The 57,671-nt window shown below is 57.1% G+C and carries 54 protein-coding genes and 3 pseudogenes (2 of these 57 running past the window's edge); 25 read left to right on the top strand and 32 right to left on the bottom strand.

Annotation, left to right across the window (positions count from 1 at the left end; genetic code table 11):
* From murG to DW082_RS01795, 17 genes and pseudogenes are all read right to left on the bottom strand, one after another.
* Positions 1–266, bottom strand: a pseudogene (murG, locus tag DW082_RS01715) (undecaprenyldiphospho-muramoylpentapeptide beta-N-acetylglucosaminyltransferase); it reaches 849 nt to the left of the window's first position.
* A gap of 58 nt (positions 267–324) precedes the next feature.
* Positions 325–1,611, bottom strand: coding sequence for an FtsW/RodA/SpoVE family cell cycle protein (locus DW082_RS01720; protein WP_081032493.1), 1,287 nt, complete (start codon positions 1,609–1,611; stop codon positions 325–327).
* Positions 1,612–1,641: 30 nt separating this feature from the next.
* On the bottom strand, positions 1,642–2,982 hold the full coding sequence (gene murD, locus DW082_RS01725; RefSeq protein WP_055202636.1) for a UDP-N-acetylmuramoyl-L-alanine--D-glutamate ligase: 1,341 nt from the start codon (positions 2,980–2,982) through the stop codon (positions 1,642–1,644).
* Between the two features lie 2 nt (positions 2,983–2,984).
* Entirely contained in the window at positions 2,985–4,232 is a 1,248-nt protein-coding gene (mraY, locus tag DW082_RS01730; RefSeq protein ID WP_055202638.1) for a phospho-N-acetylmuramoyl-pentapeptide-transferase, read from the bottom strand.
* A 21-nt stretch (positions 4,233–4,253) separates the two neighbouring features.
* Complete coding sequence (locus DW082_RS01735) at positions 4,254–5,708, bottom strand: UDP-N-acetylmuramoyl-L-alanyl-D-glutamate--2,6-diaminopimelate ligase (RefSeq protein ID WP_153497773.1); 1,455 nt, start codon at positions 5,706–5,708, stop codon at positions 4,254–4,256.
* Positions 5,709–5,800: 92 nt separating this feature from the next.
* Positions 5,801–8,071 (bottom strand): cation:proton antiporter, encoded by a 2,271-nt coding sequence (locus DW082_RS01740; RefSeq protein WP_101572058.1) that lies wholly within the window; start codon positions 8,069–8,071, stop codon positions 5,801–5,803.
* 63 nt (positions 8,072–8,134) lie between these two features.
* A complete protein-coding gene (locus tag DW082_RS01745) occupies positions 8,135–9,358 on the bottom strand; it encodes a hypothetical protein (protein ID WP_147386945.1) in 1,224 nt (407 codons plus the stop codon).
* A 202-nt stretch (positions 9,359–9,560) separates the two neighbouring features.
* Complete coding sequence (locus DW082_RS01750; RefSeq protein WP_118457046.1) at positions 9,561–10,100, bottom strand: hypothetical protein; 540 nt, start codon at positions 10,098–10,100, stop codon at positions 9,561–9,563.
* Positions 10,101–10,253: 153 nt separating this feature from the next.
* Positions 10,254–10,661: a hypothetical protein gene (locus DW082_RS01755; protein WP_145996521.1), complete on the bottom strand. Its 408-nt coding sequence runs from the start codon at positions 10,659–10,661 to the stop codon at positions 10,254–10,256.
* A 75-nt stretch (positions 10,662–10,736) separates the two neighbouring features.
* A complete protein-coding gene (locus DW082_RS01760; RefSeq protein WP_101571833.1) occupies positions 10,737–12,968 on the bottom strand; it encodes a penicillin-binding protein in 2,232 nt (743 codons plus the stop codon).
* A gap of 6 nt (positions 12,969–12,974) precedes the next feature.
* On the bottom strand, positions 12,975–13,397 hold the full coding sequence (locus DW082_RS01765; protein ID WP_101571835.1) for an FtsL-like putative cell division protein: 423 nt from the start codon (positions 13,395–13,397) through the stop codon (positions 12,975–12,977).
* 319 nt (positions 13,398–13,716) lie between these two features.
* Positions 13,717–15,165 carry a BACON domain-containing protein gene (locus DW082_RS01770; RefSeq protein WP_055202652.1) on the bottom strand — a complete coding sequence of 483 codons (1,449 nt, stop codon included), beginning with the start codon at positions 15,163–15,165 and terminating at the stop codon, positions 13,717–13,719.
* 127 nt (positions 15,166–15,292) lie between these two features.
* Positions 15,293–16,234, bottom strand: coding sequence for a malate dehydrogenase (gene mdh / locus DW082_RS01775; protein WP_055202654.1), 942 nt, complete (start codon positions 16,232–16,234; stop codon positions 15,293–15,295).
* 58 nt (positions 16,235–16,292) lie between these two features.
* Positions 16,293–16,670: a glycine cleavage system protein GcvH gene (gene gcvH, locus DW082_RS01780; protein WP_101571839.1), complete on the bottom strand. Its 378-nt coding sequence runs from the start codon at positions 16,668–16,670 to the stop codon at positions 16,293–16,295.
* 86 nt (positions 16,671–16,756) lie between these two features.
* The gene (locus DW082_RS01785; RefSeq protein WP_118457048.1) at positions 16,757–17,854 is read right to left on the bottom strand and encodes an endonuclease/exonuclease/phosphatase family protein; all 1,098 of its coding nucleotides are present in this window, start codon (positions 17,852–17,854) and stop codon (positions 16,757–16,759) included.
* On the bottom strand, positions 17,844–18,911 hold the full coding sequence (locus tag DW082_RS01790; protein ID WP_228385747.1) for a glycosyltransferase family 9 protein: 1,068 nt from the start codon (positions 18,909–18,911) through the stop codon (positions 17,844–17,846). The genes DW082_RS01785 and DW082_RS01790 overlap by 11 nt, the downstream gene beginning before the upstream one ends.
* Position 18,912: 1 nt before the next feature.
* Complete coding sequence (locus tag DW082_RS01795) at positions 18,913–19,515, bottom strand: DUF4254 domain-containing protein (protein WP_055202660.1); 603 nt, start codon at positions 19,513–19,515, stop codon at positions 18,913–18,915.
* 94 nt (positions 19,516–19,609) lie between these two features.
* On the opposite strand from DW082_RS01795, the gene DW082_RS01800 reads away from it, so the two are divergent.
* From DW082_RS01800 to DW082_RS01815, 4 genes are all read left to right on the top strand, one after another.
* Positions 19,610–20,593 (top strand): glucosaminidase domain-containing protein, encoded by a 984-nt coding sequence (locus DW082_RS01800; RefSeq protein ID WP_118457050.1) that lies wholly within the window; start codon positions 19,610–19,612, stop codon positions 20,591–20,593.
* Between the two features lie 50 nt (positions 20,594–20,643).
* The gene (locus tag DW082_RS01805; RefSeq protein ID WP_101571844.1) at positions 20,644–21,333 is read left to right on the top strand and encodes a hypothetical protein; all 690 of its coding nucleotides are present in this window, start codon (positions 20,644–20,646) and stop codon (positions 21,331–21,333) included.
* A gap of 74 nt (positions 21,334–21,407) precedes the next feature.
* Positions 21,408–22,163 (top strand): DUF1080 domain-containing protein, encoded by a 756-nt coding sequence (locus DW082_RS01810; protein ID WP_118457052.1) that lies wholly within the window; start codon positions 21,408–21,410, stop codon positions 22,161–22,163.
* A 214-nt stretch (positions 22,164–22,377) separates the two neighbouring features.
* Positions 22,378–23,205, top strand: a complete 828-nt coding sequence (locus DW082_RS01815; RefSeq protein ID WP_055202666.1) for a sugar phosphate isomerase/epimerase — start codon at positions 22,378–22,380, stop codon at positions 23,203–23,205.
* A 78-nt stretch (positions 23,206–23,283) separates the two neighbouring features.
* Here DW082_RS01815 and galE read toward each other — a convergent pair whose 3' ends face one another.
* The 3 genes from galE to DW082_RS01830 are packed head-to-tail and all read right to left on the bottom strand — an operon-like array spanning position 23,284 to position 26,548.
* Positions 23,284–24,309, bottom strand: coding sequence for a UDP-glucose 4-epimerase GalE (gene galE, locus DW082_RS01820; RefSeq protein ID WP_055202668.1), 1,026 nt, complete (start codon positions 24,307–24,309; stop codon positions 23,284–23,286).
* 15 nt (positions 24,310–24,324) lie between these two features.
* Positions 24,325–25,617, bottom strand: coding sequence for an ABC transporter permease (locus DW082_RS01825; RefSeq protein WP_101571850.1), 1,293 nt, complete (start codon positions 25,615–25,617; stop codon positions 24,325–24,327).
* Positions 25,610–26,548, bottom strand: coding sequence for an ABC transporter ATP-binding protein (locus DW082_RS01830; RefSeq protein WP_101571852.1), 939 nt, complete (start codon positions 26,546–26,548; stop codon positions 25,610–25,612). The genes DW082_RS01825 and DW082_RS01830 overlap by 8 nt, the downstream gene beginning before the upstream one ends.
* Before the next feature lie 347 nt (positions 26,549–26,895).
* Here DW082_RS01830 and DW082_RS01835 point away from each other — a divergent pair, with 347 nt between their 5' ends.
* From DW082_RS01835 to DW082_RS01855, 5 genes are read left to right on the top strand one after another with little or no spacing between them, the layout of a single operon-like run.
* The gene (locus tag DW082_RS01835; protein WP_259335458.1) at positions 26,896–27,750 is read left to right on the top strand and encodes a type I phosphomannose isomerase catalytic subunit; all 855 of its coding nucleotides are present in this window, start codon (positions 26,896–26,898) and stop codon (positions 27,748–27,750) included.
* A 30-nt stretch (positions 27,751–27,780) separates the two neighbouring features.
* On the top strand, positions 27,781–28,221 hold the full coding sequence (locus DW082_RS01840) for a dCMP deaminase family protein (protein WP_055202678.1): 441 nt from the start codon (positions 27,781–27,783) through the stop codon (positions 28,219–28,221).
* Between the two features lie 32 nt (positions 28,222–28,253).
* Complete coding sequence (locus DW082_RS01845; RefSeq protein ID WP_118457054.1) at positions 28,254–29,321, top strand: DUF4435 domain-containing protein; 1,068 nt, start codon at positions 28,254–28,256, stop codon at positions 29,319–29,321.
* Between the two features lie 3 nt (positions 29,322–29,324).
* Positions 29,325–30,146 (top strand): serine O-acetyltransferase EpsC, encoded by an 822-nt coding sequence (gene epsC, locus DW082_RS01850; protein WP_055202682.1) that lies wholly within the window; start codon positions 29,325–29,327, stop codon positions 30,144–30,146.
* Positions 30,143–32,104, top strand: coding sequence for an LTA synthase family protein (locus tag DW082_RS01855; protein WP_118457055.1), 1,962 nt, complete (start codon positions 30,143–30,145; stop codon positions 32,102–32,104). The genes epsC and DW082_RS01855 overlap by 4 nt, the downstream gene beginning before the upstream one ends.
* A 50-nt stretch (positions 32,105–32,154) precedes the next feature.
* On the opposite strand, the gene DW082_RS01860 is transcribed toward DW082_RS01855, so the two are convergent.
* From DW082_RS01860 to dapF, 3 genes are all read right to left on the bottom strand, one after another.
* Positions 32,155–32,961, bottom strand: a complete 807-nt coding sequence (locus DW082_RS01860; protein WP_182424063.1) for an alpha/beta fold hydrolase — start codon at positions 32,959–32,961, stop codon at positions 32,155–32,157.
* Between the two features lie 75 nt (positions 32,962–33,036).
* Complete coding sequence (locus DW082_RS01865) at positions 33,037–33,261, bottom strand: hypothetical protein (protein ID WP_055202686.1); 225 nt, start codon at positions 33,259–33,261, stop codon at positions 33,037–33,039.
* Positions 33,262–33,384: 123 nt separating this feature from the next.
* Positions 33,385–34,188 carry a diaminopimelate epimerase gene (dapF, locus tag DW082_RS01870; RefSeq protein WP_118457057.1) on the bottom strand — a complete coding sequence of 268 codons (804 nt, stop codon included), beginning with the start codon at positions 34,186–34,188 and terminating at the stop codon, positions 33,385–33,387.
* A gap of 126 nt (positions 34,189–34,314) precedes the next feature.
* Here dapF and DW082_RS01875 point away from each other — a divergent pair, with 126 nt between their 5' ends.
* The 5 genes from DW082_RS01875 to metK all read left to right on the top strand — a co-directional run bounded on the left by DW082_RS01875 (position 34,315) and on the right by metK (position 39,902).
* The gene (locus DW082_RS01875) at positions 34,315–35,061 is read left to right on the top strand and encodes a nitroreductase family protein (RefSeq protein WP_118457059.1); all 747 of its coding nucleotides are present in this window, start codon (positions 34,315–34,317) and stop codon (positions 35,059–35,061) included.
* Between the two features lie 22 nt (positions 35,062–35,083).
* Positions 35,084–35,494, top strand: coding sequence for a pyridoxamine 5'-phosphate oxidase family protein (locus DW082_RS01880; protein WP_118457061.1), 411 nt, complete (start codon positions 35,084–35,086; stop codon positions 35,492–35,494).
* 2 nt (positions 35,495–35,496) lie between these two features.
* Entirely contained in the window at positions 35,497–35,955 is a 459-nt protein-coding gene (locus DW082_RS01885; protein ID WP_055202694.1) for a hypothetical protein, read from the top strand.
* An 8-nt stretch (positions 35,956–35,963) separates the two neighbouring features.
* The gene (locus DW082_RS01890) at positions 35,964–38,375 is read left to right on the top strand and encodes a BamA/TamA family outer membrane protein (RefSeq protein WP_259335459.1); all 2,412 of its coding nucleotides are present in this window, start codon (positions 35,964–35,966) and stop codon (positions 38,373–38,375) included.
* Positions 38,376–38,612: 237 nt separating this feature from the next.
* Entirely contained in the window at positions 38,613–39,902 is a 1,290-nt protein-coding gene (gene metK / locus DW082_RS01895) for a methionine adenosyltransferase (RefSeq protein WP_118457063.1), read from the top strand.
* Between the two features lie 464 nt (positions 39,903–40,366).
* On the opposite strand, the gene recO is transcribed toward metK, so the two are convergent.
* The 8 genes from recO to DW082_RS01935 form a co-directional block, all read right to left on the bottom strand.
* A complete protein-coding gene (gene recO / locus DW082_RS01900) occupies positions 40,367–41,092 on the bottom strand; it encodes a DNA repair protein RecO (protein WP_101571864.1) in 726 nt (241 codons plus the stop codon).
* The gene (rdgB, locus tag DW082_RS01905) at positions 41,092–41,670 is read right to left on the bottom strand and encodes an RdgB/HAM1 family non-canonical purine NTP pyrophosphatase (RefSeq protein ID WP_118457065.1); all 579 of its coding nucleotides are present in this window, start codon (positions 41,668–41,670) and stop codon (positions 41,092–41,094) included. The genes recO and rdgB overlap by 1 nt, the downstream gene beginning before the upstream one ends.
* 18 nt (positions 41,671–41,688) lie before the next feature.
* A complete protein-coding gene (locus DW082_RS01910) occupies positions 41,689–42,525 on the bottom strand; it encodes an HAD family hydrolase (protein WP_055202701.1) in 837 nt (278 codons plus the stop codon).
* A gap of 51 nt (positions 42,526–42,576) precedes the next feature.
* The gene (locus tag DW082_RS01915; protein ID WP_101571868.1) at positions 42,577–43,134 is read right to left on the bottom strand and encodes a hypothetical protein; all 558 of its coding nucleotides are present in this window, start codon (positions 43,132–43,134) and stop codon (positions 42,577–42,579) included.
* 69 nt (positions 43,135–43,203) lie between these two features.
* Positions 43,204–44,214 (bottom strand): branched-chain amino acid aminotransferase, encoded by a 1,011-nt coding sequence (locus DW082_RS01920; RefSeq protein ID WP_118457067.1) that lies wholly within the window; start codon positions 44,212–44,214, stop codon positions 43,204–43,206.
* A gap of 44 nt (positions 44,215–44,258) precedes the next feature.
* Entirely contained in the window at positions 44,259–46,298 is a 2,040-nt protein-coding gene (metG, locus tag DW082_RS01925; protein WP_118457069.1) for a methionine--tRNA ligase, read from the bottom strand.
* A 97-nt stretch (positions 46,299–46,395) separates the two neighbouring features.
* On the bottom strand, positions 46,396–47,514 hold the full coding sequence (locus DW082_RS01930; protein ID WP_172970729.1) for a pyridoxal phosphate-dependent aminotransferase: 1,119 nt from the start codon (positions 47,512–47,514) through the stop codon (positions 46,396–46,398).
* Between the two features lie 45 nt (positions 47,515–47,559).
* Positions 47,560–48,456, bottom strand: coding sequence for a YitT family protein (locus DW082_RS01935; protein WP_101571874.1), 897 nt, complete (start codon positions 48,454–48,456; stop codon positions 47,560–47,562).
* A gap of 307 nt (positions 48,457–48,763) precedes the next feature.
* Between DW082_RS01935 and priA the strand changes: the two are divergent.
* From priA to DW082_RS01955, 4 genes and pseudogenes are all read left to right on the top strand, one after another.
* Positions 48,764–50,602: pseudogene (priA, locus tag DW082_RS01945) on the top strand (primosomal protein N'); the annotation flags it as partial.
* 109 nt (positions 50,603–50,711) lie between these two features.
* On the top strand, positions 50,712–50,960 hold the full coding sequence (locus tag DW082_RS15285) for a hypothetical protein (RefSeq protein ID WP_310648295.1): 249 nt from the start codon (positions 50,712–50,714) through the stop codon (positions 50,958–50,960).
* 80 nt (positions 50,961–51,040) lie between these two features.
* Positions 51,041–51,301, top strand: a pseudogene (locus tag DW082_RS01950) (zinc ribbon domain-containing protein); the annotation flags it as partial.
* Positions 51,302–51,328: 27 nt separating this feature from the next.
* Positions 51,329–52,087 carry a ComF family protein gene (locus DW082_RS01955; protein WP_259335460.1) on the top strand — a complete coding sequence of 253 codons (759 nt, stop codon included), beginning with the start codon at positions 51,329–51,331 and terminating at the stop codon, positions 52,085–52,087.
* Between the two features lie 87 nt (positions 52,088–52,174).
* On the opposite strand, the gene DW082_RS01960 is transcribed toward DW082_RS01955, so the two are convergent.
* Entirely contained in the window at positions 52,175–53,053 is an 879-nt protein-coding gene (locus DW082_RS01960; RefSeq protein ID WP_101571880.1) for an AraC family transcriptional regulator, read from the bottom strand.
* A gap of 179 nt (positions 53,054–53,232) precedes the next feature.
* Between DW082_RS01960 and atpD the strand changes: the two genes are divergently transcribed.
* The 7 genes in view from atpD to DW082_RS01995 are tightly spaced (at most 58 nt apart) and all read left to right on the top strand, a layout consistent with a single transcriptional unit that may run on beyond the window.
* A complete protein-coding gene (gene atpD / locus DW082_RS01965) occupies positions 53,233–54,777 on the top strand; it encodes a F0F1 ATP synthase subunit beta (RefSeq protein WP_101571883.1) in 1,545 nt (514 codons plus the stop codon).
* On the top strand, positions 54,774–55,016 hold the full coding sequence (gene atpC, locus DW082_RS01970) for an ATP synthase F1 subunit epsilon (RefSeq protein WP_055202717.1): 243 nt from the start codon (positions 54,774–54,776) through the stop codon (positions 55,014–55,016). The genes atpD and atpC overlap by 4 nt, the downstream gene beginning before the upstream one ends.
* 56 nt (positions 55,017–55,072) lie before the next feature.
* On the top strand, positions 55,073–55,480 hold the full coding sequence (locus DW082_RS01975; protein ID WP_101571885.1) for a hypothetical protein: 408 nt from the start codon (positions 55,073–55,075) through the stop codon (positions 55,478–55,480).
* Complete coding sequence (atpB, locus tag DW082_RS01980; protein WP_055202721.1) at positions 55,473–56,549, top strand: F0F1 ATP synthase subunit A; 1,077 nt, start codon at positions 55,473–55,475, stop codon at positions 56,547–56,549. Before DW082_RS01975 ends, atpB begins: the two co-directional genes overlap by 8 nt.
* Positions 56,550–56,607: 58 nt before the next feature.
* On the top strand, positions 56,608–56,856 hold the full coding sequence (atpE, locus tag DW082_RS01985) for an ATP synthase F0 subunit C (RefSeq protein ID WP_055202723.1): 249 nt from the start codon (positions 56,608–56,610) through the stop codon (positions 56,854–56,856).
* 18 nt (positions 56,857–56,874) lie between these two features.
* Positions 56,875–57,378 carry a F0F1 ATP synthase subunit B gene (atpF, locus tag DW082_RS01990; protein WP_118457074.1) on the top strand — a complete coding sequence of 168 codons (504 nt, stop codon included), beginning with the start codon at positions 56,875–56,877 and terminating at the stop codon, positions 57,376–57,378.
* A 3-nt stretch (positions 57,379–57,381) separates the two neighbouring features.
* On the top strand, positions 57,382–57,671 hold the 5' portion of the coding sequence (locus DW082_RS01995) for a F0F1 ATP synthase subunit delta (protein WP_118457076.1). The gene runs 265 nt beyond the window's last position; the window shows 290 of its 555 coding nt (coding positions 1–290); its start codon is at positions 57,382–57,384; its stop codon lies beyond the right edge, outside the window.

Consider the following 57,671-nt stretch of genomic DNA (forward strand, 5'->3'; position numbering starts at 1 on the left):
GCGCGCAGCACCGATCGCACGACCTTGAACGGAACGGCCAGGTTTTTCGGCGTCAGCCGCCGCTGCAATCCCGCGACGGGCAGCCCCTCGATCCGGTAGCCCAGCTCCGGGATTTTCTCCATTTCCATCTTCCCTTCGGCGCCGACAAAAAGGATTTCGACGCCGTCGCCGAGCCGCCGCTTCAGCGCTTCGGCCACCGCAACCGCCGGATAGATATGCCCTCCGGTACCTCCTCCGCTCAGTATGACTTTTAATTTCCGATCCATATTTTCAAACACAACATCAATGATCCGATATTCGCCGCAAAAACGGCCGCCCGTTCCGCTACTCCAGTAACGACTCTTTTCTCGGCCGATCCAGCGACTCTTCCTTCACCTGTCGGCTGATCCCGAGAATCAGGCCGAGCGCCAGGCAGGTAAACACGATCGACGAACCGCCCAGGCTGACCAGCGGCAGCGTCTGTCCGGTCACCGGGAACAGGCACACCGAAACCAGCATGTTACAGATTGCCTGGAACGTAATCATCAGGCAAAGCCCCAGCACCAGCAATCCCGGAAACGCCGTCCCGCAACGCCGGAACGTAACGATCCCACGGAAGAAAATACACAGGTACAGGAAAAGCATCAGCGACGCTCCGATCAGCCCGTACTCTTCGACGATAAAGGCATACGCGAAATCCGAATAGGAGTGCGGCAGGTTCGACCGCTGCGTACTGTTTCCGGGCCCTTTGCCCATCAATCCGCCCGAAGCGATCGCGATCCGGGCCTGCTCCTGCTGCAAATCGTCGTCTTCGCCCTGCGCTTTGACCTGCTCGGTCTTACTCATCATATCCCCGATCCCAAGCCGGTTGACCCACGTATGCGACCGCCCGATATTGAAGGCGTACATCACCGACACGGCGCAAACCATCGTCACGAACACCAGCGCGACCAGTCGCCACAACTCCCGCACGCGGACACGCCCGACATAGAGCATGATCAGACAGGTGCAGAACGTGATCGCCGCCGTCGAAAAATTGGAAATAAAAATCGCGGCGCAGGCGATCACGATCGGCCCCAGAACGGGGATCGTGATATTGGTCAGTATATTGAAATTCTTGTCCGGATTTTTACGCCACCCGCGCAGCGTCAGCGCAGGCAGCAGCGGCATACGGTGAATGTTTGTTTGCCGCTTGGCCAACTGCCGCGCCAGGATCGCGATCAGCGCGATCCGCAGGAAATCCGAAGGCTGGAACGTCACGCCGATCAGCGGGATGCGGATCCACCGCGAAGCGCTATTCAGGTTGACTCCAACGAAGAAGGTCAACAGCATGAACAGCAGCGCCGTAACGAAAACGAACGACAGAAAGCGCGGACGCGCGTAACGCTGGTAATCGATCCGGTGCACGGCGATCATCGCGGCGAACCCCAGCACGATGAACTTCAACTGCTGCAGGAAATAGTGCGCCGTATCCCCGCCGGCCTTACGGTAAGCCATCGACGCGGTCGACGAATAGATCACCAGCAGCGACGCGATCGACAGGATCGCAATGATCACCCACAGTACGCGGTCGCCGCTGAAAAAGCGGTCGAAAAAGCCCTGCTGTTCGTTGTGCGGTTCGTCCGGTTGCATGATCGTCGTTTTTTCGGTTTTATCGATACGTTATCGTTGCGCGGCGGCGACCCACTCTTTGAACTGCCGTCCGCGGTCTTCGTAATTTTTAAACAGGTCGAAACTGGCGCAGGCCGGCGACAGCAGTACCACATCGCCCGTTCCGGCGTTCCGGCGGGCGGCCGCCATCGCCTCGTCCAGCGAATGGGTATCGACAATCTTCCCGATCCGACCATCGAAAGCCTTCAGCAACTTACCGTTATCGACGCCCATGCAGACCAGCGTCTTGACTTTCGCCTCCGCCAACTCGTAAAGCCGCGCATAGTCGTTCCCTTTATCGGTTCCGCCGGCGATCCACACCACCGGACGGGTCATGCTCTCCAGCGCGTACCACACCGAATCGACGTTGGTCGCTTTCGAATCGTTGACGTAGGTCACGCCGTCGATCTCCCCGCACTTTTCGAGGCGGTGCTCGACCCCTTCGAACGCCCTGAGCGTCCGGCATATCGCATCCGGCCCGACCCCGGCCGACAAGGCCGCCAGCGAAGCGGCCATCGCATTATAAGTATTATGCATTCCCTTAATTTTCAATTCCGCAACCGGAATCTCCACCCGTTTCCCGGCAACTTCCGCACGGATCACGCCATCGGCCAGCATCGCCGCGCATCCGTCGCAGGTTTTCACGCTGAACGGCAGGGTTTGCATCCCAAGCGGATGTTTCGGCAGGTTTCCGAGCGTCAGCGGATCGTCGGCGCAATAAATAAAACGGTCTTCCGGTCGCTGGTTCCGCAGGATACGGAACTTGCTGTCCACGTAATTCTGCAACTCGTAATCGTACCGGTCGAGGTGATCGGGCGTAATATTCATCAGCACGCCGATATCGGCCCGGAAATCGTAACAGCCGTCCAACTGGAAACTGCTCAGCTCGATCACGTACCAATCGTAATTGCCGGTGGCCACCGCCAGCGCGAAACTTTCGCCGATATTTCCGGCCAGGCCGACGTTCACGCCGGCCTGCCGCAAAATCTCGTAGGTCAGCGTCGTCGTCGTCGTCTTGCCGTTGCTGCCGGTGATGCAGATCGTTCGCGCAGAGGTATAAGCCCCCGCAAACTCGATTTCAGAAATAACCGGGATTCCCCGCTCCCGGACGGCCTTCACCATCGGAGCCTTGTCCGGAATCCCCGGGCTTTTCACGACTTTGTCGGCCGACAGGATTTTACCGGCCGTATGCCGTCCCTCCTCATAAGGAATATCCCATTTCTCCAGCAGTTCCCTGTACTTCGGAGCGATACTCCCCCTATCCGACAGAAACACGTCGAATCCTTTTACGCGCGCCAGCACCGCCGACCCGCAACCGCTCTCGCCTCCTCCCAATACCACGATCCTCTGCATCGTTATCTGATTTTAAGCGTTACCAACGTGATGGCGGCCAGCAGCAACTGCACGATCCAGAAACGCACGACGATTTTCGATTCGAAGTAACCTTTCTTCTGGAAATGGTGGTGCAGCGGCGACATCAGAAAAATGCGCCGGCCTTCGCCGTACCGTTTTTTCGTATATTTGAAATAGGTGACCTGCATGATGACCGACAGGCTTTCGATGAAAAAAATCCCGCACAGGATCGGCAGCAGCAACTCCTTTCGGATCAGCAGCGCGAATACGGCAATGATTCCGCCGATCGCCAAACTGCCGGTATCGCCCATGAAGACCTGCGCCGGATAACAGTTGTACCACAAAAAGCCGAACAGCGCCCCGGCAAACGCCGCCGCATAGACGATCAGCTCCCCGCTCATCGGTATATACATGATATTCAGGTAATCGGCGTAAATGACGTTCCCCGACAGGTAGGCCAGTATCCCGAGCGTGACGACGATCGTCGCCGACACGCCGGAAGCCAGTCCATCGAGCCCGTCGGTCAGATTCGCGCCGTTCGAGACGGCGGTAATGACCAGCGTAGCGATCACGACGTATACCAGCCACGTCCACAGGTCGGCCCGCTCGCTGTCGCCCGGCACCAGCCAGTGGTAATTGAATTCGTTGTTCTTGACGAACGGGATCGTAGTATTGACGGTTTTTTCGGCCGGCGCCATATAGACCGCGCTGCGCTGCCCGTTGTCGTTGACATATTCCACATGCGCGCGCGGCGCGTTTCTGTCCAGTTTCTCCTTGGTCACGATCTGCGGGCTGAGCCACATCGCGCAACCGACGATCAGTCCGAGGCCGACCTGCCCGACGATCTTGTACCGGCCGCTGAGCCCTTCCTTGTTCTTGCGAAACACCTTGATGTAGTCGTCCAGGAAACCGATCAATCCGAGCCAGACGGTCGAAACGATCATCAGCCGCGTATAAACGTTGGTCAGGTCGCCGAACAACAGCGTCGGGATCAGAATCGAAATCAGGATAATAACGCCGCCCATCGTCGGCGTTCCGCGTTTCTGCAACTGTCCTTCGAGGCCGAGGTTGCGCACCTCCTCGCCGATCTGCTTACGCTGCAGGAAACGGATGATCCGGCGGCCGAAAATCATTCCGATCGCCAGCGCCAGAATAATCGCCATCGCCGCACGGAACGACAGCGACAGGAACATCCCCGCACCGGGAATGTCGAAATGCAATGAAAGATACTTGACTAAATGATATAACATAAATACGGTTCTTAATCGAATTTACTTCTTCGTCCGCAGTGCGAACAGGTTCGAAACCTCTTCCTTGTCGTCGAAGTGACGTTTCACTCCGGCAATGTCCTGATAGGTTTCATGCCCTTTGCCGGCCAGCAGGATGATATCGCCCGGCCGGGCCAGCGTCACGGCCGTCCGAATCGCCTCGCGGCGGTTGGTAACGGCGAGATACGACGCCGACGGATCGAGCCCCGCCTTCATGTCTTCGAGAATCGTTTCGGGATCTTCCATCCGGGGATTGTCCGAAGTCAGGATCGCCAGGTCGCTGTTCGCCACGGCGATCTGCGCCATTTCGGGCCGCTTGGTCTTGTCGCGGTTGCCGCCGCACCCCACGACGACATAGATCCGCTGCCCTTCCCGGCGAATCTCGTCGATCGTCCGCAGGACGTTCTGCAACGCATCCGGAGTATGAGCGTAATCGACGATGGCGGTCACCCCGTCCGCCGAACGAACGTACTCAAAACGGCCGCTGACCGACGTCAGCTCGCTCAGGATACGCAGCACCTCGTCGCGGTCGGCGCCGAGCAGCAGGGCCGTCGCATATACGGCCGTTAGGTTGTAAGCGTTGAAACGCCCGAGGAATGTCGCCCAGACCTCCGAACCGTCCAGATTCAGCAGCATGCCGTCGAAATGCATCTCGACGATCCGGCACCGGAAATCGGCGAACGCCTGCAACGCGTAAGTCTTGACCTCCGCGCCGGTATTCTGCACCATCACCATGCCGTTGCGGTCGTCGGCATTGGTCAGCGCGAACGTTCCCTCCGGCAGCGCGTCGAACAGCATTTTTTTGGCCCGGATGTACTCAGCGAACGTATGATGATAATCCAGATGGTCGTGGGTAATGTTGCTGAAAACGGCGCCGACGAAAGAGAGTCCCTCGATGCGGTGCTGCACGAGGCTGTGCGAACTGACTTCCATAAAACAGTATTCGCATCCGCGTTCGACCATTTCGGCCATCATGCGATTCAACCGGATGCCGTCGGGCGTCGTATGGGTCGATTCGCGCTGTTCGGTATCGATGCAGTAGGTTACGGTCGAAATCAATCCCACCTTATATCCCAGCCGGCGGAACAACCGGTACAGCAGCGTCGCCGTCGTGGTTTTCCCGTTGGTTCCGGTTATACCCACCAGTTTCAGATTACGGCTCGGATGTCCGTAAAAGGCCGACGCGATGCGCCCCAGCGCAACCGTCGAATCCGCCACCCGCACATAGGTCACCCCACCGCACAACTCTTCCGGCAACTCTTCGCATACTACCGCCGACGCTCCGAGACCGACGGCCGCCCCGATAAAGCGATGTCCGTCGGTCTGCGTTCCGCGCATGGCGAAAAACAGCGTTCCCGGCTTCGCCTCGCGCGAGTCAAACTCAAGATTGTCAATTTCTACCGAAAGGTCTCCCGCCGTCGAAAGCACTTCCACGTCCACCAATAGCTCACGTAACATCCATATACACTTTATGCAATGTACAAAAGTAAGGTTTTACACCGGAGAAATAAAAAATAAGATGCCTTTTAATTGACATCTTATCGACAAAATCATTTCTTGCGGAGAATCCGCCGTACGAGCTTTTTTTCCGTTTTCGGTACGGGAGGCTTCGTTCCGACGAGCACCTGTTCGATCGTCTCCCGGTCGCCGGCGATCCAAACCATATCGTACGGCTGAAAACGCACCAGTCCCAGCGGTCTGACGTACGAGCCGTCGCTGCGTTCGATCCCGATGATCAAGCAGGCCCCTCGGCACATCATGCCGAACTGCGAAACGGTCATACCGATCAGTACGGAATGCTCGCCGACCGAAAATTTTTGCATCGTCGCCTCTTCCCGATCGACCGGCGACAGCGGCACTTCGACCTTCGAAGCGAACTGGCTCAACTGCGCATCCGTCCCGACGACCGAAATCTCGTCGGACGGCATCAGCACCATCGATGCGCCGGGCGCATTGTACCGGTGGCTGCCGCGCAGCACCGACACCACCGTCACCCCGTAGCGCAGGCGGAGATCCAACTCCCTGAAACACCGCCCGACGAGCGGGCTGTCGGCCGAAACCGTCATCTTAGCCATATGCAGGAACTTGGCGCGGTAGTTCCCGGTCGTCACGACGGTGCTCGCATCTTTTTCGTTCAGGTTGGTAAAGAAACGCTGTTCGAAACGCAGGTATCCTCTTTTGATCCGTCTCCAGAACAGCGCCAACAGCAACAGCAGAATGGCGAACGCCATCAACGCCCCCCAACGGTACGAACTCAGGTGAGCGACTACGGTCAGTACGAACATCAGCGCGAGGAGAATCCGCAGCACGATCAACGACACCAACAACCCGTGGTTGAAACGGGGATCGTTCCACAGCGGCACGAACAGCCTGCGATTCAGGTGCCGCACCGCAAGCCCCCACAACAGCGGCGTCATAAAGAGAATGGTCGTCGTCGTAGCGATCAGTTTGCCGGCGAATCCTTCGAAACGCTCCTCGACGAACGGCGAATAGTAACTCGAAGAGATCCACACCACGCCGCCCAACAGCACGCAGTAGATAAACATGTTCAACAGCGACTTTTTCAGCAGCGACATCCACTCCCGCTCGCTGTTGACGGTTTGCGACCCGGCGCTGTACCGGGCCAGCAGCGCTTTCATCCGCTTCGGAATCAACCGGTTGATCCGGTGATAGGCAGGATCGCTGAGCCGGATGATAAACGGCGTGGTAAATGTGGTCACGACCGACACGGCCACCGCGACCGGATAAAGGAACGAACTGGTAACCCCCATCGACAGTCCGAGCGACGCGATGATAAAGGCGAACTCTCCGATCTGCGCCAGCGAGAACGACGACTGCAACGCGATTTTCAGATTCTGCCCCGACACGAGGAAACCGAGCGTCCCGTAGAATATCTGTCCGACGATCACGACCACCGTCAAAAAAACGATCGGCACGATGTATTGCACCAGCATCGCCGGCTCGACCAGCATCCCGACCGACACGAAGAAGACCGCCCCGAACAGGTCCTTGACCGGAGCGATGACCTTCTCGATGCTCTCGGCCTGTACCGTCCCGGCTAGGATCGACCCCATGATGAACGCCCCGAGCGCAGACGAAAATCCGGCGTAAGTCGCCAGCACGACCATAATCAGGCAAAGGCCCAGCGAGATCACCAGCAGCGTTTCCTGATTCAGGAATTTCCGTATTTTTTTCAGGAACGTAGGAATCAGATAGATCCCCACGACGAACCACAGAATCAAGAAAAAGATCAGTTTGAAAAGCTGTTCGGCGATCACGACGTGTTCGACCGCCCGCTGCACGAAAAGCGTCGACAGCATCACCATCAACACTACGGCGAACAGGTCTTCGACCACCAGCACCCCGAACACCAGCGACGTGAACTTCTGGCTGCGGAGCCCCAGATCGTCGAATGCCTTGATAATGATCGTCGTAGACGACATCGACAGCATCCCGCCGAGGAAAATACTGTCCGTCGAAGTCCAGCCGAGGGCCCGTCCCGCCATAAAGCCGGAGCACATCATCCCGACGATCACGACCAATGCCGTCATCAGCGCGGGGCCGCCGACGTTCATCAATTTTTTGAAGCTGAATTCGAGGCCGAGCGAGAACAACAGGAAAATGATACCGATCTCGGCCCAGATGTCCACGTTCCCCATGTTCGAAACCCCCTGTAACAGGAAATTTCCGCTACACAGGAACCCGGCGACGATGTAACCCAACACGACCGGCTGTTTCAGCCATTTGAACAGCAGCGTCGTAACCCCCGCGACGGCGAGGATCAACGCAAGGTCTGAGATGATCGGATCCAGATGTGTCATATTCCCAAAACGGGCCCGGCATTCGGACCCGACATATTCATTTTTTTACGACAGTCCCGGTCGTTACGAACCGGCGGTCGTCTCCCGTCGGTCCGGTTTCGTTCGTTCCGGCGCGACCGACGGATTCCACCGGTAATACAAGCTTCCGCGGCGCACGCCCGACAGGTACAGCATCAGAGCGGTCAGCCCGGCCAACAAGGCGAACCAAAGCAGGTGGCACAACACCGTGAGCGGGTAATTCACCACCGGAACGAATACGTTGACGGGACGATTACCGTCGGCAGTCCGCACGAAAGGATTGAAAAACAGGATCGTTCCGTCGTCGAAATGCGCTTCGGCACGCGCGTAGGCATCGTTCTTCCGAAAAGCATAAACGGCCTCGGCCCCGCTTCCCTCTGCAAGCAGCGTTCCGTTTTGTCCGATAAACCGGATCGCCGAAGCGGGCCGGTCGACCCGGATGCGAATCGTATCGCCCTGCATCGAAATGCGCTCCATCCGGGGCAGGTCTCCGTGCGGATCGGGACGGTTATTAACGTCGTGCGGAACGTATACCGCATAAGCGGCCCCTTTTTTCAAAGACTTCATAATATCCCCGGGGCGTAGCGACGGCGTATTGACCATTGTGAAGCAGCGCTGGAACCACGACGACCGGTTGCGGATATTGTGCGCGTCGTCGTCGCCGATCAGGGTCGAATAGATCCCGGCCGAAAACGCCGTATCCCAGTACTGCTCGGAACGCTCGCGGCCCCGTTCCGGATTGATTTCCAATAGATCGTACCCGCGTAGCCAGCCGTACACCGCCAGGTCGATGATCCGCGTCTTGCCCGGGTGGTTCAGCACCAGCGCCTCGGCCTGCGGGCGCAGCCAGTGCAACATGTACTGCATCTGCGACTGGGTCAGCATCAGCGGAAAATCGCGCCACGTGACCCGTTCGGCCCCCATCACCAACTGATGGTAACCGTTGATCCCGTAACCGTGTTCGTAAGTCGGGATAAATCCGGGGCGGTCGGCATGCTCGGTATTCAGGCACTGATGATCCGAGATGCTCATGATATCGTACCCGTTGCTGCGATAGGCTTCGAGCATCTGTTCGACCGTATAATCGCACTGGGGTTTCTCTTTTTGATGGGCATGGAAATTGGCTTTCCGCCAACAGGACGAATCGGCCCCTGCATACGGATTGTAAACGGAATCCCCGCAGAACGAACGGCCGGACTGAAAATCATAGACCGGCACCGAAATGTAACTCAGCACGCACAACATCAGCACGGCGACGATTACAATCAAAATGTATTTCCCGAATAACAACATGGGGCGTTTCTCACAATTCAGCAACGGACAAAATTACTATTTTTATTCATTTCCCGTAAAAAACGATCGTTTTTTAGCATTTTTTTCACATTCCGCCCCGAGCTTCCGCCGGACGCTCCCGAAAAGAAAAAGCCGGCCCGCCTTTCGGGGCGGACCGGCATCCGTGACTACACGGCGGTCAGACCAGTCCGACCGCCAGTTTGCCCTGCTCGGCGGAAAACCGCACGACGTCGGTAACCGGCTCGAAAGCGTGGGGAACGTACTGCGACACCTGCCCCATCGAGAACGAACCGCTCTCGGTCGCATACAGCGTCAGCAACAGGCTGCTCGATTTGTCGTTGCGTGGAATATTCACCAGGCGCTCCATATCGCCCGACGATACGGCAGCGCACAGGGCCGGCTTATCGGCAGCCTGATAATAGATTTCGTACCGGCGAATCCGTTCCCCGGTCGGTTTATAGACCGGCGCCGCGGAGCTGAACGTCACCCCGGCCTTGATGAACCCGACGATGGCAATCAGCCCCCCGACGAGCATCAGCATCGAAGAGAGGTTGCCGCGATCGACCATCGTATCGGAAGTCAGGCTCCAGACGGCCAGCGCGCTGCCGGCCAGAGCGACGATCAAGGCGATTACGGGACTTTTTCTGCGTTGAATGATATCTTCTGCGGCGATGCCGCTGTACAGCGTGTCGTCGATTACTTTAAAATCGTTGTTCATGATTCATTGTTTTATTCGGTGATTGATAAAATACGCGGCGGAATGCTCCCTCCGCCGGGGGAAACAACACCGGAAACCGTTCCGGAGAACCGTCGTACGGCCGACGCAACCGACTATGCCGGACGCCTGCACCGAACGTTCGATCGGAATCGGCTAAACAATGATTTTTCTGAGAAAAAAGACGTAATACCCCGTGTGCTGCAATGCCGCAAGCCAGCCGTCGAAACACCGCTGCTGGAATCGCAGCCGCGTCAGCGGTCCGCTGCTCACGACGCGGTTCTCAGACACCGCATTCGCACAAAAACGGAACAGGGACGACACCCGCGACACGGGCGTTTTAGTTACGAAAGAACAGAAACCGGAAGACCCCGGCGCCAAATCGCTCTGCAACGATGCGAAGACGAACCGGTGCAACTCTCCCGGCGGAGCGGCTTCGGTGATCTGGTCGCAAACCGTTTCGAGCGCCGGCGCGCATTCCGCGGCCGGACCGTCGCCGAAAATGCGCGGAACGATCACCGAAAGGGCCATTGCCAGTAAAAAGTATCGAAACAGTCTTCCCATAAAACTTACGCTGCGTTACAAAGATATCTTTTTTCCCGGAATTATACGAATCGGCTATTTCTTCTTGCTCGATTTTCAATCGCCGCGGCCCGAAGAAGCCACGGAATCTGCCGAGCTGTCCGCCTTTTTCTCCTTCAGGTAAATCCCCGGTTCCAACGGCGTACAGCCGAGTTCCAGCCGAATCAGCATTCCTCGGCGCACTTTCGTTCCGGCCGGGACGGACTGGGACTCGACGCCGCCGACCCCCGAAAACGCGACGACCATTCCACGGCGTTCCAGCAGATAAACGGCCTCCTTCAGGCCCATCCCGACCACCGAAGGCACTTCGTCCGACCATCCCTCGTAGCTTGTATACGCAATCCCGGCCGAATCGACGGCTTCCACTCCCCGCCAGTCGGTCCGTCCGCGCCGTCCTTCGTAACGGACGTCGAAACGATAAGCGACTTCACGCATTTCGTCGGCGCAACCGGCCTTGAGCCGGGGTTTTTCATCCGTTTTTTCCTTTCGCTGCGACAACGGATCCTGCCAAGCGGTATTTTTGGCGTACACCCGGTCGGCAATCGCCCGAAATACGGGCCCGGCCAGCGAAGCCCCGTAATAAAATCTCCGGTGTCCCGGAGCATTGTAAGTCTTGAGCGCGACCAGGCAACTGTACTTCGGATCGTCTTCGGGAAAATAGCCCACCATCGTCGCCAGGTAGTGCCGTCCGCCGTTGCGGTCGGTATAGCGCCCGTTCACCGGAATCTGCGCCGTACCGGTTTTGCCGCCCACCTTATAATAACGGCTTTTCAGGATGCGTCCCGTTCCCTCTTCCACGACGCCGCGCATCGCCGCGCGAACCTCTTTCAGCGTCTCGTCCGAGGCGATCGAAGAGACCATCGTTCGCGCCCGGTAGGTCCGCAACGTCTGCCCGTACTGCCTCAACTCTTTGACGAACAGCGGGCTCACCATCCGCCCGTCGTTGGCCACCGCATTGTAGAACGTCAGCGTTTTCATCGGGGTAAGCAGCAGCGCGTACCCGTAAGCCATGTTCGTCAGCGTCGTCCCGTCCCACCAGCGGTCTCCGGGCTTGCGGATCACAGGATTCTGGCCGCCGGCGATTTGCAGGTGGAGCGGCTCGTTCAAACCCATTTTATAGAGGTGTTCGACGAAGCGTTTCGGATCGTCCTTGTAATACTTATTCACCGCTTTGGCAAAACCGACGTTCGACGACTTTTCGAAAACGCCTTTCAACGTCAGCAAGCCGTAACCGTGCGTATCGGTCACTTTCGTGCGACCGATGATGGCCGTACCGTTGCCGGTATCGTATTTTTCGTCGAGACTGGCCCCGGCATCGTCGAGCAGCGTAATCAACGATGCCAGCTTTTGCGTGGAACCGGGCTCCATGTTCATCCCGATCGCGTAGTTGTAATCTTCGACGATGTTTCCCTCGCCCTTGCGGGTCAGGTTCGTGATCGCACGGATTTCGCCGGTGGAAACCTCCATCAGGATCGCCGTCCCCCAATCGGCCTGCATCGTTTCGAGCTGCTCTCGCAGCGCTTTCTCGGCCACGTCCTGGATATCGACGTCGAGCGTCGTCACCACGTCGATACCGTCCACCGGATCGACGTTCATCTCGTCGGGAACCGGAACCCGGAACGTTCCCGAAATACGCTGCATCAGCACGTTTCCGTCGATACCGTGCAGCACGCTATCGAAAGCGCCCTCGATACCGACTTTCGTCCCGGTCTGGTTCACCATGCCGATCGTGCGCTTGGCCATATCGCCGTGAGGCAGCAGCCGACGGCTGGTCTGCTTAGCGATGAAACCGCCCCGGTTCTGCCCCAGCCGGAATATCGGGAAACGGGCGATCTCTTTTATTTCCAAATGATTGACGCGTCGCGGGGACAGCAGCACGTAACGGTTTTTCCTCCGCTCCCGGAACGCATTGATCAATTTCAGCTTATAAGCGCTCTTGCTTTTGTCGCCGAAAAAATCGGACAGGCAATAAGCCAGCGAATCGACGTCGCGCAGGAAAATCGAATCGACCAGTCCGTTGGCGGCGAAGTCCATCCGCACTTCGTACTCCGGCACCGAAGTGGCCAGAATACGGCCGTCGCAGGCGAGGATATCGCCCCGGTCGGCTTCCATCGCCACCCGCTCGTAAGTGATAGTCGTCCCTTCGCTGCGCAACCGCCCGCTTTTGGGTCCGTACTGCAGATACAGGATCTTGCCCACGATCATCAGGCCGATGATGAAAAACAACACATAGAGCACCTGCACGCGATGCAATATTCCTTTTTTGATATCCGGTTTGCGTTCCTCCATACGGCGCTACTTGTCGATGATCTTCGGCGGGCTCACCAACTCATCGAGCGGAATGCCCCGCTCCTCCAGTTCGCGGATGATCTCGCTCTGCCGCGTGGCGATCATCCGCTGCGACGAAATGGTCAGCGACTGCGCACGCAGTTCCTTGACCCGCGCGGTCAGCCTTTCGTGCTGCCGGTGCAGCTTCTGCGTATGAAACCCGTTGGCGATATACAGAAACATCAGTACGGCCATAAACAACACGTACGGGTAGTGCTTCTGCACCTCCGCATCGGCCAGAATGCTCCCGGAGATCACCCGCCTCACATAGCGCTCGAACCGGGACGGACGCGACACGGGACGCGTCGACGGCTCCGGCTGTCTCGGCGATGCGGCGGCAGGTTCGGCAGCAACAGACTCTTCTCTGGCGATTTCTTCTGGTTCGGCCATTTCACACGCATTTTAATGCAAAAGTAATCTTTTTTATCAAAAAGAGACGATCTCTCCGGGCCGTCCCGGCATATTACCGAACAGAAACCCTCCGCCGGTACTTCGGCGCGCGGCATCCATTCCGGAATGCGTTCACAGCCGAAACAGTCCGGCTTTTTCAGGAATCGTCCGTTTCGTACCGCACTCTGCTTCTTCTATTTTCTATCGTATTATTTTATAACGCAATAAGAAAGCGCGTCAGGGTATGCGAAAAACGGGGGCAAATACCCGGAAGGGCATCTGTCCCCCGATAAGGGAAACCGGTTTGTGCAACCGCCGTTTACGGCTTCATGTAGGAAAAAACGGCCGTGACCGGATAATGATCCGACAGATAATAATCCTTGCCGTCTTTCTGCACGCCGTAACAGTCGGTCAGCACCCGGTAACTCTGCGGGGCGTCGATGTTGCGGTACAGAATATGGTCGATAAACGCAGCCGAAGAACCGTTGTTATGGAAAGTCGGGGTCTGATCCATCGGGCTGAACGACTCGCGGGCCCCGGTCAGGTAGCCGGTCAGCGGGGCCATCGCAGCATTGGTATAGGCCACATTCAGATCTCCGGTAACGAATGTCGCCAGATCGTCGGCGCCGTATTTTTTCAGCCGGGCGACGATCAGTTCCGCCGAATTGCGCCGCGCGGTCGCCGACTTGTGATCGAAATGCGTATTCAGATAGAGAATTTCTTTGCCGGAATCCCGCTCGCGGAGCTTCACCCAGGTGGCAATCCGCCTGTAAGCCGCATCCCATCCGATCGACATCTGGTCGGGCGTCTCGCTGAGCCAGAAATTCCCGCTGGCAACCAATACAAAACGGTCTTTCCGGTAGAAAACGGACATGTATTCGCTGCTCTGCGGACTTCCGTCCCGGTCGATCCCGACCCGCGCATAGTTGCCCAGCCGCTCGTCGAGCGTATTCAGCACGTCGATCCGCGCCTCCTGCAAGCCGAACATATCGGGATTCTCTTCCCGCAGCATTTTCACGACGCCTTCCCGCCTCTCGTCCCAGGGGCGGGTGTTGGTCGTCTGAATATTAAACGTCATAACTTTCAACGAACGCGTCCCGTCGTCGTACCCGCGTTGAAGCACTGGCACGTCCGTCGCTTTTCCGGAAACGTCGGTAATCCGGATAACGGCTTTGCGTTCCGGCGTACTGGTTTGAGTCCCGTTCGTATTGGCCGCCACGTTGAACTTCACTTCAGACTTTTCCACATCGGACTTGCCCGAAGGAACCTGCGTAATCCATTTCGTCTGTCCGCCGGAAAGGTAGACAATGTCTACCCGGAAGGAAACGTTATGGGACACCGTCACCCGGATCACCGTATCGCAGTACTCCAGCTCGTGCTCCGTCGGGGTTACCTCGACCCCTTCCCCGGCAGGCTGACTTACGGCAATCGTCCGCGACTCGCCGCCGCAGGTTACCGTCACCGTAGCGTTACGGGCACCGAGCGACGGGTTGGTTTTCGCTTTCAGGGTGAACGAACTGCGTCCGGCCCGCCCGGACGCGGGCTCTACGGTCAACCAAGGTTCGCTCTCCGCTTCGGCATACGCAACCGCAGCCGACCATCTGTCGGGAGCCTCAATGTCCACCCGCTGGGAAAGCGAACCGGGCGTTATCGGCCAATCGCTAATCGACAGCCGAAAGGTATACGATTCTCCGTTTTTATCATCGGAACACTGCAGGGTCAGCGCACAAAACAGAACCGCCTGCAACCACAGGATCATTCGTTTCATCGTTCATTAAGTTTTAGGCGTATCCGGAGCGGCATTCCGTAAATGCTTTTTCCAGACAACGGATACTTTTTTTTAAAAAATAAAGGCCGGCTTCCTGCCGGCCTTACCTGTCGAAACCGGAAGATATTTACAAAGCTTTTATCTCTTTCAGGATCGCATTCGTCTTGCGGACAGCCTCAGCGCTCTTTTCGAACAAGGCTTTTTCATCGGCATTCAGGTTCAGTTCGAGCACTTTCTCGACGCCGTTTTTACCCAGTACGACGGGTACGCCGATGCAGATATCCTGCTGGCCGTATTCGCCTTCGAGGTAAGCGCAGCACGGAACGACTTTTTTCTGGTCGCGGATGATCGACTCGACCACATAGGCTCCCGCAGCGCCCGGCGCGTACCATGCGGAAGTACCCAGCAGTTTGGTCAGCGTAGCGCCGCCCACCATCGTGTCGGCGACCACTTTCTCGACCTCTTCCTTGCTCAGCAGTTCGGTTACCGGCATACCTTTGTAGCTCGCTTTCGAATAAAGCGGAATCATCGTGGTGTCGCCGTGACCGCCGATCACCATGCCTTCGATTTCGTTCGAATTAGCGTTCAGCGCCTTGCTCAGATAGCATTTGAAACGGGCCGAATCCAGCGCGCCGCCCATACCGAACAACTGGTTCTTCGGCAGACCCGTCTTTTTCAGCGCCAAGTAGGTCATCGTATCCATCGGGTTGCTGATCATCACGATGATCGCTTTCGGAGAATATTTCAGGATATTGCCCACTACCGAAGCGACGATGCCGGCGTTCACGCCGATCAGCTCCTCGCGGGTCATGCCCGGCTTGCGCGGCATCCCCGACGTAACGACTACCACGTCCGAATTCGCCGTAGCGGCGTAATCGTTCGTAACGCCGGTCAGTTTGGTGTCGAAATCCATCAGCGTGGCCGTCTGGAAAATATCCAACATCTTGCCTTCCGAAACTCCTTCTTTAATGTCCAAGAGAACCAGCTCGTCGGCGATTTCCCTTGTAGCAATTACATTGGCACAGGTCGCACCCACGTTGCCCGCACCCACTACTGTTACTTTGCTCATACTTCAAATTTATTTTTTAAAAAAGTCCTTATCCATTCGTATCCGCGCAACCGGCGTCTCAGCCGATCAGCTTGCCGTAATCGTCCGCGCCGAGCAGCACGTTCAGCTCGGCGGGGTCCGTCATCCGGATCTTCACGATCCAGCCCTCCCCGTAAGGGTCCTTGTTGACCCGGTCGGGAGCGTCGTTCAACGCTTCGTTGAATTCGAGGATTTCTCCGCCGACCGGCAGGAACGCGTCGGAAACGGTTTTCACCGCTTCGATCGTACCGAACACCTCGTTCTGGGGCAACGTCTCGCCGACCGTCGTGACATCGACAAAAACGATATCTCCTAATTGATTCTGTGCGAAATCGGTAATCCCGACATAGGCCTCGGCCCCCTCGACCCGTATCCACTCATGGTCTTTCGAATACTTCAAATTGACTGGTATATTCATAACGGCAACAAACTTTTTATTTCCAGAACCCAAAGGTAGTTTTTTTTACGGATTCAGGCAACGAACTGTGAATTATTTCACACAAATTATTGCGAGCCCGCGCCGGCGGTATTTTCGAACACAACCCTCATCACGACCGGATTGTGATCGCTCGACCGGAAACCGAGCGGCAGCGTACGCACCGACAGGACACGGACGCCCGGAGAGACCAGAAAGAAATCGGTCAGCGTCGTCTGCGGCCGCTGCCGAGGTTCCCCGTCTTCCGGAACCGGCGTCCACGGAGCGTCCAGGTAACGCAGCGAAGGCGCGGAATCGTCGTACGCGAACCGGAATCCCGGCCCGAAAACCTGCGAATCGACCGCCTGAGGCACGAAAAATTCGTTGGAAAGTTCCTCCGGAGAAGGCGTATATCCGGGCGGATACTGATTCCAGTCGCCGCCGACCACCGAAACGACTCCGCGCGCGGCATCCCGTCGCAACATCCCGCCGAGAAAACGCATTTCGGCATCGCGCATCCCACCGGCATCGTAAGCCGTATTATGCGTATTGCCGATCAGCACCGTATCGCCGCCCGCCGTCCGGAACTGCAAGGCCAGCAAGCAGCGTTTCAGATTGAACAACCGCACCGGAAACGGAAAGGCCGACGGATACTGCACCCGTTGAGCTTGTAGCGGAACGACCCGCGAAAGCGTCACGAGCCCGCTCCCGACGCGTCCCATCGGACTTCGGAGCGGAATAGGCACCCACCACGCCCGGTAATTATAAGCGAACGACAGCACGTATCCCGGAAAAGCTGCGCGCAGCGAATCCACCTCCCGGATTCCGTAACTACGGTGCGAATCGCAGTCCACCTCCTGTAACAGCATGATATCGGCGTCCGCTTTCCGGAGCTCGGCGACGATATTCCGCAGGTTCTCCAACGTTCGCCGCCGGCTGTCCCTGACCCGCTTTCCGCCGTCGTAGAAAAAATCCATGTCGTCGCCCAGGCCCGCATACCCGACATTCCAACTGAGGACGGTCAGCGTATCGGGCAGAAAAACGGGTTCCGCCGTGTCGTAGATCACCGTTTCCCGGACGTCGGGCCGGTACTCGGCGATCCACGATACGCCCAAAAATAGGACTGCCGCGACACAAATCGCGGCCGCCGCCCAAACCGTTGCTTTAAAAGTTTTTCTAATCCGCATTCCCGGAAGGTATTTCCACGCCCAACCGACCGCATACCCGGCTTACGATCATCCCGGGCGTAATCTGACGCATACACCGGTAATCTCCGAACAGGCAGGGTTTGTTGCCGTACACCGAACAGGGCCGGCACGGCATATCGACTTGAACGGCCAGCGCCGGGTCCTGGCCGAAACCGTAAAATCCCGCGAACGGATGGGTCGCCCCCCAGACGGACACCACCGGCAGCCCGACCAACGACGACATGTGCAGCCCCGAAGAGTCCATGCTCACCATCAGATCCAGGTTCGAAATCAACTCCATTTCCTGACCGAGACGGATGCGCCCGATCACCGATACGATATTGTCCCGCAGCGCAGCCACCTCTTCGGCATACGCTTTTTCGGCATCCCCGCCCCCGAAAACGAAAATACGTGCGCCGGGAATACGGGCCAGCCGCAGCATCACCTCGCGCATCTTGTCGAGCGGATAAATTTTCCCTTCGTGCTGTGCGAAAGGCGAAACTCCGATCCATGTGCCGTCATGCGCGCCGGCCAACCGGGCCACCGCTTCCGACATCGGGTAACGAATGCGGCTCGGAAGAGGGATCTCGGGCAAATCGAACCCGAGCCGGACGAATACTTCGCGGTAACGTTCGACGGTCGTCTTCAATTGCACCCGCTGCTTGTTTTCCGGAGCCGTCAGCATTTTTTTTTCGGCCCGCCCTTTATCGATACGTTCGATCCGGGTGCCCCGCAGTTTCATCAGACGGCACAACCCCTTGCTGCGCAACACGTCGTGCAAATCGGCAACCATATCGAAACGGCCCAAATCGCGCCCCAGTCGCAACAGGCCGGCCACTCCCTTGTGCCGCCCTTTCAGATCGGGCGCGAAAAACTCGATGTTTCCGACTTCCCGGAAAAACGGCTGCAAAAATTTCGGAGTCAAAACGGTAATGCGCAGATTCGGATAGTTTCTGCGCAGGGCTACCAGTACCGGAGCGACCATCGCCACATCGCCCATCGCCGACAAACGGATCACCAGCAAACGCACGGAAGTCGACCGAGAAATTACCGCCATGTTATTTCGACGCGTACAGAACCGGATTCAACTCCGGATCGTTATACATTTTCATCTGTTTGTAAACCTTCATGTACTTACGCCCCGCGGCGATATCTTCGAGCAACTGGTCGATCGCCGCGGACAGGTCGTCCTGCTGCTGCCGCAGTACGGCCAGTTTTCGGCCGCACTCTTCGACATGTTGCAGTGATACATCTTTACGAGCCACCTCCTGCGCCATGTGATAAATTTTCAGCGCGAGAATCGACAAGCGGTCGATCGCCCAGGCCGGACTCTCGGTATTGACCGTCGCATTTTCCGCTACGGGAACGTCCTTATACAGATCGAGAAAATAACTGTCGATGTATTCCACCATGTCGGTGCGCTCCTGGTTCGAACGGTCGATGCGGCGCTTGATTTTCAGCGCGATTTCCGGATCGATGTGCGGATCGCGGATGATGTCCTCCAGGTGCCACTGAACCGTGTCGATCCAGTTTTTCAAATACAACAAATATTCGATCGACCCGTTTTTATAGGGATTGTCGATCGGCATATCCACCTTGTCAAAACGATGATAATCGGCAATGGCTTGTGAAAATATCTGATTGCTTTTTGTCGTAAACATAGGTTTTCCGTTAAAGTTATATACAAAGCTAAAGATTTTTGCTCAAATTCCAAGAAAATATTATTTTTGTCGGAAGCATTTACCGAACCCCGATATGAAGAATCTCAGACAAATCGTTCTGACTTTCGCGTTGCTCGCCGTCACGACCGCGTCAGCCGAAGGACAACAAAAACTGACCCGCGAGGCCTATATCCAGAAGTATAAACCGCTGGCGGTCGAACAGATGGATATTTACGGCATCCCGGCGAGCATCAAACTGGCCCAGGCGCTGTTCGAATCGGACAACGGCAACAGTCGTCTGGCCCGCGAGGCCAACAACCATTTCGGCATCAAGTGCAAAAGCAACTGGACAGGGCAGACCATCTCGCATACCGACGACGCCCCGGACGAATGTTTCCGCAAGTACCCTTCGGTCGAGGAATCGTACAGGGATCATTCCGAGTTCTTGGACAAATCGGCCCGGTATCAGGACCTGTTCAAACTCGACCCCACGGATTATAAAGGCTGGGCCCACGGATTGCAGAAGGCCGGTTACGCCACCAACCCGCAATACGCCCAGCAACTGATCAAGATCATCGAAGATTACCAGCTCTTCCTGCTCGACGAAGGACAAGACGTCCGCATCGCGGAGAACGCCGCCCCCGTCGAAGAGCCCGTCGCAGAACCGATTCCGTCGGCGTCGCCCGCAGATATGGTGGACGTGGACAATTATTCGGTATCCATCCAGGGACGCAACGGCGGCCATACCGTGTACCGCAACAACGGCAGCCTGTTCATCGTCGTGCGCGACGGCGATAAGCTGGAAAGCGTAGCGTCGGAATTCCGGGTATCGCCCAAGAAGCTGATCAAATACAACGACCTGGACATCCATTCGAACGTCAAAACCGGCGATATGATCTACATCCGGCCGAAAGCCAAACGCAGTTCGAACGGCAAGATGATCCACGTAGCCCGCGACGGAGAAACGCTGCACAGCATTTCGCAAATGTACGGCATCCGACTGAAGAGTCTGTGCAACATCAACCGCCGCAGCCGCGATTCGCAGGTGACCGAAGGCCAGCAGATCCGACTCATGTAAATACGACGAAACCCAAAATACCAAACCTTAACGATAACCTTAGCAAAATTATGGACGGTGACCCTGGCAGTATACGAAACGGCATCATCGAAAAACTGAGTAACAAAGCCTCGCTGAACCAGCAAGTGTTCGACAACACGTTCTCCGTGTTCGGCAACCTGAAAGAAGTCCTGCACGAAATGTCGTCGGAAATCGACGATACGCTCGAAGAGGCGGGCAAAGAGGCGCGGATCGAATACCGCGACCGCGGAAAATTCGAAGCGCAGTTGCAAATCGCAGACGACATCCTGATCTTCAGTATGCACAGCAACGTCTTCGAATTCAACCGCGAGCACATCATTTGGCAGAACTCCTACGTGCAACAGGCCCGCGAAAACTCCTACTGCGGGATGATCAACATCTACAACTTCCTGTCCGATTCGTTCCGGTACAACCGAAGCGCCGACGAAGGATACCTGATCGGACGGATCTTCATCAACCGCGAGATGCAGTATTTCGTCGAGGGGAAACGCCAGATCAGCATGCGGCACAACAGTTTCGGCACGCAGCGGATCGACCGGGCGGCGCTGCTGAACATCATCGAGAACGCGATCGACTATACGGTCGACTTCGACCTGCTGGTTCCGCCGTACGACGCGGTGAAAGTGGTCACGGTAGACCAACTCAATACCAAGATCGAGAACTCGAAAATGCAGACCGGCAAACGACTCGGATATAAATTCAATTCCGACGATATTTAACGGCACGGATATTTCCGTGTAAACTAACCCGTGCACGGGCACACTTGAGACCCGCGCACCCAAACCGATCCAAAATGACAACGATTTCGCTCTCGCTCCGCCACGCGGCGGGCAAAACGTTTTTTGCGGCCTGTATAGCCGCTTTCTGCTGGATGCCGGAACCGCTCGGCGCACAATCCCCGTTCCCGGACGAAAACGTACCGGAAACCGGGTTCACGGCCATTTTTGACGGCAAAACGCTGGACGGCTGGGAATACGACCCGGTTTACTGGCGCGTCGAAGGAGACCGCATGGTCGGCGAAGTGACGCCGGAAACGCTGTTGGAGCGCAATTCGTTCATCGTTTGGAAGGGCGGGACGCCGGCGGATTTCGAACTGAAAATGGAATACCGGGTCTCCCCGGAGGGCAACAGCGGAATCAACTACCGCAGCGTGAAAGTGCCCGGCGTCGCACATGCGCTGAAAGGATACCAACTGGATATCGACGGCCCCGGCCAGTGGACGGGACAGAATTACGAGGAACGCGGCCGCACCTTTCTGGCGCTGCGCGGACAGGCGACGCAGGCCGAACCCGGAAAAAAACCGCACGTAATCGGCTCGACCGGAGACAAAGACGCCCTTTTCGCCGAAATCGACCGCGACGGCTGGAACGCGTGCCACGTGATCGCCAAAGGCAACACGCTGATCCATCTGATCAACGGAAAGGTGATGAGCATTGTCGTGGACGACGATCCGCACGAACGCACCCGCAAAGGACTGATCGGTATGCAGGTGCACGTAGGCCCCCCGATGAAGATCGAATTCCGGAACATCCGGCTCAAAACACGTTAACGCATCCGCAACGATTCCCCAAAACCCGCGCTATGAAAATCTCTCCGGTTATCCCCGCACCGTCTCCTGCCGTAACGATGACGGCGGGCGATCGTACCGGTTCCGAAGCGCTGCTCCCGATTTTCCGAAAAACGGAAAACGGAAAGTCCGGGCCGAAGGGTTTGTCCCGATCCCCTGAACCCGATTCCCGAAAACCTTAACCAATCAAATAATCATGAAAAAAATCAATTTCATCACGTTATTTTCCGCCGCGGCGCTGCTGCTGGGAACGTGCACGGCATCGGCCCAATTCGTAACGAAACACGGCTCGGAAGATTTCAAAATCGGCGTCGCCGGCTTTTCGTTCCGCAATTTCAACATCGACGAAACCCTGAAGATGATGAAGCAGATGGGAGTCAAATACATGAGCGTAAAAGATTTCCACCTGCCGATGAACAGCACTGCCGAACAGATGGAAGCCTTCAAGGCGAAGCTGGCGGCAGCCGACGTGAACGGCTACATCCTCGGCCCGATCTACATGAACTCGAAAGCCGACGCAGACCGCGCGTTCGAATACGTGAAACGCTACGGCGCCGACATTTTCATCGGGGTTCCGGCCTACGAGCTGCTGCCTTACGTCAACGAAAAGATCAAGGAATACAATGTCCGGATGGCGATCCATACGCACGGCCCCGATACCCAAACATTCCCGGACGCCGCCGACGTGATGGCGCACATCAAAGACCTCGACCCGCGCATTGGGATCTGCATCGACCTGGGACACACGGCGCGCTTCGGAGCGAGCTGCGTGAACGACCTGAAAAAGTACAAAGACCGCATCTACGACATCCACATCAAGGACGAGACCGAAGCGTCGAAAGCGGGCCAGACCTGGGAAATGGGACGCGGGATCATGGACATTCCGGCAATCGTCAAAACGCTGCGCAAGATCGGCTATACCGGAGTGGTCAGCCTCGAATTCGAAAAGGACGGCAAAAACCCGCTGCCCGGCGTGGCCGAATCGATCGGCTACCTGCGCGGAGTCTGCGACGCCACCAAATAGCGAACCGTACTTCTCCAGCGAACGAAAAAACCGCCGCATTCTCATGCGGCGGTTTTTTCGTTTTCGAATCCCGTCCCTCTACTTCATCCCGCGCAAGTGCTTTTCCCAGGCCCAGGCCGAAGCGAGCGTCTCCTCGATCGGACGCGTGGCTTTCCACCCCAGTTCCCGGTTCGCAAACGTGGTATCGGCCCAGATCTTTTCGATATCTCCGGCCCGGCGGCCGACGATCTTGTGCGGCACTTCGACTCCGGTGACTTTTTCGAACGTTTCGACCAGTTCGATCACCGAACGCCCCCGACCGGTGCCCACGTTGAAAAACTCGTAATTCGACCGGCTCTTGCCGCCGACCATCCGGTCGACCGCCACCACGTGCGCGCGGGCCAGGTCGACCACGTCGATATAGTCCCGGACGGCCGAACCGTCCGGCGTATCGTAATCGTCCCCGAAAATACTCAGGCACGGCCGAATCCCGGCGGCTGTCTGCGTAATGAACGGAACGAGGTTGCCAGGAACCCCTTTCGGAAGCTCCCCGATCAACGCCGACGGATGCGCCCCGATCGGGTTGAAATAACGCAGCGCGATGCCGTACAGCTCCCCGTACGCCGCCGCCGTGTCGCGCAGGATATCTTCGCATATCTGCTTGGTATTCCCGTAAGGCGATGTGGCCGGTTGACGCGGGGTCTGCTCGGTCACGGGCAGCACTTCGGGTTGCCCGTACACGGTGCACGACGACGAGAAAACGATGTTGCGGACGCCCTTTTCGCGCATCAGTTCCAGCACGTTCACCAGCGACAGGATATTGTTGCGATAATACAACAGCGGTTTTTCGACCGATTCGCCGACGGCCTTCGACGCCGCGAAATGAATGACCGAATTGAATTTGTACTTGTCGAACACCCCGGCGAGCGCAGCCTTATCGTCGCAGTCGACCTGCTCGAACGGGATCTCCGCGCCGGTAATTTCACGCACGCCGTCCACCGCCGCCCGTTCGGAATTCGAAAGGTTGTCGACCACGACCACGTCGTACCCCGCCGCGATCAGCTCGACCGCCGTATGGGTTCCTATATACCCGGCTCCGCCGGTTACCAATACACACTCTTTCATTGGACTACAATTTAATTATCCTTTATATTTTATCCATTTGTACAACTCTGCGAATCCGGGCTTCTTGCCGTACATGAAAATCCCCACCCGGTAAATTTTGCCGGCCACCCACACCATCGAAAGGAAACTGCCGTAAAGCAACGCGACCGACAGCGCCAACTGCCACGCAGGCACTCCGTACGGAATGCGCGCCATCATCACGATCGGCGAGGTGAACGGGATGATGCTGCACCAAACGGACAGCGTCCCGTTCGGGTTCTGCATCGTGGTGAACATCACGACGATCGCGAAAACCAGCGGAATCGTGGCCGGCATCTGCAACTGCTGGGCGTCCTGCGCGTTGTCGACGGCGCTGCCGACCGCCGCGAAAATCGCCGCATAGAGCAGGTAGCCGCCGACGAAATAAACCAGGAAACCGCCGAACAATTTCAGCAGGAAACCGCCGTCGGTTACCTGCCGGATCGCCGCAAGCGTACCGGCGTCCATTTGCGGCACAACCCCGGGTACGGCCGCGCTCCGGATCAACGCGTCGGGCGTCAGCAGGTGCAGGGCGGCCGTTCCCAGCGCCAGGATCAGCGCAACCCAGATCAGGAACTGCACCAACGCGACCGACGCGATGCCGAGGATTTTGCCGAGCATCAGTTCGAACGGCCTGACCGACGAAACGATGATCTCCAACACCCGCGAGTTTTTCTCTTCGATCACGCCGTGCATGACCATCACGCCGTACATGAAAACGAACATGTAGATCAGGAACCCGAACAGATAGGAAGCGGTCATCGACAGGACGCCGGAACTGGCCCGTCGTTCCCCGGTATCGTGCCGTTGAAAAGTCTGCATCGAAACGTCCGTTTTGACCTCCTGCATGATCTGAGACAGGTTCCGGATATCGTGCGCTTCGAGTTTCCGCTTTTCGATAATCCTGCCCAACTGCGACTTCAGATCGTTTTCAACGTCGAACGTCAGGGCTTCTTTCGTATAGAGACGGACATCCCCGGGATCGGACAGAACGTCCTCACCGATAACCAGGTAGTTGTACCGGTTTCCCGGTGCGCCGAGCTCGTCTTCGGACAAGTCGGTAGGCGTCAACTTCAGCAGCGCGCCGCTTTGCAACTGCGGGGCGATCCAACCGCTGCGGTCGAGCACCAGGATCTCCAACTGCCGGCTTCCGCCGACCTTGTTCAGCAGTACCGGCGCCACCATCAGGACGACCATCAACAGCGGCGTCAACACGGTCGTCAGGATAAACGTCCGTTTCCGCACCCGCTGGTTGAATTCGCGACCGATAATCAATCCTATCTTACTCATGGTCGGTTTGTTCAAGTTGTCCGTTGACTGCCCGGATAAAAATGTCGTTCATCCCGGGGATCACTTCCGAAAAGCCGTGCAGTTCGGTTCGTTCGTTCAGCAGCCCGATCAGCGGACGCACGGCGTCCGGCGAGACGAGCCGCACTTCGGCCGTATGATACGGCGCCCCGCGTTTTATGCCGAGCACCGAACAGTAAGGCTGCAGCTCCTGCTGCGACAGCGCCGCCGGGTCGCCCGCGAAATCGATCCGGAAAACGGATTCGCCGTACCGGCGGCGAATTTCGCCGACAGCGCCGCTCAGGACGTTGCGCGAACGGTCTATCAGCGTGATATGGTCGCAGATCTCTTCGACCGACGACATGTTGTGCGTCGAAAAAATCACCGTCGCCCCGCTGTCGCGCAGCGCGAGGATTTCGTTTTTCAGCAGGTTGGCGTTGATCGGGTCGAAGCCGCTGAACGGTTCGTCGAAAATCAGCAAGGCCGGTCGGTGCAATACCGTGATGATGAACTGGATCTTCTGCGCCATCCCCTTACTGAGCTCCTCCACCTTCCGGTCCCACCACTCGGCGATCCCGAATTTTTCAAACCACGCCCTCAGGCGCTCCGTCGCTTCCCGCTTCGAAAGACCTTTGAGCTGCGCGAAATAGAGCGCCTGTTCGCCGACGCGCATTTTTTTATACAATCCGCGCTCTTCGGGCAGGTAGCCGATCCGGTAAATGTCGTCGGGAGCGAGCGGCCGTCCGTCGAAAAACACCCGGCCGCTGTCGGGCGCCGTGATCCGGTTGATGATGCGGATCAACGTCGTCTTGCCCGCGCCGTTCGGCCCGAGCAACCCGTAAACCGCCCCCCGCGGAACTTCCAAAGACACGTCGTCGAGCGCCGTATGAGCGGCGTAACGCTTGGTGACCTGTTCTACCCGTAACAAACACATGGCGGATGCGAGGTTAAAATAATCCGAAAATAATCGCCGGCACGCCTCACGGTATCGGGCTGATTGCCACATAAGTCCGCACTTGCGACCCGCCGCCGCGAACCGGCAGAGGGAACAAAGGTATGAAAAGTTGCCATAATTTGTTAAATTTGTCGTTAAAATTCAGGGCTTTGTCTGCCGTTGCGTTCTCCGTTCCGGGGAACCGTCCGCAGCCGGGCTCGCTAAAACGTTGCGAATGCTGTATCCGTTAAAATTCAGCCTCGGCCGAAAGAGCGTATCTGGGGGGGGCGGCGGCTGTCCGAAAAACTCGGAAAACGGCTGCCCCGGGAGCGTACGATCGGCGAAAGTTGGGAAATTTCCGCCTCGACGGCGACGTATCCGTCGTCGGCAACGGCATACTGGCCGGAAACAACCTCGAAGAGTTGATCGAAGTCTATATGGGCGATCTGGTAGGCGACAAAATTTACGAGAAATTCGGCCTGCAGTTTCCGCTGCTGATCAAATACATCGATGCGCAGGACAAACTCTCGGTGCAGGTGCATCCGGACGACGCCCTGGCGGCGAAACGGTACGGCGGTTACGGCAAATCCGAAATGTGGTACGTCCTGGACTGCGATCCGGGAGCCGAGCTTTACTTGGGATTCGATGGGGACGTATCGCGCGAACGCTATGCGGAACACGTGGAGCGCGGCACGCTACCCGAAATTCTTTCTCGTCCGAAAGTAAGCCCCGGAGACGCATTCTTCATTCCGGCAGGCACGATCCACGCCATCGGCAAGGGAATCCTGCTGGCCGAGATCCAGCAGGCTTCGGACGTCACCTACCGGATTTACGACTGGGGACGCACGGACGCTTCGGGTAAAGGGCGCGAACTGCATACCGACCTGGCCGCCGACGCGATCCGTTTCGACAACGACATCCCGTACCGTATCACCGCCGAACCGCGGACGAACGAAGCGGTTCCGCTGAAAAGATCGCCTTACTTCACCGTCAACCTGATCGGACTGGACGGCGCGGTCGAACGCAACCACGTGGAACGCGATTCGTTCGTCGTCTACATGTTGACCGAAGGACGGGCGACGCTCGGCTGGGAAGGCGGCTCCGAAACCGTCAAAAAAGGCGAGACCCTACTGGTACCTGCCTGCATCGAGGAGGTAACGCTGACCGGACAGGGAAAACTGCTGGAAATTTACATCGAATAAAAACTGAAACGGCATACACGACATCTTTTTATGGGATACCAGGAAGAAAAACAACGTCAGCTCGACATTCGTTACATCAAAATGGCCCGGATCTGGGCCGAAAACTCCTACTGCGTCCGCCGGCAGGTAGGCGCCCTGCTGGTCAAGAACAAGATGATCATCTCGGACGGTTACAACGGCACGCCGGCCGGATTCGAGAACATCTGCGAGGACGAGGCCGGCAAGACCAAACCCTACGTTCTGCACGCCGAAGCGAACGCGATCACCAAGGTGGCCAAATCGAACAACAGCAGCGAAGGCTCGACGCTGTACGTCACGTCGTCGCCCTGCATCGAATGTTCGAAACTGATTATTCAGAGCGGCATCCGCCGCGTAGTCTACTGCGACGACTACCATTCGACCGACGGTCTCGACCTGTTGCAGCGCGTCGGGATCGAAGTGGTGCGGGTGACGCTGCCGGAAGAACGGTAACGCATCGGCCTTTATCCAAACCGAACCCGAATATGAAAAAACGCAGGAAAGAACGGCAGGCAATACGACTCCAGGAACCGGCCAAAACGGTTCCGATGGTTTCCCGTTACGCGAACGGCGCGTATCGGCTGATCCGCGTGTTCGTCGAAGGGTACGACGACGTGGCGTTCTGGCGCAGCATCTTCGACGACTACGAAACCGAGCGGCTGAAGTTCGAAATCAGCGTCCCGTTGCGCGACGACCTGGCAAAAGGCAAAAAAGTCCTGCTGGCGATGATCGACGAGCGCGACCGGGATACGATCCTGTGCATGGACAGCGACTTCGACTACCTGTTCAAAAACTTCAACGACCAGTCGCGGCTGGTGAACAACACCCCGAGGCTGTTCCACACCTACGCCTATGCGACCGAAAATTTCCTGTGCCACCCCCCGTCGCTGCATAAGGTGTGCGTCAAAGCGACCAAAAACGATACGCTGATCTTCAACTTCGAAAAGTTCATGACCGCTTATTCGCGGACGATCTACCCGTTGTTCCTGTGGTACGCCTACTCCGCCCGCCGCAAAAGCGAAAAGGCCTTTTCGTTGCTCGACTTCCGCAGCAGCGTCCGGCTCAACTACCTCGATTTGCGCGACGACGGCGCCGAAACGCTGCACTGGCTCGGCCGTCAGGTCGAAAAGCGTCTCCGAACGTTGGAAGCCAACCATCCGACCTGGATCGGCGAAGTGGCCGCTTTCGGGCGCCATATCCGGCAGTTCGGCGTCGAAACCGACAATGTCTATTTTTTCATGCAGGGCCATACGCTGCTGGACAACGTGGTGCTGATCCTTCTGCACACCGTTTGCGAACGGCTGCGGGACATGACCGTCGAACGGATCACTTCGGGAACCAAGCAGGGCGTGTCATTGAAAAACGAACTGAGCAATTACAACAACTCGTTGCGCAACGTGCGCGAGGTACTGCTCGACAACGAACAGTATAAGGAGTGTTTCCTGTATAAAAAACTGAAAAAAGACATCGAACTGTATATTCAACAACTGATCGCGGAGGACGAAGCCGGCCGTCGGCCGGCCGACGCTCCGTACGATCGGGCAATCAGATAGACTATGGCCGACGTAATCAAGAATTTCCCGTCCCGCCTGCACAAGATGACGCAGGTGTTTTACCGCGAAGTTCCGTCTCAGGTGGCCACGCGCCGTTTCATCGACACGCTGACCAACCTGCTGTTCCCGGTACGGGACAAAAGGAACATCTCGCTGAAGGAAATGGATCTGAAATGGGAGAATCTCCAGCACGATTTCCTGGAGATCATCAGCCCGCTGTGCGCCGACATGGACTGTTGCTGCGAACATCTCACCGAACGGTTTTTCGGCGAAATCCCGCTGATATACACCCGGCTGATGCAGGACGCCAACCTTTACAAAAACTGCGACCCGGCGGCCTACTGCACCGAAGAGGTGATCTTGTGCTATCCGGGATTCTACGCCGTGATGGTGTACCGCCTGTCGCACGTTCTGCACAAACTGAAAATACCGGTATTGCCGCGCGTGATTTCGGAATACGCGCACAGCCAGACCGGAATCGACATCCACCCGGGAGCCACCATCGGGCCGAACTTCTACATCGACCACGGCACCGGGATCGTCATCGGCGAAACGACCGTTATCGGGCGGAACGTCAAAATTTACCAGGGCGTCACGCTGGGCGCCACGTTTGTCGACAAAGAGCTTTCGGGCGTCCGGCGTCATCCGACCATCGAGGACAACGTGATCATCTACGCCGGCAGCACGATCCTCGGCGGCGACACGGTGATCGGCCACGACACGGTGATCGGCGGTAACGTATGGCTCACCGAGTCGGTTCCGCCCCACTCGACGGTCTACTGCAAACCCGAAATCGTCATCAAAGGAAAACGCACGAAAAAATGAACCGGAAAAACGGCAGGCATTTCGACGGATTCTGCCCGGCGCTGGCGCTCGTCCTGAGGTTGGGACTGCTGTACGCGGCGTGGCTGTTGTGCCGCATCGTATTCTTCCTGCAGAACCGGGCCGAAATCGGGCCGCTCGCGGCAAGCGAACTGCCCGGACTGCTACACGGCAGCCTGGTGTTCGACACGGTGTCGATCCTGTACGTCAACTCGCTGTTCATCGTGCTGTCGCTCGTACCGCTGCGGCTGCGCGAACGGCGGTGGTACGGCACGATGTTGTTCTGGCTTTTTTCCGTCGCCAACGCCCTCGCGCTGATCGTCAACGTCTCGGACGGCGTCTATTACCACTACGCGAAAAAAAGGTTCACCTCGGACGAACTCTCCTACCTCGGCAACAACGACAATACCGGAACCGTACTGCTGAAAGCGCTCGCCGAAAACTGGTACGTCGCGCTGTTTGCCGCCGGATTGATCGCCGCCCTCGTCTGGGCCTACCGCCGCATCCGGGTCGCTCCGTCGCGGATCCGGTCGAACACGGCCTACGCGCTGATCCATCTGCCGGCGCTGCTGGTCGCAGTCGGACTGTCCATCGGGGGCATACGGGGCGGATTCAGCCGACAAACGCGCCCGATCACGCTCAGCAACGCCACGCTGTATACCGCGTCGAGTCCGAAGGCGAACCTGATCCTCAGCAACCCGTTCTGTATGCTGCGGACGCTCGGCAACCGCTCGATCGCGTACACCGAATTCTTCGACGACCGGACGCTCGAGGCCATTTACACCCCGATCCACCGGCCGGAGGCCGCTGCGAGCGACTCCCTTGCGTTCGGCGACCGCAATATCGTCATTTTCATCCTGGAAAGTTTCAGCAGCGAACATTCGGCGCTGCTGAATCCCGACCTCTATCCGGACGGGCACGGGTACACTCCGTTCCTCGACTCGCTGATGCGCGAAGGATACTATTTCCAGAACGCATTCGCCAATGGACACAAATCGATCGAGGCGCTGCCCTCGGTGCTGTCGTCGATCCCCTCTTACCGGACGCCGTTCGTACTGATGCCTCAGGCGCTCGCCCCGATGAAGGCGCTGCCGGCACTGCTGGCCGAAAAAGGATACAAAACGTCGTTCTTCAACGGTTCGGGACGCGGTTCGATGGGTTTCGGCGCCTATGCGGCGCAGGCCGGCGTACAGGATTATTATAGCCGCGAGGATTATGAAAAACGGTGCGGCACAGACGATTTCGACGGCTACTGGGGCATCTGGGACGAACCGTTCCTACAGTACATGAGCCGCGTGCTGTCCGAAACGCCTCAGCCGTTTTTCGCATCGGCTTTCACGCTCAGTTCGCACCACCCGTTCGTCGTTCCGGAAAAATACGCCGCGACGCTGCCGGAAGGAAAAACCAAGGTACACAAAGGCGTGGCGTACACCGACCTCGCACTGCGCCGTTTCATGGAGACCTCGAGCCGGGAACCGTGGTACGAAAATACGATTTTCGTCTTCGTAGCCGACCACGTATCGTCGGAAATCTTCGCGCCGAAAACGCTGACCCCGACCGGCAACACGCAAATCATCTGCCTGATCTACACGCCGGACGGATCGCTGCGCGGCGTAAACCGTTCGGTCGCCCAGCAAATCGATCTGATGCCGACGCTGCTCGGGCTGACCGGCTACGATCGGCCCTATTTCGCCTTCGGACGGGACGTGCTGCGCGAAACCGACCGCGAACCGATGGTGTCGAATTATGCGGGCGGAACTTACCAGGGCATTACCGATTCGCTGGTGCTCTTTTTCGACGGAGAACGGACGCTGTCGGCCTACCTACGCAGCGACACCCTGCAAAAAAACGATATTTCGGGAATCCGCACCCCCGCGTTGGAAGCCGCCGAACGCGACCTGAAAGCGCGCCTACAGCAATACTACCGGCATGTGAAACAAAAAGATTATTTAGCCGAATAGAAACATCCGTTATTATTCCCCGAATCCCGGAACGGCCGCGCCGGAAACATTCAGCAAGCCGCGTGCCTGTCGATAAATCCGCGAATGATCTCCGCGGCGGCCTCGGGTTCTTCGAAAAAGCCCATGTGTCCCGAATGATCGAGCCACGCCGCTTCGGCCTGCGGATGAGCGGCGACCAGCGCTTCGGCCCGTTCGACCGGGATAAATTCGTCCATCCGGCCGAATATGAACAGTTGCGGCACTTTCAAACCGTGCAGCATGTCGTTCATATCGTTGCGGCCGATCATCCCGTTCAGCAGCGCCACAATGCCGTCGTCGTCGGTCGACGAGATCAGCTCCTGCAGTTGTTCGATCCGCCCGCGAAGCCGTTTGCGGTTCGCCTCGGCAAAACCTTTCGGAACGAAAAGCGAGGCGATCAGTTCTTTCTTATCGCTGCGGATCAGTTCGATCTCGCGGCGTCGGTCCTCTTTTTTCGCATCGGTATCGGCATTCGGCGTCGAGTGGAACAAAATCAGCCCCTGCAACATTTCGGGATAACGGGCCGCAAAAGCTTCGGCGACGTATCCCCCCATCGAGTGCCCGGCCACGAAACAGCGCGCGACGCCCTGCTTGTCGAGCACCCCTTTCAGCACATCGGCCACGAACTCCATGCTATGCACCTCGCCCCGCACCTCCGAGATGCCGTGACCGGGAATGTCGATCGCGATCACACGGTAGTAGGGCGTCAGCAATTTCGTGAAATCCTCCCACACTTCGAGAGATTCCAGGTAGCCGTGCAGCAGTACGAGCGTCGTATCCCCCTGCTGCGAGTCGCTGATGCGCAATGCCGTTTCGGCGGCAACGATGAATTTTTCCATGATTGTTCGATATTTTGTAAAAAATGGCCGCCCTGCGGCAGCCATTCCCGTTTCATTCGATTTATAAACGATCGTTTATCGTTCGTCCTGTTCTTCCTCGCCGTCGTCGAAATAGTCGAGAACCGATTCGCGTTTCTTGAAAGAGAGTAACTCGTCGTCGTCGTCCTCGTCGAGTCGGCTGTAAATCGCCCGCTTCTCTTTTCCGCTTTTTTTAATAGGTTCGAGCTTGGCCGCTCGCTTTAACGAATCTTCCGGTTCGGAATCATGGGCCTTGTTCCGGAAAACATGGGTCGATTTCATGGGTCGTGAAAACGTAAGGGTTTAAACGTTTGACATGGATTTCAGTTCTTCGTACGCAGGATTCACGTCCTTTGTACGATTGCAATGATAGAGATTTTTTTTGAAAAAACAACCGCTTCGGGTTTAAAATTTTTCCGCCAGGCAGCCTTCGAACACCTTTTGCGCCGGGCCGGTAAGCGTCACATTCGTAAAACGCTCGTCTCCTGTCCGTTCGAAAGACACGAAAAGGACTCCGCCCTCGACGTCGACCCGGTAATTCCGGCAATCGCTTCCGGATCGCACGGCAGCCGCCAGCGCCGAAGCCGTGGCCCCGGTTCCGCAGGCAAGCGTCTCGGCCTCAACGCCCCGCTCATAAGTACGCACCCGGATACGACCGTCCGAAACGATCTCCACGAAATTGACGTTCGTCCCTCCGGCGGCGGCGTACGGATCGCTGCGGCGTATCATTGCGCCTTTTCGGGCGACGTCCTCCCGCCGGACATCCGGCACGAATTCGACATGGTGCGGCGAACCGGTATCGAGAAAATAATGATCGGGGAATTTCTCCACGCGCGGAACGTCGATCATGCCGAGCCGGATCTCGCCCGCCGTCGCGTCCGCCGACAGGATTTGCGCATCGTGCACGCCGTCGATCCCCGAAAAACGCTTGCGCGATCCGCCGATCCCCAAATGATGGGCGAACAACACGATACAGCGGCCGCCGTTGCCGCACATGGTCGATTCGCCGCCGTCGGCATTGAAATAGCGCATCCTGAACAACTCCTGGGGATCGTTTTCCAGCAGCATCAGCCCGTCAGCGCCGACCCCGGTGCGGCGGCAGCACAGGGCGGCCACATGCGCGCGGGAAACGTCGAATCCGCCCGAACGGTTATCGATCAGCACGAAATCATTGCCCGCTCCGTGGTATTTATAAAATTTTTGTTTCATATCGTTTCCGGCTTATCCGTGCAAATATCGCGAAATTTTCAAAAAGCTTTTCCTCTTTCAAAAAAATAGCGGATATTTGTATAAATTCATGCGGAATCCGCGTTTCCGTTAAAAAGACAGAAAGCTATGATCAAAACGATATTCGAGCATCGGTCGGTGCGCAGCTACAAGCCGGATCCGGTGGACGAGGCCCTGCTGCAACGGATTCTGGAAGCTGGCACGAGGGCTTCCAACACAGGCAATATGCAGATATACAGCATCATCGTGACGACCGACCCGCAGATCCGGGAACAACTGTCGCCGTGCCATTTCGGACAACCGATGGTCACTCAGGCCCCGATCGTGCTGACGTTCTGCGTCGACGTGCGCCGGTTCTCGCTGTGGTGCCGCCAGCGGGGGGCCGACCCGCAGTACGACAATTTCGTCTGGTTCGTCAACGGCGCGATCGACGCGATCCTCGCTTCGCAAAACGTCTGTCTCGAAGCGGAGTCGGAGGGGCTCGGCATCTGCTACCTCGGCACGACGACCTACAACGCCGACCGGATCGCCGAGGTGCTCGCCCTGCCCGAGGGGGTGATCCCGGTCACTACCGTGACGATGGGCTACCCCGACAAACTGCCGCCGCCGACCGACCGCCTGCCCTTGGAAGGGGTAATCCACCGCGAACGCTACCACGATTACACGCCCGAAGCGATCGACGCGATCTGGGCCGACAAGGAAGCTTCCGAAGAGACGGCCGGCCTGCTGAAAGCGAACGACCTACCGAACCTGGCGCGTATTTTCACCGAACGTCGCTACAAGGGCGAAGACAACCGTCTTTTTTCGCGGAAATATTTCGAAATGCTGAAAAAACAGGGGTTCTTCAACCAGTAAGAACCCGTAAGACCGACCGGATATGGAAACGATTCACGAAAAAGCGTTCGCGCTGTTACAACGGTGCGAAGTGATTACCGTGGCGACGTTGGACGAAAAGGGTTTCCCGCGCCCCGTTCCGGTCGTCAAAATACACGCCGAAAAACCGTTTACGATCTGGTTCGCCACCGGCACCAGCTCCGACAAAACGGCGCATCTGCGCCGGAACCCGCGCGCCGGCATCTCTTTTTTCGACCGCGGAGACAGCGTCGCACTAACCGGAACGGCCGAAGTGATCGAATACCCTGCGGTCAAAAAAATCATGTGGCAAGAGTGGCTTATCAAACATTTTCCGGGAGGAGTCGAAGACCCGGAGTACTGCCTGGTTCGGTTCGAAGCCCGGAAAGGCGTTTTTTACATCGAAGACAAATTCGTAAAATCGGTTTTAAAATAACGATGAATCAGATCGAACAAACTCCGAACGGAAAAGACTATTTCGAGCCGATGCACTCGGCCGAGCACCTGATCAACGGGGCGATCGCCCGGACGCTCGGGTGCGGCCGGGCCTTTTCGACCCATATCGAAAAGAAGAAATCGAAATGCGATTTCCGCTTTCACCGCAACCTGACGCCCGAAGAGCTGACCGGAATCGAACGGACGGTCAACGAACAGATCGCCTCGCACGCGGACGTGCGGGACGAAATATTGACCGCGGCAGAGGCCGCCGCCCGTTACAACCTGTCGCGGCTGCCGGAGGGCGCAACCACCGTCCGCATCGTCCATATCGGCGATTTCGATAGCTGTCCGTGCATCGGGGCGCACGTATCGAACACGGCGGAGATCCCGCCGGTCAGGCTGATCTCGAGCGACTGCGCGGACGGCGTTCTACGGGTGCGTTTCAAATTTGTAAAATAGTTGGCGGAGTGAGTAGGATATTCCGGTCGGATTCGTTTGCAGAGGCGGCAAAAAGGCGGCTGCGGCTGCCGGTCGTCGTCGTTTGCGGCTGCTTGCTCGCAGCATGCAGCGCGACGCGGCACATTCCGTCCGGGCAATACCTGCTGTCCAAAAGCGACGTCCGGATCGAACGGGAGAAACAACTGACGCGGGACGAACGGGCGACACGGACGGAATTGGAACAATTCATCCGCCAGCATCCGACCAAACGTTTCCTGGGAACCAATTTCTATCTGTGGGCTTACAATTCGGCAGACCCGGACAAAACGAACTGGTGGAACCGTTTCAAACGCCGCATCGGCAAGGAACCCGTGCTGCTCGACTCGACACTGACGGCCCGTTCGGCCGAAGGCATGAAAATTTACCTGAACGGCAAAGGCTTCCTGGACGCTTCGACGGCATTTCGGGTCGACACTTCGGGCAAAAAAGCGAAAGTCACCTACCTCGCCCGGCAAGGCGAACCGTACCGGATCGGCAGCATCCGATACGATTTCCGGGACCGGTCGCTGCAATCGATCATTTTCAGCGACACGATTTCGACGTTGCTGCATACGGGCGACATTTTCGATGCGAATACGCTGGACGACGAACGGGTACGGATCACTTCGTTCCTGAAAAACCGGGGATATTACAACTTCTCGATCAACAACATCAGTTATGTAGCCGACTCGACGGCGGGCAACCGCACGGTCAACCTGACGATGGTCGTAAAACGTTACATGGCCGGATATACCGCCGAAGGCGAAGCGACGCTCGACGACAACCGAATTTACCGCATCCGGAACATCTATATCTATCCGGATTACAACCCCTCGGCAGCCGTGTCGGATTCTCTTTACGAAAGCCGGCTCGACACGCTCGACTACAAAGGCCTGAAAATCGTTTACGACACCCGGTCGAAAGTGCGGGCGGAGATCCTGCGCCGGACGATCAGTCTCTACCCGAACTACCTGTATAATGCCGACGAAGTGAAACGGACTTACGAAAACATCATGCGGCTCGACTATTACAAAAGCGCCAGCATCCTCTTTTCGGAAGCGGAAGGCGATACGCTGCTGCGGGACAACCGGATCACCTACATCGGGCAGTCGCAGGACTCCACCGGCGTCGGCGAAGCCTCGTACGGCACCGAACACTACCTGAACTGCACTATTTTCTGTACGCCTGCGCTGCGGCAGGGATACTCGCTGGAACTCGAAGGAACCACGTCGGCCGACTATTTCGGAATCGCCGCCACGGTGGGCTACCAGAACCGCAACCTGTTCCGCGGCGTCGAACTGTTCGACATCAAGGTGCGCGGAGGCTACGAATTCATGCGCGTCAAACAGAAGCGCAACTCGTTCGAATTAGGCGTATCGACCTCGTTTTCGTTTCCCCGTTTCATCACGCCGCTGCGAATCGACCGCTACAACCGAGCCTTCAATCCGCGAACGAAAGTAGAAGTCTCCTACAGCGTACAGCGCCGCCCGTACTACCATCGTACGCTGGCCAGCGGCGTCTGGGGCTATACGTGGGGCAACGGCAAAAACAGCACCTTCGTCCTGCGGCCGGCGGACATCAGCGTGGTGAAACTGCGGCAGATCGACACGGCTTTCCTCGAACAATTGCAGAATCCCTACCTGCGGAACAGCTACGAATCGCAGCTGATCGCCGGACTGTCCGGCTCGTATATCTTCAACAACCAGAAGATCAACACCGAACGCAATTCGCTGGCGTTACGGTTCAATTTCGAAACGAACGGTAACCTGATCGACGGACTGAGCCACCTGTTCGGCCGTTCGTCGGGGGAAGAGTATTACAAACTGTTCGGTATCCGGTACGCCCAGTATTTCCGGTTCGATCTGAACCTGGCGCGAAAATTCGTATTGGGGCCGAAAACCAGTCTCGTATATCGCTTCTACGGCGGATGGGGATACGCTTACGGCAATTCGACATCCATCCCGTTCGAGCGGCTGTTCTACTGCGGCGGCAGCAACAGTATGCGCGGCTGGCTGGCCCGGACGCTCGGCCCGGGCAACGAAGTGCGCTGGGTCAGCGACTATCCCACCCAGTTGGGGAACTTCAAACTCGAAACGAATCTCGAAGCCCGTTTTCCAGTCTGGGGAATCTTGCAAGGCGCGCTCTTTTTCGATGTCGGCAACATCTGGTTCCTCGGACAGGGCGGCTACGGCGAAGAATCGCAGTTCAAAATCGACCGATTCTACAAACAACTGGGATTCAATACCGGACTCGGCGCGCGGTTCGATTTCAGTTTCTTCGTATTCCGGATCGACTGGGGCATCAAACTGCACAACCCGAACGAAGCGGCCGGACAGCGCTGGATCCAGAACTTCCGGATGCAGAACACGACGCTGAATTTCGGCGTAGGCTATCCTTTCTGACGACGACGGACGCCGAAAACGAACGCAACGCCGTACTATTCCGCAAAAGCGATACGCCGAAAACTTTTGGCAAATATCCGAAATGTTATTACCTTTGCCGCCGTTACTGAATTTGTGGAAAGATTTGGCCGCTTGCAACCACGGAAAAAAATGCTAAAATAGTATTTGTGTTCATCTACAACAGCTGAGTTTTTCCCATTGTTTAAAAGTATTTTAAACCATTAAAAAATTTTAAAGATGGGATTTTTATTTACCTCCGAATCGGTGTCCGAAGGACATCCCGACAAGGTTTCGGATCAAATTTCCGATGCAATCCTCGACGAATTTCTTCGTCACGATTCCAATTCGAAAGTAGCCTGCGAAACGCTCTGCACCACGGGGCTGGTCGTCGTGGCCGGTGAAGTCCGTTCGGAAGCGTACGTGGACGTACAAGACGTCGCGCGCCGCGTGATCAACCGGATCGGCTATACGAACGCCGATTACCGTTTCGACGGCAATTCGTGCGGCGTGCTGTCGGCGATCCACGAACAGTCGCCCGATATCAACCAGGGCGTCGTACGCGAGACCGAAGAGGAGCAGGGCGCCGGCGACCAGGGAATCATGTTCGGTTACGCCTGCTCGGAGACCAAGGAGCTGATGCCCGCCACGCTGATCCTGTCGCACGTAGTCCTGAAGGAACTGGCCGCCATCCGCCGCGAAGGCAAGGTGATGACCTACCTGCGACCCGACGCCAAGAGCCAGGTTACGATCGAATACGGCGACGACAACAAACCGCAGCGCGTGCATACGATCGTAGTATCGACCCAACACGACGAATTCATTACGGCCGCCGAAGCGGGCGGCGAAAAAGCCGCTGAACAAGCGATGTGCGCCAAAATCCGCGAAGATGTCCAAAACATCCTGATTCCGCGCACCAAAGCCCGCCTGGAACGAGCCGGCGACTGCCTGGCCGAACTGATCGGCGACGACTACATCCTGCATGTGAATCCGACCGGCAAATTCGTGATCGGCGGCCCGCACGGGGATACCGGAGTGACCGGCCGCAAAATCATCGTCGACAGCTATGGCGGACGCGGAGCCCACGGCGGCGGAGCATTCTCCGGCAAAGACAGTTCGAAGGTCGACCGCAGCGCAGCCTACGCCGCCCGGCACATCGCCAAAAACCTCGTAGCGGCCGGTATCGCCGACGAAGTGCTCGTACAACTGTCCTACGCGATCGGAATCGCACAACCGCTGAGCGTCTACGTCAACACGAACGGAACTTCGAAAGTGAAAATGACCGACGGGCAGATCGCCGCGAAAATCAACGACTTGTTCGACCTGCGGCCTGCGGCCATCGTCCGCGAATTCGGACTCCGCAACCCGATCTTCGAAGCGACCGCTTCGTACGGACACTTCGGCAACCGTCCTTATACGCAAAAAGTAACCCTTTTCGAAAAAGGAAAAGAAGTGAGCAAAGAGATCGAATTTTTCGCATGGGAGAAACTGGATGCCGTCGATAAACTGAAAAAAGCGTTCCGCTGCTAATCGCGGCGATCGACGACTGCATAGGAACAGCCGGTTTTCCGGACGTTTTCTTATAAAAAGAGGAACGGGTCGATAATCGACCCGTTCCTCTTTTTTATCGAAATAAGGCCCGGTCGGGGCAGCGGGCCTCGTTACTGCAACGCCTCTCCGCTCCCGGCGAACCATCGCCGTCGAAATCTTTTGATTCAACGAACCGTACCGGAAGATTCACAGCATCCCGAACTACACGTAAGCCGGCCGCAAATCCGATAAAAAGAATAACGCGTCCTATAATTTTCAGATTTTAGGCGGTTTTCGAAGACAGCAGATTTTCCTTGGCGCCGGGAGTATGCTGAAAAACGGCGCCGACTATCCGGCAAAATAAACGGTTCCTGCCGCCCCCGCGGCTCGATCGATCCGGTCGCAAACGCCATCCCGACCGTCGATCGGTCGCAAGCCAAACGAGCGCCCGCCGCGGACAAGTCTCAAAAAATCTCACGCAAAATCGACACCGACCGGACGGTACGGATAGCGTCCAGATGATAACCAAAAAACAGCAGCATCGACTCCATAAAAGCGGAACGCTGCGTCCGCGACAACGGCAGGCTACCGAGCCGGTCGGCTTCGCAATCCATCAGATCGCCGAGCAAGCCGGAACAGGAAGCGTCCATGCAGATCCGATGCGCCGGAACGGACGGCGTAAACACGCCGCCCCGGATATCGAAATAACCGTTCGGGATCGGCTCGTTGCCCGGATAGAATCCGAGGTAGGCGGAAAGTTGCACGAGGAACCACAGGTGAAAATTGGAAATCCCTTCGGTCATCCGATCCAACTGCACGACCGACCGGCAGACGAAATCGAACAGCGGTTCGTTGGCCTCCGACTCGCGGATCAATCGGTACAGCACCTCGGCCATAAACAGCGAAATGGTGCTCTTGCGGACGTCGAACGGCAGGCTCGAAAGCGGCGTCAGGCTGCGCACCTCCTTCATGCGATGCATCCGCGCCTGCGGCTGCTCGATCCCTTCGAATTCGACCAGGAACATCGGCTGGAACAGCGCCGCCTTGTTGCCCCGCCCCCGGCTGCTGTGCACGCCCTGGATCATGTAATTCATCCGCCCGAACAAGTCGGTAAACAGGTAGGCGACCATCGAACTGTCGCCGTATTTGATCGTATGCAGCACCACGCCGCGGGCTTTGTACGTACGCATTATTTCGCTCCCGAAAGAAACGCCGCCAATTTTTCGACGGCGCGGCCGCGGTGACTGATCGCGTTTTTGGCTTCGGAATCCATCTCCGCGAACGTGACGTCGTAACCATCCGGAACGAAAACCGGATCGTAACCGAATCCTCCCCCGCCGTGCGGCGTATCCGTGATCGTACCGTCGACCACCCCGTCGAACTGATATTCCTTTCCTCCGAAGATCAGCGCGATCACCGTGCGGAACCGGGCCTTTCGGTCGGCCTGTCCCGAAAGGTTTTCGAGCAGCAGCGCCACGTTGTCGGACGAATTTCTGCCATCCCCGGCATAACGGGCCGAACGAACCCCCGGCGCGCCGCCGAGCGCATCGACTTCCAGACCGGTATCGTCGGCGAAACAGTCCAGCCCGGTGCGGTCGTACAAGTAGCGGGCCTTCTGAAAAGCATTTCCCTCCAGAGTCGGCTGCTCTTCCGGTATATCCTCGGTAATACCCAGATCGCAAGGCGTTACCAACTGATAACCACTGCCGAGAATCTCCTGCGCTTCGGTCAGCTTATGACGGTTATTGGTAGCAAAAATAATTTTCATAGCTTTTAAAAATACAAATTACTTTTTATAGAATTTGCTCAACTTGTGGTCGGCTTCGATCTTGTCGATGATCGTCCTGACGAGACAGTCGATCTCCTTATCGGGACTGTAATCGGCAGCGCAGATATAGCTGACGCGGTTATCGCGGATCAGTTCCATCATCTCCATGCGTTTCTGGCGCGAACGGGGATTGTAGACGGCGATCGAATGTCCTCCCTGCTGTTTGACCAGTTTCATACACGGAATATCGGTCGTCCCGTCGCCGAAATAAATCATGTGACGGAACTGCACCGGACGCTGCTCCTCCTCGATATACTCGTTGATCCGCCGGCTGTCGTACACGCTTTCGATCCCTTTGTTGATCTTGAAGATGAACTGCGTTTTATTGGTGTAGTTGACCGCCACGGCCGGCCAGTAAGCCACGCCGTCGATATCGTAAAGGAACGAACAGGCGTAAATCTTCCGGAATTCCTTGGCGATCGGGGTCCCTTCGATCATCTCGCGCAGGCCCGACGAATTGATGTAATGCTGCAGTTGGATGCCGCGTTCGGCGGCATAGGCGTTGATCCGCGGGAACCACTCGCGAACGCCCTCGTACAGTTCGATATTCTGTCCCGACCGGGCGAACGACTCGCGACGCAGCGAAATGCCGGAACTCTTGGCTTCGTGCAGCATCCGGTACATATAGGCGAGGATCGGGTCGCCGTCCTGTTCGCGGGCGGTTTCGTTGCTCTCCTCCCAGAACTCGCGGTTGCTTTTGCCGATCGCCGGAATAAAGTCGTACTCCTGCATGTTGCCCGGCGAAAGCGTGCCGTCGAAATCGTAGATCAGCGCTACGGTCAGTTTCTTTGCCATAATCGAAGTAATTGATGCCCTAAAGATATAAAAAACGGGAATAAACGACAATCACCGTCGCGTAGTCTTCCGTCGCGCACGGATGCGGCGGCAGATTTTCGTCCCCCGGTTCCGCAGCGCCGGACCGTCGTCGCGCATTAGCCAACAGATCGTATCGTAAAGCTGCTCTTCGACCCACGGCAATTCTGCCGACAGGCTGTCGAGTATCTCCATCGACCACACTTTTACGGCCGGACGCACCGACGGGTCGATCAGCCGGTCGAACGTCGCTTCGGCAACCTGTTGACGCTGACTGTCGGTCAGTTCGATCCGCCTCCGGTCGAGCAGCCACGCCATCATCTTCGAATAATGACGGCACGCGCTCGGATTGACGATCGCAAGGTAATTCCGGACGAAATGCCCGATATGCCGCCCGAACGCCTCCGGCGCGATAAAAAACGCCCTTTCCAACGCATACGAAGCATGAAACGCGACGGCCGGATCGCGGTCGAGTCCGAGGTTCAGCGCGAACCCGAAAAGATCGTTTTCCGCAATCAATTTCCCGTAACGCCCGGCAAACCCTTTGGTAAAATTACCTTTCAGTTCGGCGGCCAGTTCTTTTTCGGTCATCGTACCCGGATTAAAAACTGCGGAGCGGGATCCCCCGTCCGCAGTTCCCTGTTTTTCAAAAACGAATCCTTACAATGCAGCCATCCACCCGTACGTATCGGGTTCCTCGGCATACTGGATCGCACGCAGGCGGTGGTACAACTTTTCGCTCCATTTGCCCGGCTTGCCGTCGTTGTAAACGAAAGTATGTCCGGTCTGCGGATCGTAAATGCTGCCGATCGGCGACAGAACGGCCGCCGTACCGCACGATCCGGCCTCGTCGAACGTCCCGAGCTCGTCGTAATCGACCGGACGCTGTTCGACTTTCAGCCCCATCTCCGCGGCCAGCGTCATCAAACTCATGTTCGTGATCGACGGCAGCACCGAATGGGATTTGGGCGTAATGTAAACGCCGTCGCGGATGCCGAAAAAGTTGGCCGCGCCGCATTCGTCGATGTGCTTTTTCTCCTTTGCATCCAGATACAGCACGCTCGGATATCCTTTTTCATGCCCGATCTCGGCCGAAGTCAGGCTCGCCGCGTAGTTCCCGCCGGCCTTCACGTGCCCCGTTCCGAGCGGAGCGGCGCGATCGTGGTCGCGGTCGATCAACACCTTGATCGGATTGAACCCTTCCTTATAGTAAGGACCTACCGGAGTAACGAAAACGATCAGCAGGTATTCCCCGGCGGGCTTTACGCCGACCTGCGGGCCGGTGCCGAACAGCACGGGGCGGATATACAGCGAAGCGCCCGTCCCGTAGGGAGGGACGAAACGTTCGTTGGCCTTAACCACCCGCTTCATCATATCGACGAACATATCGACCGGCGGCAGAGCCATTTTCAGGTATTCGGCCGAGGAGCGCATCCGTTTGGCATTCTCTTCGGGACGGAAGATGCGGATCACGCCGTCGGCGCCGCGAAATGCTTTCTGTCCTTCGAAAGCCTCCTGCCCGTAGTGCAGGCAGGTCGCGGCCATATGCATCGTGACCGTTTCGTCAGTTGTCAGTTCGGGCGTTGTCCAGGCTCCGTCGCGGAAATAACTCCGTATGTTATAGTCTGTTTTGATGTACCCAAAAGATAGGTTTTTCCAATCTAAGTCCATAACTCTATTTTTATTCAATCGTCACAAATCCGTTTTTATTCCCGCTACCCCACCATCGTGCCGTTGCCGACCGGCTCGGCAGGGGACAGCAGCACCAGCTTTCCGGTAGCGTCCTGCGCCATCAGGATCATCCCCTCGGACAGCACGCCTTTGAGTTCGCGCGGCTCCAGGTTGATCAGCACCTGCACCTGCCGCCCGACAAGCGATTCGGGAGTATAGTGCTCGGCGATGCCCGACACGATCGTCCGTTTGTCGATCCCGGTATCGATAGTCAGCTTCAACAACTTTTTCGTCTTGGCGATCTTTTCGGCGGCGATGATCGTCGCCACGCGGATATCCATCTTTCCGAAATCGTCGAACGCAATGCTCTCTTTCTGCGGTTCGACCTTCTTGCCGGCCTCCTTTGCGAGGTTGGCCCGTTTCGTAGCGGCCAGCTTTTCGAGCTGCGCCTCGATCACGCTGTCTTCGATTTTCTCGAACAGCAAGGCGGGCGTCCCGATCCGGTGTCCGGGCTTCAATAGGGCCGTATTTCCAAGCTGATCCCAGCCGAACTTTTCGACGTCGAGCAGCCTCAGGATCTTCTCCGCAGTAAAAGGCATGAACGGCTCGACGGCGATCGCGAGCGACGCGGTGATCTGCAACGAAACGTTCAGGATCGTCTGCACGCGTTGCGGATCGGTCTTATACAGCTTCCAAGGCTCCGTATCGGCCAGGTATTTATTCCCCAGGCGGGCGATGTTCATCGCCTCTTTGAGCGCTTCGCGGAAACGGTAATTCTCGATATTCTCTTCGAGCGCCTTTTTGATCTGCGGCAGTTCGCCGAGGATATCGCGGTCGTAATCGGTCAATTCGCCGCAGGCGGGAACCTTCCCGTCGTAATATTTTTGCGTCAGCACCAGCGCGCGGTTGACGAAGTTGCCGAGCACGGCCACCAACTCGTTGTTGTTGCGCATCTGGAAATCCTTCCACGTGAAATCGTTGTCCTTGGTTTCCGGCGCATTGGCGCACAACACGTAGCGCAGCACGTCTTCCTTGCCCGGAAACTCTTCGAGGTATTCGTGCAGCCACACCGCCCAGTTCCGCGACGTCGAGATCTTTTCTCCCTCCAGATTCAGGAACTCGTTGGCCGGCACGTTCTCCGGCAAGATATAACCGCCGTGCGCGCGCAGCATCGACGGGAACACGATGCAGTGGAAAACGATGTTGTCCTTGCCGATGAAATGCACCATCTTGGTGTCCTCGTCCTTCCAGTATTTTTCCCAGTCGGGCGTCAGATCCTTGGTCGCCGAGATGTAACCGATCGGCGCGTCGAACCACACGTACAGCACCTTCCCCTCGGCACCCTTGACCGGAACGGGAATCCCCCAATCCAGGTCGCGGCTCACCGCGCGGGGCTGCAATCCCAAATCGAGCCAGCTTTTGCACTGCCCGTACACGTTGACCTTCCACTCCTTATGCTCTTCGAGTATCCATTTGCGCAGAAACTCCTCGTGCTTGTCCAGCGGCAGGAACCAGTGCGTCGTCTCGCGCATCACCGGAACCGACCCGGTAATGGCGCTGTGCGGATCGATCAGGTCGGTCGCGCTCAGCGTACTGCCGCACTTCTCGCACTGATCGCCGTATGCGCGGTCGTTCTGACAGTGCGGGCAGGTGCCGACGATGTAGCGGTCGGCCAGAAACTGCCCGGCCTCCTCGTCGTAATACTGCATCGTGGTCTTTTCGATGAACTCTCCTTTGTCGTACAGCGCGCGGAAAAAATCCGACGCGGTTTTATGGTGCGTGGGCGAAGTCGTCCGCGAATAGATGTCGAACGACATGCCGAGTCCTTTGAAAGCGTTCTTGATGATATTATGGTACTTGTCAACGATATCCTGCGGCTTGACTCCCTCCTGGCGCGCCTTGATCGTGATGGGCACGCCGTGCTCGTCGGAACCGCATACGGAGATCACGTCCGCGCCCCGCAGGCGCAGGTACCTCACATAAATATCCGACGGAATGTATACCCCCGCAAGGTGTCCGATATGCACCGGCCCGTTGGCATACGGGAGCGCCGATGTGACAAGATAGCGTTTAAACTTTTTCATCGTAAAGGTCAAAAATCAATATTCCGTACAAAGTTATGAATTTTTCGTCAAAAACGGTTCGCCGCAGCCCCATTAATCAGCCGAAGAGGCCGAAATATCATCGGCGGACGAGCGGATCGAAAAATTCGCGGAACTTCGTATGCGGAACCGATACGCAAATCCGGCTGAACCTCGACGCGTAACCGGCCAACGCCGCGTCGCGCGTAAAAAAGTCCAGCGACACGCTGCCGATGCGGTGTTCGAGCAGTTCCTTCTCGCTGCGGTCGACGATCGCGAAAATGCCGACCGGCATCGACTCGCGGTAAAATTCCGTGGCCAGCAGGCCGTTTTCTTTCAGGTAAGCGATATTCAGCCCGATGTCCCGCACGGTCGCCGCTTTGAAATCCGCGACGGCGCGCCGTCCTTCGGGCGTCGTAAGCAAGCGCAGCACGAGCGTCTGCGCGAACGCGTTGACGCCGTTGTTCGTGTACATCGTCCGCTTTTCGAGTTCGGCGTACAGTCCCGGATCGGTCGTATGGATAAACCCGATCCGCTGCCCGCTGAGCCCCATCGACTTGCTGAAACTCTCGACGATCGCCACGTTGCGCAACGGGCGTATTTCGCGGTAGAACGTGTCCGTCGCGTCGCGGAAAACCCGGCGGTAGGGGCTGTCGAAAAAGACGGTTACGCCGGCGGCGTCCAATTTGCGCAGCAACGCCAACAAACGGGCGTCGTCGTACTTTTGTCCCAGCGGATTGCCCGGATCGCAGATCAGCACGCCGCAGCCGGTCAGTCGCGGGATCATCGACTCGAGTCTGTCGAGCGACGGGTATTCGGCGCGTTGCACGCCCCGGATGGTCAGCAATTTGAAATAGCACCCCCAGTAATAAACCGGCAGATACAGCCGCTCGATGTCGACGCTTTGCGCCAGCAGGTCGAGTCCGTTCATCGCCCCCGGCACAATCAGCAGGTTGTCACGCGACGATTCGCCGCCGAAGTACTCCGCATTGATCGCGTCTCGCAACGCCGCAAAACCGCGCCCCGGCGGATAGGTTTGCATCTGCGCCGTATTGAAGTCGATCCCGGCGATCACCTCCCGCAGATCGATATTTACCACCGAATTGATCCCCCGGTTCAGCCGCAGGTATTCCGCCCCGGTACGGGCGCTCAGAGCCGCCAGATTCTCTCCGATCTCGACGATGTGCGACAACGCGACGCCGCTCTCTTTTATTTTCATTCCGATATGATAACGTTCCGGCATAAATTTTCCGAAATCTCTAACTTATTTTTTCAACGCTTCGAAGCCATGACCGTAAACGCCCATCACGTTGCCGACCGTCATAAAGGCCTCCGGATCGACCCGTTTAATCAGTTTGAACAGCGTTCCCGTTTCGTATTTGCGACAAACCACCATCACCACTTTCGTCGGCTGCTTCGTGTACCACCCTTCGCCGTCGAGCAACGTCACACCCCTACGCATCTCGCTGAAAATCAGCCGAGCGATCTCTTCGTATTTTTTCGACACGATCAACACCTGCGTCGACTGCCGGTTGCCGGCCATCACGGCGTCGATCGTATACCCGTTGACGGCCACCATCACGTAACCGTAAATGGCGGCCGTAATATTCTTGAATATGAAAATCGAACAGCCGATGATCAACAGGTCGCACAGCATGATGATCCGCCCGTAACTGATCGTCTTGTAACGGTTGACGATCATCGCGATAATATCCGTGCCGCCGGTGCTGCCGCCCTGCGTGAAACAGATGCCGATACCGCCGCCCGCCACGGCTCCGCCGAGAATTACCGACAGCAGCTTGTCGTTGCCGAGTCCGAGTAGATTGTTCGGTATCAACCCCTGCATCACCGACATCGCCGCCGAAATGAAAACGATCGCATAGATCGTCTTCGCGCCGAACCGCAGCCCGACCAACACCGAACTGACCGCCACCAGCACCGAGTTCAGCACCAGGAACGAAAGCCCCAGCGGCACACCGCCGTTCGTCCCGCCGGTCGCATAATAGATCAGCAGGCCCACGCCGTTGATTCCGCCTCCCATCACATCGGCCGGAATCAGGATGCCGGTCCATGCGAAAGAATACATCACCAGACCGATCGAAATCAACGTATATTCTTTAATAGTCTTTAAAACAGCCGTCTTCGAGAAATCCGCATTCATATTCCATCGTTATTTCGGTTTCCCGCCGCGCAACCCGAGCGACGGCGATCCGATTAACAAAGATCGGCAAGATTTTTCGATCTGCCAACAGTTTTTTGCACTTGCGGCCCGTCCGGAGCGGCCGCCGGAAGAATTTGCCGCGACGACCGGCTTCACCCGGAAACAATCCCGAAAAAACGCTATTTTTGTCGAAAAACATCCTTCTTTGGAAAAACGACCCGACAAATCTCCCGCGACGGCCGACCGCTACGCCGACGTGATCCTGCCTCTGGCCGCGCCGGCCATGACTTTCGCCGTCCCGGACGCGATGCTGCGGCAGATCGTGCCGGGCTGCCGGGTGATCGTCCAACTGGGAGCCCGGAAATACTACACCGGGATCGTCGACCGGCTACACGGCCAGCGGCCGCCTTTCGACCGGATCAAACCGGTCGGGCGGATCGCGGACGCGGAACCCGTCGCCACGGCGGAACAACTGCGGCTGTGGCATTGGCTGTCGGAATATTACATGTGTCCGTTGGGAATGGTACTGCGGGCGGCGCTGCCGGCCGGCCTGAAATCCGACGGTTTTTCGGAGGACGAGACATTCGGCCGCAGCTACATGCAGCCGCGGCAAACGGTCGTTTCGCTGCATCCGGACATCCGCAATGAGGAACGGCTGCACGTCGCGCTGGATTCCCTGTCGCGCGCGAAATCCCAGTACAAAGCCCTGCTGGAATACCTCGAAAAAACCGGGAATCCCGACTTCGGCGCACCGATCGAAATTCCGCGCAAACGGCTTTCGGCTCCGACCGCGATCCTCAAAGCGTTGGCCGAAAAAGGATTTATCCGGATCGCCGATACCGAAATCCCGGCATCGGACGCGCCCGCCGCGCCAGACAAACTGCCCGAACTTTCGGCAGCGCAAACGGCGGCCTACGAGCGGATCAAAACCTGTTTTTCGGAGAAAGAGGTCGTCCTGCTGCACGGGGTAACCGGCAGCGGCAAGACCGAAATCTACATCCGGCTGATGGCCGAAGCGCTGGCAGCCGGGCACAACGTGCTGTACATGCTGCCCGAAATCGCGTTGACCGCACAACTGATCCGGCGCATGGAAAGCTATTTCGGAAAAGCCGTCACGGTCTACCATTCGCGGCTGAGCGACAACCGCCGAGCCGCCGTCTACCACGAACTGCTGCGCTGCGACGGCGGACGGATCGTGATCGGCGTGCGCTCGTCGGTACTGCTGCCGCTGCGCAACCTGTCGCTGGTAATCGTCGACGAGGAGCACGACACCAGCTTCAAGCAGACCGACTCGGCCCCTCGCTACCACGGCCGCGACACCGCCGTGGTGCTGGCATCCGTCTGCGGCGCCAAAGTGCTGCTCGGCAGCGCGACGCCCTGCGCCGAATCGTTCCACAATGCGGTAACCGGCAAATACGGACACGTCGTGCTCTCGGAACGCTACGGCGGAGTCACGCTGCCGCAGGTGATCGTGTCGGACACGCTGCGCGCCGCCAAACGCGGCGAAAAGTACTCGCATTTCAACAAAATCCTGCTCGATCAGATCGACCGGACGCTGCAACGGGGTCGTCAGGCAATACTGTTCCAGAACCGGCGGGGATTCTCGCCGTATGTCGAGTGCGGGCATTGCGGCTGGACGGGCGTCTGCCCCGACTGCAACGTTTCGCTGACCTACCATAAAAACGACGGAACGCTGCGCTGCCACTACTGCGGCTACCACATGCCGATCCCGAAAACCTGTCCGTCGTGCGGAACCGGCGAACTGCTTCCGCAAGGCTTCGGCACCGAAAAAATCGAAGAGGAACTGGCGGCGATCTTTCCGCAGGCGGCGATCGAACGGCTCGACGCCGACACCGCGCGTTCGCCGCGCAACTACCGGCGCATCATCGCTTCGTTCGAACAGCGTAAAACGGACATCCTGGTCGGGACGCAAATCATCACGAAAGGGTTCGATTTCGGCGGCGTCGCGTTGGTCGGCATCCTGAACGCCGACAACATGCTGAATTACCCGGATTTCAGGGCCGGGGAGCGGGCTTTCCAGATGATGATGCAGGTCGGCGGACGCGCCGGACGCCGCGAAGAGCAGGGAACGGTCGTTATCCAGACCGCCCAGCCCGAACACCCGGTCGTCCGGCAGGCGCGCGACAGCGACTACGATGCGATGATCCGCTCGCAACTGGCCGAACGCCGCGCCTTTTTTTTACCCGCCCTTCTGCCGGTTGATCGCCGTCCTGCTGCGCCATCGCGATCACGCTTTGCTGTGGAAAGCGGCTGCGACGTTCGGGACGGAAGCGCGCACCCGGTTCGGCCGCCGGCTGCTCGGCCCCGAACCGCCCGCAGTAGATCGGATACGCGGACAATTCCGATTGCAGTTCCTATTGAAAATCGAAAAGCAGCTACCGGTCGCCGCCGTGAAAAAAGAGTTGTCCGGACTTTTCGATCGGTTGCATGCCGTGCCGGAATTCCGGCCGGTCGACATCGTCGTAGACGTAGACCCGCAATAGCGTTTTTTCGGAAAAAAACGCTATCTTTAGAGCTTACCGATATCATGTACCTAATTATGGAACAAAAATTCTGTCAAAGTTGCGGAATGCCGCTTACGGACGCCTCCCAATTCGGCACGAACGCCGACCGAACCCCAAACGAAACGTACTGTCATTTTTGTTTCCGGGACGGAACGTTCACGCAGAAATGCACGATGGACGAAATGATCGAAAACTGCCTGAACTACCTGGACGAATTCAACCGCGATTCCCCGGTACAGTACACCCGCGAACAAGCCCGCGAGCAGATGCGACAGTTTTTCCCGCACCTGAAACGCTGGCAATCCGGTTCTCCCGAATAATCGATTTTTTCAGGGCCGCAACGGCCGATGTCCAAACCCAGAACGTCCGTCATGCTTCGCACCTATTTTTCGGAAATATTCCGCCTGTTCTTCCCGGAACGGTGTCCGGCCTGCGGGCGGTCGTTGCCCAAAGGCGTCCGGTGGCTGTGCCCGCACTGCCGCTGGGACATGCCGCTGACCGGGTATGCCGCCGAGCACGACAACCCGGTCGCCCGTAAATTCTGGGGACTGGTTCCGGTGCAAGAGGCGGCCTCGATGTTCTTTTTCACCCGGCACGGCCGCTACCGGGCAATGATCCACGGATTCAAATACCACGGACAATGGAAAACCTGCCTGCGACTCGGAGCGATGTTCGGCGCGGAGCTGTCCGAAAGCGGCCTGTACGACACGGTCGACCTGATCGTCCCCGTACCGTTGCATTACAGGCGACTTTTCCGCAGGGGCTACAACCAAGCGGAGTACCTCGCGCGCGGCATCGCCGGGGCGCTCGGCAGGAAGACCGATTGCCGCAGTCTCGTCCGTAAATCCTACAACCGTTCGCAAACCGCCATGCGCAACCGCAAAGACCGCTGGGAAAACGTGGCGGACATCTTTTCGGTACGCCGTCCGCAACGGCTGGCCGGACGCCATATCCTGCTGGTCGACGATGTGCTGACGACCGGTTCGACGCTGACCGCCTGCGCCGAAACCATCCTGAAAGCAGCCCCTTCGTGCCGCATCAGCATCGCTACGCTGGCCGTTTCGGCGACGGAACTGTTCGGGGGCAAAGGACAGGGAGGACTTTAACGGGAAGCGGTCGCCTGGACAAAACCCGGCGATTATTATATAATAATTAAAGGGCCGTTCCGACAGGATTTTCAGCCCGGTGCGTGCTTATTCGCTGAGCCGGTACGCTTTCGGCGTCATGCCCGTATGCTTCTTGAAAAAACGGCCGAAGAACGACGGTGTCGGGAAATTCAGGTAGTTGGCGATCTGCTGCACGGTCATCTGCGACGATTTCAACTGCGTTTTCGCATCGAGCACGACCGTCTCGTTGATCCATTCGGTAACGGTGCGGTTGGTGGTCTTCTTAACGACCGACGACAAGTATTTAGGCGTCAGACACAACTCCCGCGCATAAAAAGCCACCGTCCGCTCCTCTTTATAATGCAGGATAATCAGGCGGATCAGCTTGCGGAAAATCTCCTCGTCGCGGGTCAGTTGCCGGTCGCTTTTCGCATATTTTTTCTGATACAGGGCGCTGATCTCGTAAAAAAGAGTCAACAGCAGGTTCTGCACGATCTCCCTACAATAACAGTGCTCCTTGCGCAGCGCTTTCTCGTACAGCAAATCGAACAGATCGAGCAGCGTTTCGGCGTCGTCCGCAGCCAGCGGCAGCACCGGAGTCTGGAAAATATACGGATAAAGCGGATTGATCGCCTGGTAAATCCCTTTCAGGAATTCCGCGGAAAAACCGGTCATGCAAAGGCTGAAATCGTCGCTTTGGCGCGGAATATGGACGATCGTTCCCGGGACGATGAAGATTAAATCGCCGGGACGGATTTCGGAAATTTTCAGGTTCAGCGAGATCGTACAACTCCCCGCCGTACAAATTCCGGTGCACGCACCGTAAAACCGTACCGGCTCGGCGAAAAGAGCCGGCGCGCTCCACCTGCGGTCGGTAACCAGAAAATGATCGGTCACGTAACCGCGGCCGTCCGCCGGCCCGATTTGCGCTACGCCGATACCGGGCAATCCTTCTTTTTTCATCATCTTCGCACAACGGCATAAATGTGCCGGACAGGGGCAAAGATAACAAACCGGCGGAACTCCGACAAGGAGAAAAAAAGGTAGTAAAAAAGAAATTTAGGACATTAATGCCGTGGATCGGGACTTTTTTGATCCGTTCAACTCCGTACCTTTGAAATGTTTTTTTTAATTGGAAAAAAGTTATGGAATCGGAAAACATATCGAACACGGCCCATCCGTCGCAGATTACAGGTCGCATTTCGCAGATTATCGGCCCCGTGGTGGACGTGGCGTTCGAAGGCCCCGAAAACGAGGTCGTTCTGCCCAGCATCCACGACGCCATGCAGATCCGGCGCGACAACGGAAAAATCCTGATCGTCGAAGTACAGCAGCACATCGGTGAAAACACCGTGCGCACCGTCGCGATGGACAGCACCGACGGCCTGCGCCGGGGAATGGAAGCGGTATCGCACTTCAGCCCGATTACCATGCCGGTCGGCGAGCAGATCAAAGGGCGGCTGATGAACGTCGTGGGCGATGCGATCGACGGCATGAAGCCGCTCGACGAAAAAGGGGCTTACCCGATCCACCGCGAACCCCCGAAATTCGACGAACTGACCACCGTGCAGGAAGTGCTCTACACCGGTATCAAGGTGATCGACCTGCTCGAACCCTATTCGAAAGGCGGTAAGATCGGACTGTTCGGCGGCGCAGGCGTCGGCAAGACCGTGCTGATCATGGAACTGATTAACAACATCGCCAAGAAACACCACGGCTTTTCGGTTTTCGCAGGCGTCGGCGAGCGTACCCGCGAGGGCAACGACTTGCTGCGCGAAATGATCGAATCGGGCGTGATCCGCTACGGCGAGGCGTTCAAGGAGAGCATGGAAAAAGGCGAATGGGATCTGTCGAAGGTGGATTACAAGGAGGTCGAGAAATCGCAGGCCACGCTGGTGTTCGGACAGATGAACGAACCTCCCGGAGCCCGCTCTTCGGTGGCGCTGTCGGGGCTAACCGTAGCCGAATCGTTCCGCGACGCGGGAACCGGAACCAAGGACATCCTGTTCTTCATCGACAATATTTTCCGTTTCACGCAGGCGGGCTCCGAAGTATCGGCGCTGCTCGGACGTATGCCGTCGGCCGTGGGTTACCAGCCGACGCTGGCCACCGAAATGGGCGCGATGCAGGAGCGGATCACCTCGACGAAAAAAGGTTCGATTACCTCCGTACAGGCCGTTTACGTGCCGGCGGACGACCTGACCGACCCGGCCCCGGCGACCACGTTCACGCACCTGGACGCCACCACCGTACTGAGCCGCAAGATCACCGAGCTGGGGATCTACCCGGCCGTCGATCCGCTCGAATCGACTTCGCGCATCCTCGATCCGCTGGTGGTCGGCAAGGAACACTACGAAACCGCGCAGCGCGTAAAACAGATCCTTCAGCGCAACAAGGAGTTGCAGGACATCATATCGATCCTCGGCATGGAGGAGCTCTCGGACGAAGACCGGCAGACCGTGAACCGAGCGCGCCGCGTACAGCGTTTTCTGTCGCAGCCGTTCACCGTGGCCGAACAGTTCACCGGCGTACCGGGCGTGATGGTCACCATCGAGGAGACGATCCGCGGGTTCAAAATGATCCTCGACGGCGAAGTCGATTACCTGCCCGAGCCGGCCTTCCTGAATGTCGGAACGATCGACGAAGCGATCGAAAAAGGTAAAAAACTGTTAGCACAGGCTGCCGTATGACCCTCGAGATCTTATCCCCCGAACGGACGCTTTACAGCGGAGAAGTTGAGCGCGTAACGCTGCCGGGAGCGCTCGGCGAGTTCACCGTGCTCAGAAGACACGCTCCGATCATCTCCGCCCTCGTCAAAGGGGAGGTCAAATACCTGCTCAAAGACGGCAAAGAAGAAAAAGTGGCGATCGCGAGCGGTTTTGCGGAAGTGAAAAAAGACAAAGTGTCGGTCTGCGTCGAAAGCGTCTGACGACAGAAAAAAGAAAACACGGGGAAGCGTCGGGCTTTCTCAAACGACTGGAAAAAATGGAAAACGGGGAACGTAAATTTAAAAGGCATTACGTGATCGGGCTGACCCTCCTGACACTGATTTCGGGCTGGGGCGGCGCGGCGCTGATGCTGGGCGCTTACCCGAAACATTATGTGGAATGGCTGCCGTACATGCCGCTGTTTTTCTATTTCTGGGGGCTGATTTTCGTGGCGCTTTTCCGCCGCAACACCGGGCGGAAAATGACGCGACTGTTCCTCGGCATGAAAGTGGCGAAAATGTTGCTTTTCGTTCTGCTGATCGGGCTTTACACGTCGCTGGTGGATGTTCGCAATACGGAGTTCGTCGTGACGTTTCTCGCCTACTACCTGATTTTCCTGCTATTCGAAACGGTGTTTTTCTGGCACTATGAAAACAAATTGAAAAAAAACGAAGGGAATGAATAGTTTACGACATATCGTTGCCATCGTGTGTCTGCTGCTGTTCGGGATCGCGAAACCCGCAGCGGCGGAAGACCTGCCCAAAGGCGAGGATGCAGACGTGAAGGAGATCGTTTTCGGACACATCGGCGACGCTTACGGATGGCACATCACGACCTGGGGCGAAACGCACGTGACGGTTCCGCTGCCGGTGATCGTTCGCAGCAAGACCGGACACTGGAACGTATTCTCATCGTCGCGCCTGGAACATGGGGAATATAACGGCTATTACATCGCGCAGGACGGCCCGTACGCCGGCAAGATCGTCGAACGCATCAACGGACAGGAGATGCGCCCGCTCGACCTGTCGATCACGAAGACGGTGTTCGCGTTGCTGCTGAACAGCCTGATCCTCGTCTGCATCGTACTCGGCGTCGCACGGTGGTACCGCAAACGCACAGTCGAAACGGCCGCGCCGGGCGGATTCGTCGGAGCGATGGAAATGTTCGTGATGATGATCCACGACGACCTGATCAAAAGCTGCGTCGGGAAAGATTACAAACGGTTCGCGCCGTACCTGCTGACCGTCTTTTTCTTCATCTTCATCAACAACATCATGGGGCTGATCCCGATTTTCCCCGGAGGGGCCAACGTGACCGGCAATATCGCAATCACGATGGTGTTGGCGTTGTGCACATTCGTCGCCGTGAATCTGTTCGGGACGCGCGAATACTGGAAAGAGATTTTCTGGCCGGAGGTTCCCGTATGGCTCAAATGTCCGGTTCCGATGATGCCGGCGATCGAACTGGTCGGTATTTTCACGAAGCCGTTCGCGCTGATGATCCGTCTGTTCGCCAACATGATGGCCGGACACGCGGTGATCCTGAGTCTCACGTGCCTGGTATTCGTCACGGTCAGCATGGGCCCGGCCGTCAACGGATCGATGACAGTGGTATCGGTATTGTTCTGCATCTTCATGAACCTGCTGGAACTTCTGGTGGCGTTTATCCAGGCCTACGTATTCACGATGCTGTCGGCCGTATTCATCGGCCTGGCGCGCGTGGAGCACCATAAAACCGAAGAAGCGGAAATTTAATCCGGATACGGAATTTCAAAAAGTTACTAATTCAAATAACAATTAAAAACCTAAAGTTATGTTACTTACATTATTGTTACAGGTTGCAGCAGAATTGAGCCTCGGAAAACTGGGCGCAGCGATCGGCGCCGGTCTGGCCGCCATCGGAGCAGGTATCGGTATCGGTAAGATCGGCGGATCGGCGATGGAAGCCATCGCACGCCAGCCGGAAGCTTCGAACGATATCCGTACGAATATGATCATCATCGCGGCGCTGGTCGAAGGCGTTGCGCTGTTTGCCGTGGTCGTTTGTTTCCTCGCGCTTTAATCCTAAATCCGGAAAGCGATGGGACTCTTACAACCCGAATCGGGCCTCCTGTTTTGGATGCTGCTGTCGTTCATCGTCGTTTTCATGATCCTGGCCAAATACGGTTTCCCGGTTATCACGAAGATGGTCGAGGAGCGTAGGGTTTTCGTCGAAAAGTCTCTGGAAGCGGCCAAAGAGGCAAAAGCCCAACTGGACAATATCAAAACCGAAAGCGAAGCCCTGCTGCAGCAAGCGCGCGAAGATCAGATGAAAATCCTGAACGAAGCCGCCGCCGCCAAGGAGCGTATCATCAGCGAGGCGAAGGGACAGGCGCAGGCCGAAGCCCAGAAACAACTCGAAGAGGCGAAACGCCAGATACGGCTTGAGAAAGAGGCCGCCGTACGCGAAGTACGCAGCCAGATCGCGATGCTGTCGGTCGATATCGCCGAAAAAGTGATCCGTAACAAGCTGGACAACACCCCGGCGCAGATGTCGATGATCGACCGCCTGCTCGAGGAGATGCCCGACATGAAACAGTCGTAGCGTATGAACACAGGAATGATCCCGGTACGGTATGCCAAAGCGTTGCTGGAGTTCGCGTATGAAAAAAAATGCGCGGAACAGGTGTACGCCGAGATGTCCGCCGTGGCCGGAAGTTTCGAACGCGAACACGCGCTGCGCCGGGTACTGGATAATCCCGTACTGCCGGTCGACAAGAAAACGGAACTGATCCGTACCGCGGGCGGAGGACGAACGAGCGAAGTATTCGACCGGTTCGTGTGGCTCGTGCTGCACAACCGCAGGGAACGTTACTTGCAATCGATCAGCCTGATGTA

This window comes from Alistipes sp. AF48-12 (assembly GCF_003477565.1).
GTDB lineage: Bacteria > Bacteroidota > Bacteroidia > Bacteroidales > Rikenellaceae > Alistipes_A > Alistipes_A hominis.

Bases quoted from the DNA above. Each gene is read 5' to 3' on its own strand.
- DW082_RS01845 (WP_118457054.1), top strand. From the start codon at position 28,254: ATGAAAAAACGCAGGAAAGAACGGCAGGCAATACGACTCCAGGAACCG.
- rdgB (WP_118457065.1), bottom strand. From the start codon at position 41,670: ATGAAAATTATTTTTGCTACCAATAACCGTCATAAGCTGACCGAAGCG.
- DW082_RS01910 (WP_055202701.1), bottom strand. From the start codon at position 42,525: ATGGCAAAGAAACTGACCGTAGCGCTGATCTACGATTTCGACGGCACG.
- DW082_RS01720 (WP_081032493.1), bottom strand. From the start codon at position 1,611: ATGCAACCGGACGAACCGCACAACGAACAGCAGGGCTTTTTCGACCGC.
- DW082_RS01810 (WP_118457052.1), top strand. From the start codon at position 21,408: ATGACAACGATTTCGCTCTCGCTCCGCCACGCGGCGGGCAAAACGTTT.
- DW082_RS01825 (WP_101571850.1), bottom strand. From the start codon at position 25,617: ATGAGTAAGATAGGATTGATTATCGGTCGCGAATTCAACCAGCGGGTG.
- DW082_RS01930 (WP_172970729.1), bottom strand. From the start codon at position 47,514: ATGAAAATAAAAGAGAGCGGCGTCGCGTTGTCGCACATCGTCGAGATC.
- DW082_RS01975 (WP_101571885.1), top strand. From the start codon at position 55,073: ATGGAAAACGGGGAACGTAAATTTAAAAGGCATTACGTGATCGGGCTG.
- dapF (WP_118457057.1), bottom strand. From the start codon at position 34,188: ATGAAACAAAAATTTTATAAATACCACGGAGCGGGCAATGATTTCGTG.
- atpF (WP_118457074.1), top strand. From the start codon at position 56,875: ATGGGACTCTTACAACCCGAATCGGGCCTCCTGTTTTGGATGCTGCTG.
- epsC (WP_055202682.1), top strand. From the start codon at position 29,325: ATGGCCGACGTAATCAAGAATTTCCCGTCCCGCCTGCACAAGATGACG.
- recO (WP_101571864.1), bottom strand. From the start codon at position 41,092: ATGCGTACGTACAAAGCCCGCGGCGTGGTGCTGCATACGATCAAATAC.
- metG (WP_118457069.1), bottom strand. From the start codon at position 46,298: ATGAAAAAGTTTAAACGCTATCTTGTCACATCGGCGCTCCCGTATGCC.
- DW082_RS01840 (WP_055202678.1), top strand. From the start codon at position 27,781: ATGGGATACCAGGAAGAAAAACAACGTCAGCTCGACATTCGTTACATC.
- mdh (WP_055202654.1), bottom strand. From the start codon at position 16,234: ATGAGCAAAGTAACAGTAGTGGGTGCGGGCAACGTGGGTGCGACCTGT.
- DW082_RS01740 (WP_101572058.1), bottom strand. From the start codon at position 8,071: ATGACACATCTGGATCCGATCATCTCAGACCTTGCGTTGATCCTCGCC.
- DW082_RS01915 (WP_101571868.1), bottom strand. From the start codon at position 43,134: ATGACCGAAAAAGAACTGGCCGCCGAACTGAAAGGTAATTTTACCAAA.
- DW082_RS01885 (WP_055202694.1), top strand. From the start codon at position 35,497: ATGAATCAGATCGAACAAACTCCGAACGGAAAAGACTATTTCGAGCCG.
- murD (WP_055202636.1), bottom strand. From the start codon at position 2,982: ATGCAGAGGATCGTGGTATTGGGAGGAGGCGAGAGCGGTTGCGGGTCG.
- DW082_RS01880 (WP_118457061.1), top strand. From the start codon at position 35,084: ATGGAAACGATTCACGAAAAAGCGTTCGCGCTGTTACAACGGTGCGAA.
- DW082_RS01755 (WP_145996521.1), bottom strand. From the start codon at position 10,661: ATGGGAAGACTGTTTCGATACTTTTTACTGGCAATGGCCCTTTCGGTG.
- DW082_RS01800 (WP_118457050.1), top strand. From the start codon at position 19,610: ATGAAGAATCTCAGACAAATCGTTCTGACTTTCGCGTTGCTCGCCGTC.
- DW082_RS01750 (WP_118457046.1), bottom strand. From the start codon at position 10,100: ATGAACAACGATTTTAAAGTAATCGACGACACGCTGTACAGCGGCATC.
- DW082_RS01935 (WP_101571874.1), bottom strand. From the start codon at position 48,456: ATGAATGCGGATTTCTCGAAGACGGCTGTTTTAAAGACTATTAAAGAA.
- DW082_RS01805 (WP_101571844.1), top strand. From the start codon at position 20,644: ATGGACGGTGACCCTGGCAGTATACGAAACGGCATCATCGAAAAACTG.
- DW082_RS01765 (WP_101571835.1), bottom strand. From the start codon at position 13,397: ATGGCCGAACCAGAAGAAATCGCCAGAGAAGAGTCTGTTGCTGCCGAA.
- DW082_RS01855 (WP_118457055.1), top strand. From the start codon at position 30,143: ATGAACCGGAAAAACGGCAGGCATTTCGACGGATTCTGCCCGGCGCTG.
- DW082_RS01815 (WP_055202666.1), top strand. From the start codon at position 22,378: ATGAAAAAAATCAATTTCATCACGTTATTTTCCGCCGCGGCGCTGCTG.
- atpD (WP_101571883.1), top strand. From the start codon at position 53,233: ATGGAATCGGAAAACATATCGAACACGGCCCATCCGTCGCAGATTACA.
- DW082_RS01785 (WP_118457048.1), bottom strand. From the start codon at position 17,854: ATGCGGATTAGAAAAACTTTTAAAGCAACGGTTTGGGCGGCGGCCGCG.
- gcvH (WP_101571839.1), bottom strand. From the start codon at position 16,670: ATGAATATACCAGTCAATTTGAAGTATTCGAAAGACCATGAGTGGATA.
- DW082_RS01955 (WP_259335460.1), top strand. From the start codon at position 51,329: ATGTCCAAACCCAGAACGTCCGTCATGCTTCGCACCTATTTTTCGGAA.
- DW082_RS01960 (WP_101571880.1), bottom strand. From the start codon at position 53,053: ATGATGAAAAAAGAAGGATTGCCCGGTATCGGCGTAGCGCAAATCGGG.
- DW082_RS01920 (WP_118457067.1), bottom strand. From the start codon at position 44,214: ATGGACTTAGATTGGAAAAACCTATCTTTTGGGTACATCAAAACAGAC.
- DW082_RS01735 (WP_153497773.1), bottom strand. From the start codon at position 5,708: ATGTTACGTGAGCTATTGGTGGACGTGGAAGTGCTTTCGACGGCGGGA.
- DW082_RS01860 (WP_182424063.1), bottom strand. From the start codon at position 32,961: ATGGAAAAATTCATCGTTGCCGCCGAAACGGCATTGCGCATCAGCGAC.
- galE (WP_055202668.1), bottom strand. From the start codon at position 24,309: ATGAAAGAGTGTGTATTGGTAACCGGCGGAGCCGGGTATATAGGAACC.
- atpC (WP_055202717.1), top strand. From the start codon at position 54,774: ATGACCCTCGAGATCTTATCCCCCGAACGGACGCTTTACAGCGGAGAA.
- atpE (WP_055202723.1), top strand. From the start codon at position 56,608: ATGTTACTTACATTATTGTTACAGGTTGCAGCAGAATTGAGCCTCGGA.
- DW082_RS01865 (WP_055202686.1), bottom strand. From the start codon at position 33,261: ATGAAATCGACCCATGTTTTCCGGAACAAGGCCCATGATTCCGAACCG.
- atpB (WP_055202721.1), top strand. From the start codon at position 55,473: ATGAATAGTTTACGACATATCGTTGCCATCGTGTGTCTGCTGCTGTTC.
- DW082_RS01830 (WP_101571852.1), bottom strand. From the start codon at position 26,548: ATGTGTTTGTTACGGGTAGAACAGGTCACCAAGCGTTACGCCGCTCAT.
- metK (WP_118457063.1), top strand. From the start codon at position 38,613: ATGGGATTTTTATTTACCTCCGAATCGGTGTCCGAAGGACATCCCGAC.
- DW082_RS01790 (WP_228385747.1), bottom strand. From the start codon at position 18,911: ATGGCGGTAATTTCTCGGTCGACTTCCGTGCGTTTGCTGGTGATCCGT.
- DW082_RS01795 (WP_055202660.1), bottom strand. From the start codon at position 19,515: ATGTTTACGACAAAAAGCAATCAGATATTTTCACAAGCCATTGCCGAT.
- DW082_RS01770 (WP_055202652.1), bottom strand. From the start codon at position 15,165: ATGAAACGAATGATCCTGTGGTTGCAGGCGGTTCTGTTTTGTGCGCTG.
- DW082_RS01760 (WP_101571833.1), bottom strand. From the start codon at position 12,968: ATGGAGGAACGCAAACCGGATATCAAAAAAGGAATATTGCATCGCGTG.
- DW082_RS01875 (WP_118457059.1), top strand. From the start codon at position 34,315: ATGATCAAAACGATATTCGAGCATCGGTCGGTGCGCAGCTACAAGCCG.
- mraY (WP_055202638.1), bottom strand. From the start codon at position 4,232: ATGTTATATCATTTAGTCAAGTATCTTTCATTGCATTTCGACATTCCC.